The organism is Exiguobacterium sp. BRG2 (genome assembly GCF_031844245.1).
Lineage (GTDB): Bacteria > Bacillota > Bacilli > Exiguobacteriales > Exiguobacteriaceae > Exiguobacterium_A.
Genome location: NZ_JAUZUW010000012.1, coordinates 1 through 54132 on the forward strand (window position 1 = coordinate 1; position 54132 = coordinate 54132).

General features: G+C 44.3%; 72 protein-coding genes, 2 pseudogenes and 1 other annotated feature (1 of these 75 only partly in view). Of the genes and pseudogenes, 38 read left to right on the forward strand and 36 right to left on the reverse strand.

Features of this window, described 5'->3' with window-relative positions; all coding sequences use genetic code 11:
* Positions 1-12: 12 nt before the first annotated feature.
* Positions 13-762, reverse strand: a complete 750-nt coding sequence (locus Q9R23_RS13710) for an SDR family NAD(P)-dependent oxidoreductase (RefSeq protein WP_290757812.1) — start codon at positions 760-762, stop codon at positions 13-15.
* Between the two features lie 82 nt (positions 763-844).
* Between Q9R23_RS13710 and Q9R23_RS13715 the strand changes: the two genes are divergently transcribed.
* Positions 845-1252 (forward strand): MerR family transcriptional regulator, encoded by a 408-nt coding sequence (locus Q9R23_RS13715; RefSeq protein WP_290757815.1) that lies wholly within the window; start codon positions 845-847, stop codon positions 1250-1252.
* Here Q9R23_RS13715 and Q9R23_RS13720 read toward each other — a convergent pair.
* Entirely contained in the window at positions 1222-2295 is a 1074-nt protein-coding gene (locus Q9R23_RS13720; RefSeq protein WP_311247313.1) for a threonine aldolase family protein, read from the reverse strand. The genes Q9R23_RS13715 and Q9R23_RS13720 overlap by 31 nt on opposite strands.
* 124 nt (positions 2296-2419) lie before the next feature.
* Between Q9R23_RS13720 and Q9R23_RS13725 the strand changes: the two genes are divergently transcribed.
* Both Q9R23_RS13725 and Q9R23_RS13730 read left to right on the forward strand, forming a co-directional pair.
* On the forward strand, positions 2420-3103 hold the full coding sequence (locus Q9R23_RS13725) for a hypothetical protein (RefSeq protein ID WP_290757818.1): 684 nt from the start codon (positions 2420-2422) through the stop codon (positions 3101-3103).
* Between the two features lie 205 nt (positions 3104-3308).
* Positions 3309-3602, forward strand: a complete 294-nt coding sequence (locus Q9R23_RS13730) for a hypothetical protein (RefSeq protein WP_035408158.1) — start codon at positions 3309-3311, stop codon at positions 3600-3602.
* Between the two features lie 49 nt (positions 3603-3651).
* Here Q9R23_RS13730 and Q9R23_RS13735 read toward each other — a convergent pair whose 3' ends face one another.
* The 4 genes from Q9R23_RS13735 to Q9R23_RS13750 form a co-directional block, all read right to left on the reverse strand.
* The gene (locus tag Q9R23_RS13735; RefSeq protein ID WP_311247314.1) at positions 3652-4788 is read right to left on the reverse strand and encodes a GGDEF domain-containing protein; all 1137 of its coding nucleotides are present in this window, start codon (positions 4786-4788) and stop codon (positions 3652-3654) included.
* A 134-nt stretch (positions 4789-4922) separates the two neighbouring features.
* Positions 4923-5195 carry a phage holin gene (locus Q9R23_RS13740; RefSeq protein WP_290757826.1) on the reverse strand — a complete coding sequence of 91 codons (273 nt, stop codon included), beginning with the start codon at positions 5193-5195 and terminating at the stop codon, positions 4923-4925.
* Positions 5165-5800, reverse strand: coding sequence for a M15 family metallopeptidase (locus Q9R23_RS13745; protein ID WP_290750126.1), 636 nt, complete (start codon positions 5798-5800; stop codon positions 5165-5167). Before Q9R23_RS13745 ends, Q9R23_RS13740 begins: the two co-directional genes overlap by 31 nt.
* The gene (locus Q9R23_RS13750) at positions 5800-6555 is read right to left on the reverse strand and encodes a helix-turn-helix domain-containing protein (protein WP_290757829.1); all 756 of its coding nucleotides are present in this window, start codon (positions 6553-6555) and stop codon (positions 5800-5802) included. Before Q9R23_RS13750 ends, Q9R23_RS13745 begins: the two co-directional genes overlap by 1 nt.
* Positions 6556-6646: 91 nt before the next feature.
* On the opposite strand from Q9R23_RS13750, the gene Q9R23_RS13755 reads away from it, so the two are divergent.
* Positions 6647-7138, forward strand: coding sequence for a DinB family protein (locus Q9R23_RS13755; RefSeq protein ID WP_311247315.1), 492 nt, complete (start codon positions 6647-6649; stop codon positions 7136-7138).
* 40 nt (positions 7139-7178) lie between these two features.
* On the opposite strand, the gene Q9R23_RS13760 is transcribed toward Q9R23_RS13755, so the two are convergent.
* Positions 7179-7664 carry an NUDIX hydrolase gene (locus Q9R23_RS13760; protein WP_035408170.1) on the reverse strand — a complete coding sequence of 162 codons (486 nt, stop codon included), beginning with the start codon at positions 7662-7664 and terminating at the stop codon, positions 7179-7181.
* Positions 7665-7877: 213 nt separating this feature from the next.
* On the opposite strand from Q9R23_RS13760, the gene Q9R23_RS13765 reads away from it, so the two are divergent.
* From Q9R23_RS13765 to Q9R23_RS13780, 4 genes are all read left to right on the forward strand, one after another.
* Complete coding sequence (locus Q9R23_RS13765) at positions 7878-8342, forward strand: hypothetical protein (RefSeq protein ID WP_290757838.1); 465 nt, start codon at positions 7878-7880, stop codon at positions 8340-8342.
* 665 nt (positions 8343-9007) lie between these two features.
* Positions 9008-10117, forward strand: coding sequence for a GGDEF domain-containing protein (locus Q9R23_RS13770; RefSeq protein ID WP_290757841.1), 1110 nt, complete (start codon positions 9008-9010; stop codon positions 10115-10117).
* A 43-nt stretch (positions 10118-10160) separates the two neighbouring features.
* Complete coding sequence (locus Q9R23_RS15945; RefSeq protein WP_396136379.1) at positions 10161-10523, forward strand: YkvA family protein; 363 nt, start codon at positions 10161-10163, stop codon at positions 10521-10523.
* Between the two features lie 33 nt (positions 10524-10556).
* A complete protein-coding gene (locus tag Q9R23_RS13780; protein ID WP_290757844.1) occupies positions 10557-10802 on the forward strand; it encodes a hypothetical protein in 246 nt (81 codons plus the stop codon).
* Positions 10803-10848: 46 nt separating this feature from the next.
* Here the strand turns inward: Q9R23_RS13780 and Q9R23_RS13785 are convergent, their stop codons facing one another.
* The 3 genes from Q9R23_RS13785 to Q9R23_RS13795 are packed head-to-tail and all read right to left on the reverse strand — an operon-like array spanning position 10849 to position 13364.
* Complete coding sequence (locus Q9R23_RS13785) at positions 10849-11535, reverse strand: polysaccharide deacetylase family protein (RefSeq protein WP_214853482.1); 687 nt, start codon at positions 11533-11535, stop codon at positions 10849-10851.
* A 16-nt stretch (positions 11536-11551) separates the two neighbouring features.
* Positions 11552-12679, reverse strand: a complete 1128-nt coding sequence (locus tag Q9R23_RS13790) for an MGDG synthase family glycosyltransferase (RefSeq protein WP_290757849.1) — start codon at positions 12677-12679, stop codon at positions 11552-11554.
* Positions 12680-12734: 55 nt separating this feature from the next.
* Complete coding sequence (locus Q9R23_RS13795) at positions 12735-13364, reverse strand: DedA family protein (RefSeq protein ID WP_290757852.1); 630 nt, start codon at positions 13362-13364, stop codon at positions 12735-12737.
* Positions 13365-13578: 214 nt separating this feature from the next.
* Here Q9R23_RS13795 and Q9R23_RS13800 point away from each other — a divergent pair, with 214 nt between their 5' ends.
* From Q9R23_RS13800 to Q9R23_RS13815, 4 genes are all read left to right on the forward strand, one after another.
* A complete protein-coding gene (locus Q9R23_RS13800; RefSeq protein ID WP_290757855.1) occupies positions 13579-14121 on the forward strand; it encodes a GNAT family N-acetyltransferase in 543 nt (180 codons plus the stop codon).
* A gap of 207 nt (positions 14122-14328) precedes the next feature.
* Positions 14329-14850 (forward strand): hypothetical protein, encoded by a 522-nt coding sequence (locus Q9R23_RS13805; protein ID WP_290757858.1) that lies wholly within the window; start codon positions 14329-14331, stop codon positions 14848-14850.
* 13 nt (positions 14851-14863) lie between these two features.
* A complete protein-coding gene (locus Q9R23_RS13810) occupies positions 14864-15211 on the forward strand; it encodes a hypothetical protein (RefSeq protein WP_311247316.1) in 348 nt (115 codons plus the stop codon).
* A gap of 91 nt (positions 15212-15302) precedes the next feature.
* Positions 15303-15584 carry a hypothetical protein gene (locus Q9R23_RS13815; protein WP_290757864.1) on the forward strand — a complete coding sequence of 94 codons (282 nt, stop codon included), beginning with the start codon at positions 15303-15305 and terminating at the stop codon, positions 15582-15584.
* A gap of 57 nt (positions 15585-15641) precedes the next feature.
* Here Q9R23_RS13815 and Q9R23_RS13820 read toward each other — a convergent pair whose 3' ends face one another.
* On the reverse strand, positions 15642-15824 hold the full coding sequence (locus Q9R23_RS13820; protein ID WP_290757867.1) for a hypothetical protein: 183 nt from the start codon (positions 15822-15824) through the stop codon (positions 15642-15644).
* A 128-nt stretch (positions 15825-15952) separates the two neighbouring features.
* Positions 15953-16588, reverse strand: a complete 636-nt coding sequence (locus Q9R23_RS13825; protein ID WP_290757870.1) for an NAD(P)-dependent oxidoreductase — start codon at positions 16586-16588, stop codon at positions 15953-15955.
* A 164-nt stretch (positions 16589-16752) separates the two neighbouring features.
* Between Q9R23_RS13825 and Q9R23_RS13830 the strand changes: the two genes are divergently transcribed.
* The gene (locus Q9R23_RS13830) at positions 16753-17190 is read left to right on the forward strand and encodes an Rrf2 family transcriptional regulator (protein WP_290757874.1); all 438 of its coding nucleotides are present in this window, start codon (positions 16753-16755) and stop codon (positions 17188-17190) included.
* An 11-nt stretch (positions 17191-17201) separates the two neighbouring features.
* Here Q9R23_RS13830 and Q9R23_RS13835 read toward each other — a convergent pair whose 3' ends face one another.
* Positions 17202-17378: a hypothetical protein gene (locus Q9R23_RS13835; protein WP_155960154.1), complete on the reverse strand. Its 177-nt coding sequence runs from the start codon at positions 17376-17378 to the stop codon at positions 17202-17204.
* A 142-nt stretch (positions 17379-17520) separates the two neighbouring features.
* Positions 17521-17922 carry an NAD(+)--rifampin ADP-ribosyltransferase gene (arr, locus tag Q9R23_RS13840; protein ID WP_290757878.1) on the reverse strand — a complete coding sequence of 134 codons (402 nt, stop codon included), beginning with the start codon at positions 17920-17922 and terminating at the stop codon, positions 17521-17523.
* A gap of 193 nt (positions 17923-18115) precedes the next feature.
* Here arr and Q9R23_RS13845 point away from each other — a divergent pair, with 193 nt between their 5' ends.
* From Q9R23_RS13845 to Q9R23_RS13855, 3 genes are all read left to right on the forward strand, one after another.
* Positions 18116-18655, forward strand: coding sequence for a hypothetical protein (locus tag Q9R23_RS13845; protein WP_214729939.1), 540 nt, complete (start codon positions 18116-18118; stop codon positions 18653-18655).
* A 167-nt stretch (positions 18656-18822) separates the two neighbouring features.
* Positions 18823-19158: a MarR family transcriptional regulator gene (locus Q9R23_RS13850; RefSeq protein ID WP_214853427.1), complete on the forward strand. Its 336-nt coding sequence runs from the start codon at positions 18823-18825 to the stop codon at positions 19156-19158.
* A 75-nt stretch (positions 19159-19233) separates the two neighbouring features.
* Positions 19234-19656 (forward strand): MarR family winged helix-turn-helix transcriptional regulator, encoded by a 423-nt coding sequence (locus Q9R23_RS13855; RefSeq protein ID WP_214729941.1) that lies wholly within the window; start codon positions 19234-19236, stop codon positions 19654-19656.
* A 107-nt stretch (positions 19657-19763) separates the two neighbouring features.
* Here the strand turns inward: Q9R23_RS13855 and Q9R23_RS13860 are convergent, their stop codons facing one another.
* On the reverse strand, positions 19764-20267 hold the full coding sequence (locus Q9R23_RS13860) for a hypothetical protein (protein WP_214853424.1): 504 nt from the start codon (positions 20265-20267) through the stop codon (positions 19764-19766).
* 219 nt (positions 20268-20486) lie between these two features.
* On the opposite strand from Q9R23_RS13860, the gene Q9R23_RS13865 reads away from it, so the two are divergent.
* From Q9R23_RS13865 to Q9R23_RS13875, 3 genes are all read left to right on the forward strand, one after another.
* The gene (locus Q9R23_RS13865; RefSeq protein WP_214853421.1) at positions 20487-20870 is read left to right on the forward strand and encodes a hypothetical protein; all 384 of its coding nucleotides are present in this window, start codon (positions 20487-20489) and stop codon (positions 20868-20870) included.
* A 155-nt stretch (positions 20871-21025) separates the two neighbouring features.
* A complete protein-coding gene (locus Q9R23_RS13870) occupies positions 21026-22111 on the forward strand; it encodes a GGDEF domain-containing protein (RefSeq protein ID WP_311247317.1) in 1086 nt (361 codons plus the stop codon).
* 63 nt (positions 22112-22174) lie between these two features.
* Positions 22175-22786, forward strand: a complete 612-nt coding sequence (locus tag Q9R23_RS13875) for a YdeI/OmpD-associated family protein (protein WP_311247318.1) — start codon at positions 22175-22177, stop codon at positions 22784-22786.
* On the opposite strand, the gene Q9R23_RS13880 is transcribed toward Q9R23_RS13875, so the two are convergent.
* Complete coding sequence (locus Q9R23_RS13880) at positions 22775-22924, reverse strand: hypothetical protein (protein ID WP_214853402.1); 150 nt, start codon at positions 22922-22924, stop codon at positions 22775-22777. The two genes, Q9R23_RS13875 and Q9R23_RS13880, sit on opposite strands and share 12 nt — an antisense overlap.
* 38 nt (positions 22925-22962) lie before the next feature.
* On the opposite strand from Q9R23_RS13880, the gene Q9R23_RS13885 reads away from it, so the two are divergent.
* Together Q9R23_RS13885 and Q9R23_RS13890 are read left to right on the forward strand one after the other, a co-directional pair.
* A complete protein-coding gene (locus tag Q9R23_RS13885; RefSeq protein WP_311247319.1) occupies positions 22963-23211 on the forward strand; it encodes a hypothetical protein in 249 nt (82 codons plus the stop codon).
* Between the two features lie 86 nt (positions 23212-23297).
* Positions 23298-23735 carry a hypothetical protein gene (locus Q9R23_RS13890; protein WP_214853396.1) on the forward strand — a complete coding sequence of 146 codons (438 nt, stop codon included), beginning with the start codon at positions 23298-23300 and terminating at the stop codon, positions 23733-23735.
* Positions 23736-23781: 46 nt separating this feature from the next.
* On the opposite strand, the gene Q9R23_RS13895 is transcribed toward Q9R23_RS13890, so the two are convergent.
* Together Q9R23_RS13895 and Q9R23_RS13900 are read right to left on the reverse strand one after the other, a co-directional pair.
* Positions 23782-24039 carry a hypothetical protein gene (locus Q9R23_RS13895; protein WP_290757907.1) on the reverse strand — a complete coding sequence of 86 codons (258 nt, stop codon included), beginning with the start codon at positions 24037-24039 and terminating at the stop codon, positions 23782-23784.
* Positions 24003-24257: a hypothetical protein gene (locus Q9R23_RS13900; RefSeq protein ID WP_311247320.1), complete on the reverse strand. Its 255-nt coding sequence runs from the start codon at positions 24255-24257 to the stop codon at positions 24003-24005. Before Q9R23_RS13900 ends, Q9R23_RS13895 begins: the two co-directional genes overlap by 37 nt.
* A 201-nt stretch (positions 24258-24458) precedes the next feature.
* Positions 24459-24715 (forward strand) — a binding site (T-box leader).
* Positions 24716-24779: 64 nt separating this feature from the next.
* Between Q9R23_RS13900 and Q9R23_RS13905 the strand changes: the two genes are divergently transcribed.
* The 8 genes and pseudogenes from Q9R23_RS13905 (at position 24780) to Q9R23_RS13940 (ending at position 30939) form a co-directional block, all read left to right on the forward strand.
* Positions 24780-26006 (forward strand): MFS transporter, encoded by a 1227-nt coding sequence (locus tag Q9R23_RS13905; protein WP_311247321.1) that lies wholly within the window; start codon positions 24780-24782, stop codon positions 26004-26006.
* Between the two features lie 15 nt (positions 26007-26021).
* Positions 26022-26516 (forward strand): annotated as a pseudogene (locus Q9R23_RS13910) (GNAT family N-acetyltransferase); the annotation flags it as partial.
* Positions 26511-27233: pseudogene (locus Q9R23_RS13915) on the forward strand (DMT family transporter); the annotation flags it as partial. The pseudogenes Q9R23_RS13910 and Q9R23_RS13915, both read left to right, overlap by 6 nt.
* Before the next feature lie 257 nt (positions 27234-27490).
* Positions 27491-27895 (forward strand): hypothetical protein, encoded by a 405-nt coding sequence (locus Q9R23_RS13920; protein WP_311247322.1) that lies wholly within the window; start codon positions 27491-27493, stop codon positions 27893-27895.
* A gap of 321 nt (positions 27896-28216) precedes the next feature.
* Positions 28217-28555 (forward strand): hypothetical protein, encoded by a 339-nt coding sequence (locus Q9R23_RS13925; protein WP_311247323.1) that lies wholly within the window; start codon positions 28217-28219, stop codon positions 28553-28555.
* Positions 28556-28592: 37 nt separating this feature from the next.
* Positions 28593-29768: a hypothetical protein gene (locus tag Q9R23_RS13930; RefSeq protein WP_311247324.1), complete on the forward strand. Its 1176-nt coding sequence runs from the start codon at positions 28593-28595 to the stop codon at positions 29766-29768.
* A gap of 210 nt (positions 29769-29978) precedes the next feature.
* A complete protein-coding gene (locus tag Q9R23_RS13935; RefSeq protein WP_311247325.1) occupies positions 29979-30431 on the forward strand; it encodes a GNAT family N-acetyltransferase in 453 nt (150 codons plus the stop codon).
* A 163-nt stretch (positions 30432-30594) separates the two neighbouring features.
* The gene (locus Q9R23_RS13940; protein WP_290757926.1) at positions 30595-30939 is read left to right on the forward strand and encodes a hypothetical protein; all 345 of its coding nucleotides are present in this window, start codon (positions 30595-30597) and stop codon (positions 30937-30939) included.
* A 425-nt stretch (positions 30940-31364) separates the two neighbouring features.
* On the opposite strand, the gene Q9R23_RS13945 is transcribed toward Q9R23_RS13940, so the two are convergent.
* Positions 31365-31697 (reverse strand): zinc-binding dehydrogenase, encoded by a 333-nt coding sequence (locus Q9R23_RS13945; RefSeq protein WP_290749979.1) that lies wholly within the window; start codon positions 31695-31697, stop codon positions 31365-31367.
* Between the two features lie 290 nt (positions 31698-31987).
* Between Q9R23_RS13945 and Q9R23_RS13950 the strand changes: the two genes are divergently transcribed.
* Positions 31988-32287 (forward strand): hypothetical protein, encoded by a 300-nt coding sequence (locus Q9R23_RS13950; protein ID WP_311247326.1) that lies wholly within the window; start codon positions 31988-31990, stop codon positions 32285-32287.
* Positions 32288-32588: 301 nt separating this feature from the next.
* Positions 32589-33227 carry a hypothetical protein gene (locus Q9R23_RS13955; RefSeq protein ID WP_311247327.1) on the forward strand — a complete coding sequence of 213 codons (639 nt, stop codon included), beginning with the start codon at positions 32589-32591 and terminating at the stop codon, positions 33225-33227.
* A gap of 100 nt (positions 33228-33327) precedes the next feature.
* Here Q9R23_RS13955 and Q9R23_RS15950 read toward each other — a convergent pair whose 3' ends face one another.
* The 6 genes from Q9R23_RS15950 to Q9R23_RS13985 form a co-directional block, all read right to left on the reverse strand.
* Entirely contained in the window at positions 33328-33714 is a 387-nt protein-coding gene (locus Q9R23_RS15950) for a metalloprotease family protein (protein ID WP_214853342.1), read from the reverse strand.
* Complete coding sequence (locus tag Q9R23_RS13965; protein ID WP_035408250.1) at positions 33704-33979, reverse strand: hypothetical protein; 276 nt, start codon at positions 33977-33979, stop codon at positions 33704-33706. Before Q9R23_RS13965 ends, Q9R23_RS15950 begins: the two co-directional genes overlap by 11 nt.
* Positions 33976-35352, reverse strand: coding sequence for a hypothetical protein (locus tag Q9R23_RS13970; RefSeq protein ID WP_311247329.1), 1377 nt, complete (start codon positions 35350-35352; stop codon positions 33976-33978). Before Q9R23_RS13970 ends, Q9R23_RS13965 begins: the two co-directional genes overlap by 4 nt.
* Positions 35297-36025 carry an ATP-binding cassette domain-containing protein gene (locus Q9R23_RS13975; protein ID WP_311247330.1) on the reverse strand — a complete coding sequence of 243 codons (729 nt, stop codon included), beginning with the start codon at positions 36023-36025 and terminating at the stop codon, positions 35297-35299. The genes Q9R23_RS13970 and Q9R23_RS13975 overlap by 56 nt, the downstream gene beginning before the upstream one ends.
* Before the next feature lie 55 nt (positions 36026-36080).
* Positions 36081-36299, reverse strand: coding sequence for a hypothetical protein (locus Q9R23_RS13980; RefSeq protein WP_035408256.1), 219 nt, complete (start codon positions 36297-36299; stop codon positions 36081-36083).
* 385 nt (positions 36300-36684) lie between these two features.
* Positions 36685-37014: a winged helix-turn-helix transcriptional regulator gene (locus tag Q9R23_RS13985; protein ID WP_214853334.1), complete on the reverse strand. Its 330-nt coding sequence runs from the start codon at positions 37012-37014 to the stop codon at positions 36685-36687.
* A 310-nt stretch (positions 37015-37324) separates the two neighbouring features.
* Here Q9R23_RS13985 and Q9R23_RS13990 point away from each other — a divergent pair, with 310 nt between their 5' ends.
* Both Q9R23_RS13990 and Q9R23_RS13995 read left to right on the forward strand, forming a co-directional pair.
* Entirely contained in the window at positions 37325-38527 is a 1203-nt protein-coding gene (locus Q9R23_RS13990) for an MFS transporter (RefSeq protein ID WP_035408260.1), read from the forward strand.
* Positions 38528-38782: 255 nt separating this feature from the next.
* Complete coding sequence (locus Q9R23_RS13995) at positions 38783-39688, forward strand: TerC family protein (RefSeq protein ID WP_290749952.1); 906 nt, start codon at positions 38783-38785, stop codon at positions 39686-39688.
* A 55-nt stretch (positions 39689-39743) separates the two neighbouring features.
* Here the strand turns inward: Q9R23_RS13995 and Q9R23_RS14000 are convergent, their stop codons facing one another.
* Both Q9R23_RS14000 and Q9R23_RS14005 read right to left on the reverse strand, forming a co-directional pair.
* The gene (locus Q9R23_RS14000) at positions 39744-40223 is read right to left on the reverse strand and encodes a DUF4825 domain-containing protein (RefSeq protein ID WP_311247331.1); all 480 of its coding nucleotides are present in this window, start codon (positions 40221-40223) and stop codon (positions 39744-39746) included.
* A gap of 625 nt (positions 40224-40848) precedes the next feature.
* A complete protein-coding gene (locus tag Q9R23_RS14005; RefSeq protein ID WP_311247332.1) occupies positions 40849-42123 on the reverse strand; it encodes an alkaline ceramidase in 1275 nt (424 codons plus the stop codon).
* Between the two features lie 76 nt (positions 42124-42199).
* Between Q9R23_RS14005 and Q9R23_RS14010 the strand changes: the two genes are divergently transcribed.
* Together Q9R23_RS14010 and Q9R23_RS14015 are read left to right on the forward strand one after the other, a co-directional pair.
* Positions 42200-42496 carry a hypothetical protein gene (locus Q9R23_RS14010; RefSeq protein ID WP_311247333.1) on the forward strand — a complete coding sequence of 99 codons (297 nt, stop codon included), beginning with the start codon at positions 42200-42202 and terminating at the stop codon, positions 42494-42496.
* A gap of 28 nt (positions 42497-42524) precedes the next feature.
* Positions 42525-42911 (forward strand): hypothetical protein, encoded by a 387-nt coding sequence (locus Q9R23_RS14015; protein ID WP_311247334.1) that lies wholly within the window; start codon positions 42525-42527, stop codon positions 42909-42911.
* 123 nt (positions 42912-43034) lie between these two features.
* On the opposite strand, the gene sstT is transcribed toward Q9R23_RS14015, so the two are convergent.
* The 3 genes from sstT to Q9R23_RS14030 all read right to left on the reverse strand — a co-directional run bounded on the left by sstT (position 43035) and on the right by Q9R23_RS14030 (position 45761).
* Positions 43035-44306 carry a serine/threonine transporter SstT gene (gene sstT, locus Q9R23_RS14020; protein WP_311247335.1) on the reverse strand — a complete coding sequence of 424 codons (1272 nt, stop codon included), beginning with the start codon at positions 44304-44306 and terminating at the stop codon, positions 43035-43037.
* A gap of 626 nt (positions 44307-44932) precedes the next feature.
* Positions 44933-45613 (reverse strand): hypothetical protein, encoded by a 681-nt coding sequence (locus Q9R23_RS14025; RefSeq protein WP_290757961.1) that lies wholly within the window; start codon positions 45611-45613, stop codon positions 44933-44935.
* Positions 45585-45761, reverse strand: a complete 177-nt coding sequence (locus Q9R23_RS14030; RefSeq protein ID WP_251137833.1) for a hypothetical protein — start codon at positions 45759-45761, stop codon at positions 45585-45587. The genes Q9R23_RS14025 and Q9R23_RS14030 overlap by 29 nt, the downstream gene beginning before the upstream one ends.
* 969 nt (positions 45762-46730) lie before the next feature.
* Here Q9R23_RS14030 and relB point away from each other — a divergent pair.
* Positions 46731-46955: a type II toxin-antitoxin system RelB family antitoxin gene (gene relB, locus Q9R23_RS14035; protein ID WP_214853310.1), complete on the forward strand. Its 225-nt coding sequence runs from the start codon at positions 46731-46733 to the stop codon at positions 46953-46955.
* Positions 46952-47221 (forward strand): type II toxin-antitoxin system RelE family toxin, encoded by a 270-nt coding sequence (locus Q9R23_RS14040; protein ID WP_311247336.1) that lies wholly within the window; start codon positions 46952-46954, stop codon positions 47219-47221. Before relB ends, Q9R23_RS14040 begins: the two co-directional genes overlap by 4 nt.
* Before the next feature lie 280 nt (positions 47222-47501).
* On the opposite strand, the gene Q9R23_RS14045 is transcribed toward Q9R23_RS14040, so the two are convergent.
* The 5 genes from Q9R23_RS14045 to Q9R23_RS14065 form a co-directional block, all read right to left on the reverse strand.
* Complete coding sequence (locus tag Q9R23_RS14045; RefSeq protein WP_053451888.1) at positions 47502-47795, reverse strand: type II toxin-antitoxin system RelE family toxin; 294 nt, start codon at positions 47793-47795, stop codon at positions 47502-47504.
* Positions 47796-47798: 3 nt separating this feature from the next.
* A complete protein-coding gene (locus Q9R23_RS14050; protein WP_053451887.1) occupies positions 47799-48119 on the reverse strand; it encodes a hypothetical protein in 321 nt (106 codons plus the stop codon).
* Between the two features lie 300 nt (positions 48120-48419).
* Entirely contained in the window at positions 48420-48968 is a 549-nt protein-coding gene (locus Q9R23_RS14055) for a hypothetical protein (protein WP_214853296.1), read from the reverse strand.
* 679 nt (positions 48969-49647) lie between these two features.
* Positions 49648-50100 carry a JAB domain-containing protein gene (locus tag Q9R23_RS14060; protein ID WP_034786403.1) on the reverse strand — a complete coding sequence of 151 codons (453 nt, stop codon included), beginning with the start codon at positions 50098-50100 and terminating at the stop codon, positions 49648-49650.
* 422 nt (positions 50101-50522) lie between these two features.
* On the reverse strand, positions 50523-52529 hold the full coding sequence (locus Q9R23_RS14065; RefSeq protein ID WP_050678840.1) for a heavy metal translocating P-type ATPase: 2007 nt from the start codon (positions 52527-52529) through the stop codon (positions 50523-50525).
* 432 nt (positions 52530-52961) lie between these two features.
* Between Q9R23_RS14065 and Q9R23_RS14070 the strand changes: the two genes are divergently transcribed.
* On the forward strand, positions 52962-53465 hold the full coding sequence (locus Q9R23_RS14070; RefSeq protein ID WP_029343432.1) for a PCYCGC motif-containing (lipo)protein: 504 nt from the start codon (positions 52962-52964) through the stop codon (positions 53463-53465).
* A 37-nt stretch (positions 53466-53502) separates the two neighbouring features.
* Here Q9R23_RS14070 and Q9R23_RS14075 read toward each other — a convergent pair whose 3' ends face one another.
* Positions 53503-54132: the 3' portion of a response regulator transcription factor gene (locus tag Q9R23_RS14075; protein ID WP_050678842.1), read on the reverse strand. 51 nt of this gene lie beyond the right edge of the window; only the last 630 of its 681 coding nucleotides appear in the window; the start codon falls outside the window, past its right edge — the gene reads right to left on this strand; its stop codon occupies positions 53503-53505.

Consider the following 54132-nt stretch of genomic DNA (forward strand, 5'->3'; position numbering starts at 1 on the left):
TTTCTTTAATTTTTACCCCGCGTAATTAAACAATGGGCCACGCAATTCAAATTCATACGTTTCGCCGTCGACGATGCCGACGATTGCGTCACTTTCGATTAACTGGTGCAGGAAGCCTGCCATTTCAGCCGCCGTATGATATTTCTTAACGTTCTTGCTGTAGTCGAACCCTACTTCCCCGCGCGAACGATCGGCGAACTCTGTCTCGGTCGCAGCTGGTGCGAGCACTTTCGCCCGGAGTTTTGCGCCGCCTTTTTGCAGTTCTTGCGCGAGTCCTTCCGTATAGGCACTGACATAGAACTTCGTCGCGCAATACGTGACCGCGTTCGGTACAATCCGGTAGCCGCCAGCTGACGAGATATTGACGAGCGTCGTTCCTTCGACATCATGATGGTCGCGGACGAACAGACTCGACAAAATCGTCAGTGCCTCGATGTTCAAGCGGAGCATCTTTTCGATTTTCCCGAGATCGATGTCCTGGACGAGATCAAAATCACCAAACCCAGCATTATTGATCCATGTTTCAATTTCAAGTTCATTTAAGCCTTCATAAAGATCATGAACGTTTTGGTTATCAGAAAGGTCGATCGACTTGAGGATGACATCACTGTCTGGTGAAATCTGTTTGACTTCATCCCGAAGTTTTTCGAGTTCAGACGTCCGGCGCGCGACGAGGACGAGTGACCTTCCTTTTCCTGCGAGTAGTTTTGCCGTCTCATACCCAATTCCTGAACTTGCTCCTGTAATGACCGTGTACTTCATCTAGCATATCCCCTTTTCGATTTGGTATAGTCAGAGTCTAATCCTTAGAGTGAACTCTAAGTCAAGTAGAAAGGTGAGATTCATGTATACGATTTCTGAAATCAGTCGACTGACGATGACGAGTGCCCATACGATTCACTATTATGAGAAAGAAGGATTACTGTTTCCGAAGCGCCAGAATGGTCAACGACGTTATGACGACCAAGACGTGACGTGGCTTCGATTTGTCCTCCGCTTACGTGAAACGCATATGCCGATCGAGCAAATCCGTACGTATGTGTCACTGTTTCTTGCTCACGGCGAGCAGGATACGACCCTCGAACGCCTTGCGTTGCTTGAAGCACACCATGCAAACGTCTTAGCTCAACTGGCAGCATTACAAGAAACGGAGCGAATGATCGCAGAAAAAGTCGACACCTATCGTCGCCTCCATCCTACGATTCCCGCTCCTGATGTCATTCAATCCTCTGAGAACGCTTCCGTCAACTGACGAATGACGCTTTCGCGTTCGTCAGTCGTCAATGCAAGAAAACTATCGCCGATATTGATTTCCGTTGCGCAGCCTTTTTCTTTCTCGACAAGATAGCCGGCGATACCAACTTTTCCGTGCAACTGGATTTCAATCAATTTTTCCTCGACGACTGCTTTATCTGCCTCAAAGTAAAGATGAAACATGTTTGAGACCGGCTCAAGGGGACGAGTCGAGATGCCTGGTATCGCATTCAAGCTGCTCGCTAGTGCTTTTGCGGCTACATAGTACTCCGCCATCCGGTCTTTTCGTTGTTCATAATAATGATCCGCGGATAGAATATACGGATAGAGACTAATCAAATCACCGCCATAGCGACGTTTCCAGATGCGAGCCTCGCGACAAAATGCTTCCGGTCCGGCTAAGATCGCTCCTGCGACGCCGCCAAGACCTTTATAAAAAGAGATATAGACACTGTCAAATAACTCTGCGATTTCTTTTGCCGATGCCTCATAGTACGGTAAGATTTCAAGTAGGCGTGCCCCATCCAAGTGCAGACGGATTCCTTGTTCCCGTGCATATGCACAAATGATTTCAAGTTCCTCACGCGACGGAAGCAGTCCGCCGAGTTCGCGTTGTGGCAGTTCGAGTAACAGGCAGCTGACGTCCGGCAAGGCTTTGACGTCGTCTATCGTCATTAAGCGATCGACTTCTCCGACTAGTACTGGTTTAATCCCGTGTAATTCCTTCAACCCATCCTGCTCATGAATCTCGAGGTGACAAAGGGGATGGTAGGCGACCTTACGATTATTCCGTTCATCAGACCAGATCCGTAACGCAATTTGTTGCGCCATCGTACCGCTCGGAAAAAAGATCGCATCGTCGTGCCCGAGTAAGTCTGCTATCTTACGTTCGAACGTTTTAATCAATTCGCCGTTTCCATACATATCGCTTGGTTGATCGGCAGAAACGATTTGCAACGCTTCTTGTAATATTCCGATGGTTCGACTTCCGTGTCCGTCCAATCGTTTTGTCGCTTTTTGGTAACTCGATCGTAAATCCATACTATTCATTCCTTTCTCAATCAATGACTATTTTTTGAAAAAATCAAAATATTCCATCTCCACTTTTGCTATACTGTGTAGCGAACGTCTGTTAGTCGTACTCGTCAAAGGAGGTGTCCCTATTGTGCAAACGCTCCGCACTCGCCTGTTGCTTCTTATTTCAATCGTCTGTCTTCTACTGCTTGCCATTCAACAATTCGTCCCGACATTCTATACATCACTGCTTGGACGAATCGATCCAGCAACAAATACATACTGCATAGATCGCTGTGGTCCGAAAGCATCGATGTTTAGTGCAGTCGAGGAAGGAACCTCATACGGCGGAGACGGAAGTACTGTCACGATTAGTGAAGCCGATCCTCCTACTCCTTGGTTCCGGACCGGGTTTGACTCTTCGGTGACGACACCTCCTTATCTTCTCATCTTATGTCTCGTTCTCCTGTTTTGTAGCTGGTTTTTATGGCACTATCTCCAGTGGTTGCGTCGTCCGCGACTTGATGCATCGGGTCATGTACTTCCACCACGCTTCCCGATTTTCGTTTATGAGACAAAAGACCTGCCTGCTGACACGATTCGAAAACAACTCGTTCGTTTTAATGAGCAACTTCCGTTTTCATTACAGCGCAGGACACATGAGACCGTGACGGAATGGTTCGACCGAATCGCTTTTCCATCACCTGTTGATCCGCTTTATTTTGAAGTGCGGTACGGAAAGGTACCCGTCATCTCCACTCATCAACTGACCTTCTTCGTCCAAGCTATGGAACAATATTTAAAGAAATGCCATGTCCAGTCTTCGATTTCTTGAATTATTCTCTCCTTCCGCCCTGCTCATTGAAGCTTGGCGTTTTTTTTTGCGGAGTTTAAGAGGATTTCTTGAAAATAGATTTTGGATGATTTCAAAAATCGAATTGACTTTTTTTCAAAATCAGACGATTAGTTACCAGAAAAATGGGTAATATAGACTATAGTAGAGAAAGAGTTGATTTACCAGGAAAGTGAGGTGAGAAAAGTTGATTAGTGCACAAGAAGCCTATTACATTAAGAAGGAATTGAATGAAAAATTCGAGGATCCACGGATTTCCTGTGATTTTTCAATCTTTTCGCTTGAACCGTTTCAACTTCTCTTGCACGTACAGGAAGATGTTGATGAGCTCAGTACTGAATTACGATATGGCTTAAGCCGTAAGATTCGTTCCCAGCTCACACAACTTAATGCGCGTGTCGGTGGTGAACCTGTCAGGACGGTTTATGTCATATCGGCGCCTCTCATTTCCGATCGATCGTATTGCGTCATCCTACAATGAAAATCCCCCGTGTGAGAAGCAAACACTCACGCGGGGGATTTTATCGTATTCACCCTGCCAAGTCCCCAATCTGATTCCGTCCGTTCTCTTTCGCTCGATACAGTGCTTGATCGGCTTGGTCGATGATTTCCTTCTCTGTCGTCTGTGCTTCGGGTACAAGTGACGTCAAGCCAAGACTGACGCTGACCCGGCAAAGGGGTTCGTACTGCTCGTGTGTGATGTTCAAATCAAGAATGTCCTGTCGAATCCGTTCTGCGATATGACGGGTTTCTTCTATGCCACGCGTCAGTAAAACCGTGAACTCCTCTCCTCCGTATCGTGCGACTTGTCCATGCCGAGCCTGCCGTTTTATGACGCGAGCCACTTCCTTCAAACATTCATCCCCTTTTAAGTGACCATACGTGTCATTGTAGGACTTGAAGGCATCGACATCAATCAGTATTAAGGAGAGCGGTGTCCGCCCTTGTTTGGCTTCTTCGAGAAGCTTCTCCAATCGTTCATCGAACGCTCGCCGATTCGGGATGCCAGTCAATGCATCATGCAAGGAACGATGAATCAAGACTTGTTTGCTGCGTTCCATTCGAAACGTCTGGATGAAGGCAATCAAAACAAGAACAGCGATGCTCGCGACGACAACGATGACCCATTTCGCAGCACTCGATGCTTGCTCGGAACGTTGTGTTGCTTCCGCAATGATTCGGTTGACGTCTGTCCGCAAACGGGCATCAACCGGTCGGAACGTTTCGATGAACTGCATTCCTTGATATCGTCTTGCCTCTGCTGAAGCTCTGTCACCGTCCTTGACGAGTTCAAATTGCGTGTCGTAAAACTGCGTCGCCGTCTCGATACGGGGAATTGCCTCCGTCCGAACGAGTTTTCGCATGATGGGATGGTTCGCATCGAGCCGGTTCAGCCGCGTGATCGTTTGATCCAGCTGATTAATCGTCCGTTCATACTGTGCTAGATCCGTTTTGTTCGGTGAAAGGATGTAACTCCGGACACTGAGTTCTAAATTCAACAACGCTGGAAACAGTTCTGCTGCTTCCGTCGAGATTGGAATAGCTTCTTTTAAGATACGGGCGTTTTCTCGTTCGATTTTTAGGAAAGCTTGATAGCTCCAAACACTTGTAAATAAAAGCGCACAGAGTGCCAAAAACAAATACCGTTGCAACGTTGACCATTTCACAAGAAGACCGACCTTTCTTTCTCTATCTACTTGACTAAAGTCTATTTCTTCTATCAGTATCTTGAAGTCAAACAATTAGTCATTTGTATGAAATAATGCCCGTTGCTGACACAATCCAAACGCTTCCCGACCGCTCAATCGGTTAAGGATGTGTTTTCCAGCTGTTCTTGCGACTGACGTCGTCTTAATGCCCTCTCGGTCACGTCGTTATTCTTCCACCAAGCGACGAACAAACCGATTACCCCAACCAGACCGGTCACGAACCGTTCGACGTCATTCGATGACACCGGTAAAGCGGTAAATCCGAGCGTCGGTAAGAACAACTCTAGAAAGACATAGAGCGGTATCATGAGGCGGAGCCATGCTTGAAAACGAATCATGGCGACACCGGAAAGAGACGACGCCATGTTTGCGGTCCAACAATCCCGTCAACCACAAGTCGAGATGTCTGCTGGAACGCTTGGATGGCTCGCGTCAAACGTATATCAAAGATGCCTGTCACCATCAGACCCAATCGCTTCTCAATCGCTCGGACGAGTTCCGGTGCTTGAATTCGTTCGCGTAGATAGTGTCCTGGTTTTGGCACGTGATGCCGCGCAAGACTGACATGATCGTACAATTCAAAATGTGGATAATCGGGAAAACGGGACCAATCGCCTCCCCAGTCCATTCCGCGCCGTTTCATTGCCGCAACGATTCGGCGAAGTCGCGCGTCCGGTGGAGAAAGAAATAATGCACCGTCTTCGTAAAGGAACACGTCAATTGCAACACCAAAATTATGGTTTGATTGTCCACCACGGGCTTGCGTCACGATCGGTCCTTGGGTCGTCCGTCCTTTTGCGTATAACGCGTTCTGTTCCGCAATGCTCCGAAAACTTTGGGCTATACCGAGTTTGATTCCATGCGGATAAAGCTCTTGAATCACGTCACGGGCAATCCGGACGACCGACGGATGCATGCCGGGAACGGTTAGTTTTTGATTCGCGCGTCGCAGTAATTCTTCTAGTTGCATCAGGCTCCCTCCCTAGTCAATGTATGTAATAAAGCAGCAATCTCGTCATCGTCAGGAATGACTTGTCGTTCCTGTTGTTTTGCTTCGTAAGCGCGTTGTGCTTTTTTTTCACGTTCTACCCAATTCGGTAATTGAAATAATGAGTTGTTCCTTCTCGAACGTTTGGTTACTTGTTTCGGACGTTCTGTCGCGGATCCGGTTGCAAGACGCTTAACGACCTGTTCAATGTAACCGAAATGACGACTGTTCGCCCGTCCCGCTTCTTCAATTGCGTACTGGATTCGCTCGATTGGATGTTCGTTCGCAAGCAACAGCAACTCTTGTTCGATTCGTGGTGACGCCTTTCCGAGATTCGACTCATACTGTTGCACCAGTTCCTTTTTTAAAGACGTCTTCTTCAAGACTTCTTCTTCGGAGTCAGCAGAAGTCTCGGGGGCAGTCGTCTCGTGACTCGCCGGGGATGGCGTATCGACACGGGGCAGGACACGATAAGCATTCGAGGTCTGTCCTCCGTGTTTCGTGAACCGTTCGACTTTCTCGATCCGACCACTTGCGATCAAGGACTGGATACACGACTTGACTGTCGATTTACTGCACGGAACAGCATCGGCGATCGTCTGATAGGACGGAAACGCTTGACCATCTTGACCGCTGAAGCTTTCAAGGATCAGGTAGATCATTTTTTCATGGACGGACGCGAATGCCGTCCCGCTCCGTAAGAGCGTATGGGGAACCGGAAGATATGGAGCTTGCATGGTGATTCCTCCTTTCTAGGAAATATGACAGGAAGAAATCGAGGATTGTTCGAAAAGAGTGAAGAAGATATTTTTTGAGAGGAGTGACAGGATGAACGAACTATTCACCTATTATCTACAAGAACTTGATCGCTATCATCCGGAGGGGTTGATTCATCATCTCGATCATGACACGTGGTCGATTAGTCAAATGTACGATCATTTGATCGTCGTCAGTCATGAGTATTTGGATGAAGTCGAGTCGTGCCGGTTCGCACCCGTGACCACGTCCGGGAAGTCACCGTTCGGCGAACAGTTATTTGCTGTCGGTGCATTTCCGGCGACACCGATCCGGTTACCGGATGCGATGAACGCCCCACCGAACGAGACGGATCAGGTTGAACAATTACGGACACGTTGGTTGCAGCTGATTGATCGTCACGTAACGCTCGCAACGATTGCTCAGTCGACACCTGTTGATCAAAAGACGCAACACGGTGGGATGGGCTGGTTGAACGCTGCCGAGTGGTATGCCCTCGTCTCGTACCATCTCGCGCATCACCGGAATCAAAAACGACGACTCGACGCTGCGCTAGCCAAGTGAACAGGAAAAAGCGCTCTCCGCATGCGAAGAGCGCTTCGATTCATTTTAAGACATCCCAATTCGAAAAGTGTCGTGCCTCAAGATCGAGTTGTTGTTCCTCAATCCAGCGGAATGCTTCAAGTACGAGCGGTGACGCATTGTCGATTGAAACTTCACTCGCCTTGACCCAACGCGCACCGAGTGAGTCTTGTCCGACGAATTGCTCGGGAATGCCAAGCGTTCCACCGGTCTGTCGAACGAGATAAAAGACGGCGATATGATGGACTTCATCGAACTCTCGCCAGTCCCACGGGAGCTTGAAGTCAGCGACGCCGATCTGTCGTTCGAGTGCTACCTCAAGCCCTGTCTCTTCCGTAAACTCACGACGCATCGCCGTAGCGAGCGTCTCCCCTTCTTCTAGGCTACCCCCTGGTAAATCATAGCGATTGATATACGGTCCACCATTTTTATCAATGACGAGTAAAGCATCCTCTTTCATTAATAAGCCATAGACTCCAAATGCACGATGACAACGAATCGTTTTCATTCATCATACCTCCCTTCACTTCTCTTTTACATTTTTTATTTTTTATCACAATGACACTTAAACATATTGATATCTAAAGAACGCGGTAATGCGGTTAGCTTTATATTAATCGTTACAAAATCAGTATAAAGTCTAACGTAATAGTTCGTATCTCATCATACACTTTACATGGATCACTAAATGAAAAGTCATATGGAAAGAAGGATTGCTACCATGAATCCCCCGAAGTTAAGTGTTTTTTTACTAAAGTCATGCCTATTTGTACTATCTCTTGGTCTACTGGGTTTAGCGGGCTATGCAATCCCTACATTGCTGAACGGAATCAAGAGTTCAATCATTTTTGAAAAACCAGGATATGTCGTATTGATCGTTGCTTATATTGCTCTTATACCGCTAATGACTTCTATTTTTCACGGTTTCCGCATTTTAAGCGTCTTTACAAAAAGGCAGGACACGGCTATTCGTATTTCTTCATCGTCGAATAGCATTAAAAAGGCATTCCTCGTGATTGCTGTTTTAGCGGTTTCTATTCTCCCTGTATTCTTTTATATAGGTCAGTTAGACGATGCTCCTGGATTAGTGCTTGTAGGAATAAGTATCGTCATCATCCCACTAGCCATCAGTGCCTTTTTTAATTGCATGCAATACATGATGAAGAAACATATTGTTACTTCATGAATGAATCGTTAACAGATGAACGAATGTCCCTTAACACGGCTTGAATTCGGTACTTTACCGGACTCAAGCCGTTTGTTCATTGTTTAAAGTACGCTTGGATCACAAACGAACGTTCAGCGACTTCCATAACGTTACGTAGACGACGATACTCTCACTACAGGATATTTCAATGAACTATATCGAATTACTCTACTAAGACGTGACAAACAGGTGGACCCCTAGCTTTAATGATAGGATCAAGAGAGTCAACGTATAGACTGACTCAAACGTCTTGAAACAAAAGGGAACAGACTAAATGCGTAATATCGCGGTTTTTTTTATTGGGTATCCTTTCCATCATTCCTATTCATGACGGTCGGGATGAAAGCATCTAAATAGCCGTCAAACGGCTAGAATTCGAGACTATAGTTGTCGTATGTATAAGCGGCTGCGTTAGGACATATCCATCCCACGAATAGTGCGGACGTCCGTCAAGTTTCCGTGCCTCAATCATAAGACGTTTTATTTTTACTTCATCCCTCCCTTTTCCTGAAGCTCTCTTATTTTACCAAATACTTTCACTCGAGCAAGGATTTTCCTGAATCTTTAACATTTTGAGTCTCACTCGTTGACATCCCTTTTCAAACTGCTATCGTGAAAGTATCATACTCAAGGATGTGGAACTCATGTTCATTGCCGAGTTGTTATTGAATGCTTGTATCGCCTTCACCGGCTTTTATTTGATCGCTAAAATCATCTATAGTCAACGCCTCGCATCGAGCAGAATGAAGTCCCTCATCGTTGGTCTTGCGACCGGACTACTCGGTGTGCTATTGATGTTCAAAGGAATTGCAGTCAATGAATCGTTACGGATGGACTTACGTCATTTACCGCTCGTCCTGCTCGCTTTTTATGGCGTTCGTTCGCCTCTCATCATCGCGACGCTGATCATCGGTTGTTCTCGATTTTACTTCGGCTGGACCCCGCAATCAATCGTCGCCTTTCTCGCAGTCCTCGGCATCAGCACCGGGATGTACTTCATTCATAAGCGGTTACTCCATCGACCGCTCTTGCAAAACCTGATCATGAACGTCTGGTCCTTGTTCATGATCTCGATCGCTGTCTCGATCAATCTCGGCTTCAGTGACGCCGCTCTTCGTTTACTTGCTTCAACGTGGACGATCGGACTTGCAGTTGGACTGTTATCGAGTCTCTTGACGATCGACTTTCAGTTGCTCAACGAACAGGTCCAGCGTTATAAACAATCAGCAGAACTCGATCACTTGACAGGACTGTACAATCGGCGTGTCTGGGACGAACAGACGGCATTGCTTGAAGCAGAAGGACGCGTCTACAATGTGCTCGCGCTCGATATCGATCATTTCAAGCATGTCAACGATACGTACGGTCATGCGAACGGTGATCTCGTCTTGCAACAGTTCGCACGGATCTTACAGGAGGAGACACGTCCGCATGATATCACTGCTCGAATTGGCGGCGAGGAATTCATGGTCCTCATCTATGATCTCACGCCTCCAAAAGTCATGAAAGTCGCTAACCGGATTCGAGAACGGATCGCGAACACACACTTTCAGCTTGACGGATCCCCGTCGATTGCCATCACGGCATCCGTCGGGATCGCTCACGGGAAACATATCGCCATTCAACGAATGAATATTCTTGCGGACGACGCATTATATGCCTCAAAGGAACAAGGACGAAATCGTGTCATTCTGTATGAAACGGATGGCGAGGCAGCCGTCACGACAAACGAACGGGAACCGGTTCGCTCATAAGAAAGGAGTACTCGCCTATGTTAGAGCGAATGAATTAGAGCGAATGAAACAGATCGCTAAACGGATGAAGCAACAATTATCTGTCCTCTCTTATGCAATCGAACATCCTCGTTTACCTCGTCATATCAAATGGGGAATCATCGCCTTGATCGCCTATACTGTCAGTCCGATCGACTTGATACCAGATTTTTTGCCCGTCATCGGCCTTCTCGACGATCTCTTACTCGTTCCACTCGGTATCTACTTCATCATCCGTTCGATTCCTAAAGAGATCTTGACACAAGCACAACGACGACTTGAACAACAAGGAACGCGTTCCTTTCCATTGCTCCGACGTTATGGTCTAGCGTTCGTATTAGGTTGTTGGGGCATTGGTATCGGTCTTGTGATATGGTGGACAGTGTAAAAAAAACCAAATCCATCCACAAGGAGTAGTTCAATGAAAAATGAGTTTGAGTTCATGACAACGGCGGAAGCAATTCTATTCGTCAGTTCCTTTTTCATGTGGCTTTACATTGGTCGTCATTTCGTCATGATCACGACGTTCGACGACTTATTTTTGACGCACTCTTGGTGGTTACTACTTCCGGTCATCACCTTCATCCTATTCTTACGCTCGTTCGTCGTGCGGCGCTTGATTCTCCATCATAGTCAAGAAGATGAGGACTTGTCACGCGAAGCATAATCCATGCAAAAGAGGAGCTATCCTGCACCGGATAGCTCCTCTTTTTTTACGTTTGATCAATGCGACGAAACTGTAAGCCGCGTGCTTTCCAGTTCGGCAAGAGTTCACGAAGCGCTTCAATCGTCTGCACAGGTGCTTGTGGGTCCGCGCCGAACGTATCCCCGTTATCGTGGAGCAAGATGATATCTCCTTCTGACACATTCGATAGTAGCCTCTTGATTTTTACTGTCCCGCCTTCTACCTTCCAGTCTTCCGCCATCTTCGACCAGAGAATCATCTTGTAAGCGGTTGGACAGAGGACATCTCCGGCATTGAGTGCACCCCACGGTGGACGATAGACCGTCGGACGTTCACCGGTGATCCGTTCAATGATCATAGCCGTCCGCTCGATTCCTGCCCGGACCGTCGACGGTCGCATCGACCAGTTCGGTCGATGGACGTAATTGTGGATACCGAGTTGATGCCCCTCGTCGTGTATCCGGCGAATGAGGTCCGGATGTGCTTCTGCTTTATGACCAACGACAAAAAACGTCGCCTGAATGCCTTCTTGTTTTAAGAGATCAAGCAGTTCTGCCGTATAGACGGGATCTGGACCATCATCGAACGTCAAGGAGACGTATCGTGAGTTCAGTGATTTTGTCACGCGCCACCCAAAGACGCGTGACGCCACGTACGGGACGACCGTATAAGCGATTGTCGCGAGAATTCCTGCTGTGATAAGACGTGAACGCATAGAAACTAACTCCCTTTTATTCATTTACTTTTCGGCGACGGTCTTGCAAGCAACCCGCAATCCGTGCCGCGAAGAACCGCTGATCGGCCATGACGCGATCATTTTGATACACTGTGACTGCTTGTTGCCAAGCATGCATGACGTCTGGGTTCTCAAGCGTCCGACGGATGACGTCCGCAAGTTTATCCGTTTGATGAAATGCGAACGCAAGTCCTTTCTCCATCAAATACGTACGATTGATCTCTTCTTGTCCCGGTAGGACGTGCTGAATGAACAACGGTACACGTTTTTCGAATGCTTCACTGACCGTCACGCCACCCGGTTTCGTGACGATCGCATCCATTCGTTCATACAACTGATTCATCTCATCCCGTGAATCGATATAGGTGAGCGGATGGATATGTGGATGACGTCGCGAAGCTAGTCGTTTATACAATTTTTGGTTCTTCCCACATAAGACATGGAAATCTGCTTCTGGACACTGTTCGATCTGCGTCAGTAAGGTCTCGAGTTGACCTAGTCCACCGTTTCCGCCTGCGACAAGAATTTGTTTGCGTGACTGCGTCGAGCGAAAAATGGAACCGCCAGCGATTGCTGGATGGACGGGGATACCTGTCACGAACAAGCGCTCAATGGGTACAGCATGATGCTCGTGCAATTCTTGCCTTGCCTCACGATTCGGCAACAGATGATACTCGATATGCGTCTTTCCCCAGACGCGGCTGACGAATAAATCCGTATAGGCATTGATGACCGGTACGTCACAAAGGTTTCGTTCCTTTAATTGATTCAAGAGATAGGAAGGAAACGCATGTGTACAGATGATGACGTCCGGTTGTTCCGTCCGGATGATCCGTAACATCTGTTGTTGGAAATAATGCGATGTCCACCCTGTCGACCGCGCATTGCTCGAACGTCCGGCAATATGCTGGTGATAAAAACGGCTGTAGCCGTTTGAGAAGTGTCGGATCCAGTTCAGGTAAAACTTCGATGTCACCCATTCCGCAAACGGGCTGATCGTACTGAGCAATTCTACTTCCTTGACTTCAACCCCTGGACCTTGCAGTCGTTCGGCGATCGCTTCGGCAACCAGATGATGACCGGATCGCATCCTTAAAAAAGGAAAGATCACTATTTTTTGCATCGTTCGTCCACTCCTTCAAACTGTTCCGACGTTCCTTCAAAAAAAGAAGTAACGTTTAGTCTTCTTTTCCCGCTTCGTTTTTCCCTGAAACGACGCGTTTCTCAAGTCGCTTCCGCTTGAGCCATTTCACGAGCACTCCGAGCAGGAACAATACGAGTAAAGCAAGTCCGAAATACGGTACGACTTCCGGCTTGATATGAAATGTCTTTCCTGCAAAATGACCGAGTAAGACAAAGGGTACGACCCACAGCGCGGAACCGATTGCTGACACAAAAAAGTACCGACCGAAAGAAATCCGCTTCATGCCTGCAAAATATGGATTGATCTGTCGCACCCCCGGAATATAAAGACCGCCGATTATCGTTCGATTGATTCGTTCCATGTAGCCGTTTGACACCCGCTCCCAACGTTCCTTCGTCAATCCGATGAATCGACCGTATCGTAGGACAGTCGGTCCGAAGAAGCGACCTGCTCCATATGCCGTCAGCATACCGACGAACGTCCCAGCATACGCGGTCAAGATCGAATAGATTAAACGTTCTTCGTTTTGACCACTTAAGATGCCGATCAGGACGAGTAAGGACTCTTCCGGTGCTGGAATCCCGACGATGCCAAAAAATAAAAAAATGAAAATAACGCCGTATCCATAGGCATCGAGATACTGATTGACCGTATCCATATTCATGTTGTCACGTCCTCTACTGCTGTCTTTCTGTACTGTTTCAACGTCTTCAGACTATGTATTCGTTCCTGTTGAAGCAATTCCTTTTTTAGAAAAATTAAAACCTGGTTCATTCGAAAATTGACCTGTTCTCGCATCTCTCCTCGTGACAATTCTCAGTCTGTAGGAGATGATGAATAGAGTGAAGTAGATCTCTATAGACAGAAGGAGGATGACAATGAAAGAGACTGAAAAGCTAACGATTCAACCGCTATCGTTCGAGAGCATTCCATTCGTCAACCATGCCAACGATCCATTCCCAATTATCGGACGCATCGTTCCGCAGTTTTCTGGTACCACATGGTCCTATACGGAAGAACTCTATGAAACCGCTACTGAAACCCGTTTCCCTGACGATCGACTCGATTGGACGACATATATCGAAAACGAGAATCGAATCGTCCTCCTCGCCTTTTCCGGCACTTCTTGTATCGGTCACATTCGCCTTGTTCGTGACTGGAACCGTTTCGCCTATATCGAAAACATCGCGGTCAAACAAGCATTTCGTAAACTTGGCGTCGGACACCAATTGCTTGTTGCTGCGACGAAATGGGCACAACAACGCGAGTTGAGTGGTCTGTCACTCGAAGCACAGGACGATAACCTGATTGCTTGCCGTTTTTACGAGCGAGAAGGCTTCGAGCTCGGCGGTGCCGATAGTTTAAAACAATTCGCCAATCCACATATCGATCTGACATTGTATTGGTATAAACTATTTTAAACGTCAGTCGGAAAGGGCTTACCTTCTGTTATCTATCGTAAAGAATAGTTTTATTACCGCGATATTGTTCGCATTCTTGTATGCACTCATTGCTAGGCTTGAGAGGGGTGATCCAACAATATACGGCACTTCCTTCACTGACTTCTTTATGATTGGTCTATTGTTTGCCGGTCCCGCCATTTCGCAAGCATTGTCCTCTATCTGCTCATGCAATCGAATTCGTTTTCGCTCGTTCTCATCTTATTCTATTCTGGTGTAGCGTTGATCTATTTCATCGTCTCCGAGTCGGCGCGAAAGTATCCATCATTCCTCCACTATCTGTTCGGGTGGCTCGGTCGGACCGTCTTCAGCTTTTTTCTGTTTCTCCAATTGTTTGGCTCGATGACGATGATGGTTCCGTTTTTGTCTTACGCGGTGCAGCTCGTCAATGAACAGTTGGATGCTGTCATGCTATTATTCTTCAGCGGTATCGTGATTGCTGACGCTCTGTTAGCTGTCCGCTTCACGAAACGTTCGCTACCGTGGATGAGGCATCTCCTCGTTCATCAAGGTACGGTCTTCGTGTTTGCCGGTGCGTTCATCTTGTTCAGTTCACTTCCCGCGCTATTTTTCATCGGAAACGTAGTCGCTACCTTTTTATATGTAATGATCACCCGTCTATTCATCCTCATGAAGACTGGAAAGGAGGATTACCATGATCCGTCTGTCATTTCGACTTCTGATGAGTAATTGGATTTTTCTGATGGTTTATCAACACCTTCCGTCATCACCACGTCTCATGCCCGATCCGGACGTCGGCTATTATCCAGGTGTCTTCGAGACATTGCTGTCGTTTGTGATCGTCATCACGATTGGTGGCATCCTGACTGACGCGATTCGTTACTTCCGATTTCGCTCACGTCCACTACCTTGGATAACACACCTCCTCCTGAATCAAGGCATCGCTTTATTACTCGGTGGCGTACTGTTACTTGTATTCAAAGGTCTGTTTCAACCGATCTATTTTCAGGCAATCGCGAGTAGCGCCGCTTTCCTCTACTTTTTGATGACGCGTTTGACATTGTTATACAAGAAAGATTCAGCTGTTTGAAATCAGCCACTTTCTTACATTTTTGTTAGATAAAACAAGATGACCTACGCTTTATACTAAATGTATCGTTTAGTAAAAGGAGACATGCCGCATGTTTCGTCAAAAATCGCTTCTGTATTTACTCATTTTTTTGTCCTTCGGTTTAGCTTTCGATACGATCACAGGATCGTCTCTCGTTCCGTTCGTCGAACCTCTTCATCTCTTGATGACTTCTCTTGCGTTGACGATCACGACCGCCTGTTTGACTTTGTTCTTTCTGCTTTACCACGGCGTTCGTATGCATCTCGAATTACTGATCGTCCTCCCCTTTTTGATTTTGACGAGCGGCATCACGTTCTTCTTCGTCTTCTTGAGCGCAATGACTGTCATTTAACGTCACCAAAAAGCCCGTCTTCTTTAAGGAGACGGGTTTTGATCGGTCATATGTAGATCACGGTTTGGCATGAAGCTCTAGCAACGGATCGGTGTCACTCGGCCAATTGATTTGTCCTGCGTAATGATCCTCAATCGTCGCGACTGGTTCCGAACGTTCGAACCGAGACGGTTGCGTCGACGTCGTACAGACGATCAAGACAGCTAACAGACTGATGATACTAAAACATCGTCGCATCATGATGTATGCTCCTTTTGTCGTTTCTCTTCTCATTTTAAGCAAACCGCGCCACTTCGCCATCCGTCCTCCGCTGTATCTCGTACTCCGCCCATCATAAAAGACCGACTCCACGAGTCGGTCTGACATCATCATCCTTGTTCACCAACGACGGAAAACCGTTCGTTGAGGTGTTGTCCGTTTTCAAGCTCATCCACTACAGCAATAGCGTAATCCGCGTAACTGATGTAGCTCTCCCCTTTTGCATTTAGAATCATCTGCTCACCGCCGACCGAATACGTTCCTGTTCGTTGACCGCTCAGATCAAAGAATCCAGCGGGGCTGAGATACGTCCACGTCACGTCTTGCTGTCCTTGTAGTTCGATCAGATTTTTCCCCATGTTCGAGGCTGTCGGATAATACGCTTCCGGGAAATCCGGTGTTTCCATGACGCGTGTCGAATGACTCTCGTCAACGAATAGGCTTCCTGCTCCACCGACGACGAATAGGCGCGTCTTACTACCTGCTAACAGATTGATCAAGTGACGCCCGACTTCGATATGTTTCGTCTCCTCACCGGGTGCTGCGTTAAACGCATTGACGATTGCGTCAAACTCGTTCAAGTCGTCTTTCGTCAGAGCGAGGACATCGCGCTCGAGAATCGTGACGTTAGCCGTCACTTTTGCCGCATTACGGACGATTGCTGTGACGTCATGCCCGCGCTCGATTGCTTCTTGTAGAATCAATTGCCCTGCTTTTCCTGTTGCACCGATAACTCCAATGTTCATGATGATTCCTCCTTTTGATATGTAACTACTTTGATTACATGTAACCAATATAGTTACAATTGAAGTGTTTGTCAACATTACTGTCTCTATTCCCCGTTTCTTGCCAAATGAATAATACGACGTATAATAAGAGAACACTGTTTTTAAGAAGGAGGGGTCATCCGTTGGCCATCAGTACACGTTTTTCCGTCGGTATCCACATTCTCTCGTTGATTGCGACCGACGAGAAAATGACATCCGACTTGATTGCCGGCAGCGTCAATACGAATCCGGTTGTCATCCGTAAAATCATGAGCATGCTCAAAAAAGCCGATTTGATTGAAGTTCGTCCGGGTGTTGCCGGTGCGCGGCTCGCCCGTCCATTGTCTAGCATCACGCTGCTTGACGTTTATCACGCTGTCGCTGTCGTACCGGACAAGGAATTGTTCGGCGTCCATGCAGCACCGAATCCAGACTGCCCGGTCGGACGAAACATCCAATCGACGGTCACGCCAATCTTCGAGCTTGCACAATCCGCCCTTGAGAAAGTGCTGGCTCATGTCACGCTTGATGATATCGTCAATGAAATCAAACAAAAAGAAGCATCGTCCTCGAAAGGATGATGCTTCTTACTTTAGAAAAACCATTGGTATAGCAAATATCCTCCACCAAGGATTACGACGACTGCAAGCATCTCAAGTCCGCGCATTCCGTCGTTTTGTCCACGAGGTACGGCGCTACCAAGACCTTGATCAACACCATCGCGTAGATGATCGAGTGTTTGTTTCTTTTCTTGTTTGTAGCGAGACAATCGAATAACCCCCTTTTTACATATTGTACCATTATGTCCTTCTCTTGTATGATGATATTAGTTGATTAAATAAAGAGTTCATCATCAGCTGTTGATATTGAAATAGCGAGTTTCAAAAAACGGAATGAGTAAGATTGATTTGTTAATCGATAATCGTGTCCTTCCCTTCTGCTCGTAACCGCTGAAGCGATGCTTTCATCGTCTCAATCTCTTCGTCCGCATGCCGTTCCCACGTTCCGAGTTCAGCGATGATCTTCACAGGTTCAGTCGAACGATACGACCTGGTCGGATTTCCTGGAAATCGTTTGTTCGTCAAATTCGGATCATCTTCATACGCTCCGAGCGGCTCGACGAGGTAGATGTGCTCTGGAGCGTCAGATTGTGAGAGCTCCGCGCCCCACTTCGCTGCATCGAGCGTTGCTGTGAAATAGATATGTTGAAGCGGATGGTCTCGAAAATTCGATGCATGTCCCGGCTTTAATTCGTCACCGATTTGAAGTGTCGCTTTCGTGCCATGGAAAAATGGACCTTCGACTGTTTTCATATACTCGCCTCCTGCCTTGATACATTCAGTATAGACAGTAGATTCATCGAGATGTAGTCTGTTTCAAAATGAAATTTCAAGGTATACTTATAGCAAAAGAAGACAAATTTGTCGTCAGATTGTAAATCGTTTTTCATCTATCCGTCAGGCATGATGGGATTAGTCATTTTATATAGGAGGTCATCCGTTTAACGTGAAGTTCTTTAAAGCTTTAGCGAAAACCGAAGAGGCTGTCTGGATTCCAGAAGCCGAGTGGCAAACCGTTTGTAAGCAAGAAGGATTGACAGTGCCGAATCATCCACAAGAACAAATCGTTGGGCTTGCATATAATAATCAACGCCAGATTGTTGAGGTCACTCGAAACTTACGTCTCCCTTCACTAAGTTATTACGTTACGATTCTTGAACCACCGAATAGTCGATCGCTTGTCTCGAAACGATCCTATTTGACCGTTCTTTATGAAGGTACGAAACAGACGGAAAATACAGAATATGGTACGTTTTCTTTAATTGAAATCAATGTCAGAGAAGAAGGTCTTGGCGAACGTGGTTTGTTGCTCGAGGCTTTGATTCAAGACATTGTGAAAAAATTTAAGTCTTTTGTCATTCGTGGCGACTATGCGACGATCACCTTACAAGGACGCGTCTCTGAGATGTGCTTTACGAAATATGGATTCCAATTGAAGGATTCGTATCTCACGTTATCAAGCGGTATACTTCCTGATCGGATTTGATTCGATCAGGATTTTTTATAGGTATATCGAAATAATGGAAAGTGATGGTTTTTCGCTCAAACTAGTAGCACGAGATATTTTTAATATGGTATGGTGAAACTAGTTCAACAGCAGTACATTCTATATTTAAGAAGTTCTCCAGGACAACAACTACAGAGACATATCCAATGGCATGCCGGCATAAAATTGCGGCCTATCATAATCAACAAATCAAGCGTGCCAACGATTTCTTAAAACACTGGGATCTTTCCCATACGAATCTGGAAGTATTACGTTGCTTACACACGACCTCATGCACGAGTCAGAAGGAAATCGCCGAACGGATCCAAGTGACCGAGGGCACGATTTCACACGGAATCAAACGACTGTTCGACCGGCAACTGATCACGCGTCAACGGAAATGGAAGACGAACTATCTTCTGCTGACGGAAAAAGGAACAGCCATCCTACAAGAAGTGGTGCCCGCCTACGAACGTTTCATCAAGAACAATTCGCCGCTTTGACGGCTCGACAACAAGAAGAATTGGTCCGTTTCTTCGATAAGCTCAACCCTGCGTGACGAAAGAGGAGGAAAAAATATGACCTTCACATTCGAATCCTCGATGCAGCACTGGAACGCCATTCAGCGACTCCATGGCCGTTATTCGAAAGAAGTCAACGATGTGTTGAGACCAAAAGGACTCTCGAAGTCCCAATTCGATTTATTGATGACCTTGTATCACCAAGAAAGTGCGACGCAAAAATCACTTGAACGAACGCTTGAACTCTCAAGTGGCGCCATTTCACAAACGGTCAAGAAATTACTTGCTGAACATCTCGTCATCCGGAAACGGATCAATCGAGAAAAGCGGGTTTTGTTGACAGAACAGGGAACGAAGTTGATCCAAACGTCCGCTCCTGAAATCGAGGAAATCGATGATCGTTATTTCCGCGCCTTTACATCAAAGGACCACGAAACGTTTGATCAATTGCTGCATAAGATGCAGAGCGATCATTTTTAAATACTTCTAGTCGCTAAAACTTTGCAAGTCCTTCTCTCTTCTGCACGGTACAGGAGAGAGAAGGACTCTTTTTGTTATTCATTGGTAACATCATGTCGCGCGATTTTTTAATCTGACTCAGATATTTGCCATTCCTCTCGAGTCCACCATGCGATCAAGCTCGCCATTAATAAGATGCTTGCCCAGTAAATCAAGAAGGTATTGCCGTTAAAGTATTGACTGTTCATATAGGGCGAAGGCATCGACGTAATACTCGTTAAATAGTCCCCATCAATCGTTCCACGATCTGCAATGACTTGTTGTTTGACCAACACTTGATACTGGCTGAACTGTTCGATTTGATAAAGGATGCCACACACAAGATAGATTGTCGTGCTGGTGGATAGACCAATCAAGGATAAAAAACGTAACTGCGCTTCTCTTATCCATTTCAACATCAGAACGATCCCAATTGGAAAAAGTAACAGAAGTAACAGAAGCGGAAGAAACCCTAGATTCCCATTGCCACTAATTTGTTGTGGATATATTTGCGTCGAGCGACCCAAGGATACAAGAAGTCCACTAAAGATGCTCAATGCTACTATCAATTGGTCTATCTTCACGATTCTCATCCAATCGTTCCCTCCTTTAAAAAATGTTCGTGATCAATATGATTACACTCATTATACAAAAAGGAGATATTCAAAATTTCCTTTTTCAGGAATCAAGGAAATGTGTTATCCGATTTCAATTATCTTTCAATTTCATTTTTTGAATCAATTTCTTTTTAAAATTTTTCTCGATATTCTGACGCCGTCGCGTAATAATAGATGAAAAGGAGTGGTCTGACCATGCTATTACGTCATATGACACATCGGCATCATATGAAATCCATCGTGTCACGCGGAGGATTATCGCCGGCATTCCAAGTCGACGCACCAAAAGGCTGGATCGCGTTTGAAGTCGATCCTCCAAGCGAAGCGTACCAAATGCACTTTCATCAATTAAAGAGTGAGTGGCAAGATGGAGATATCGTCACCCTCGAATTCGACGGGGAGAGAATGCAAGCAGCAGGTTTTGAAATTCTGCACTCGAATGAAGATTTCCGCAATCAAGATGCAGAGAGATTAGGGGTATCCATCAAGGAAATTGGCTCGTTTGCATTCATTCATAATTTCGTCTCACTTGATTATCTAATCGAGTCTTCACGCGAAAAAATCTCAGAGTATTATTGATTTAGAAGAGAACCTGTTATCTTTTTTTAAAGATAAGGTAATTACGATACTTTAATACACCTTTAGGGTATCGTTGGTTGTATAGAGTAAATATTTACTAAGTAAATCATTTTATTGTAATTATCTTTCAGAAACCATTCGAGAGGAACACGAACATGTGGAATACATTGAATCATCTCATCCTCAACATCGCTTTAACCTTTTTCTTCGTGCTCATCTCTCTATTCTTTTTTAAGCGGTTTCAATTCCGAAATACGCTCGACAGTTGGCTGAAAAAAAATCTGTTAGTGCTCATTCTTGCAACCGGTGCCGGCTACTGGGTCATTCACAATGCCATCACCTATGAGGGATTTCGTTTCGATTTGTCGATTACTTTAATCGTCATCGCCTTCATCTATGGAGGTATCAGTAGCGGCTTCATTACGACGCTCGTCTTCGCTTCCCTTCAAACGTTTGTTTTTCATTCCAATCATGCATTTTGGCTTGTCGGTACGTATCTAATCGTCAGCATCGTTGTCTTATACTTACAAAATGAAGCACCGGATCGCTTTATCTCGTTTCCGATCATCTTCTCAATCGCACTCATTCTTTGTTTACCATTCGTTCAACATGTTCGTCCGAATGACGTGACGGCGATGAAGGTATTTCTCGTCGGAAACGGCTGTGCCGGTCTCCTGCTACACAGTATTCTGCATCAAGTCCGCTGGCACTTCCATCAAGTCCGGATGCATCGGCGTCTCGCTTTGACGGATATGTTGACGGGACTTGATAATCGGCGCCATTTAGAAGAGACGGTCCAACGATATAAATCACAACAGATGAACTTTTCAATCATGATCATCGATGTCGATCATTTCAAACAGGTCAATGATACATACGGTCATGACCGAGGGGATCATATCTTACGACAAATCAGTGCCTTGCTTACGTCCTATTGTCCCCCTTCTTGTGTGCTCGGGCGATTCGGCGGTGAAGAATTCATGATGCTGTTACCGGAATATTCATTGCCTGAGACGCGTCGACTCGCGGAACAAATCTGTGAAGCCAGTGCCACGCGAACGTATGAGTTATCAGCGACGGAACCGCTGCAAGTGACATTATCGATTGGGGTGTCCCGCCAAACGCATCAACCGTCTGAGATCTACAATTTTCTACAGACAATCCAGCAGGCAGACGCTGCCCTCTATCAAGCGAAAAAGAGTGGTCGGAATTGTGTCTTTCATCATGACCCGTTACGATAAAAAAGTGAAATCCCTCCTCGTGTAACACGAAGGGGGATTTCGATATGAACAGGAGGAACGAGCATGGAGATCACGGACGTCTTACGGTTCACTAATCGCGAGGACTTTAGACAGTGGTTATCAGAACACGCGGAACATAAGTCGTTTTGTTGGATAATCCTCAGTCGAAAACAGACAAGAGAAGGTTTACTCTATCTTGATGCCGTCGAGGAGGCACTTTGTTTCGGCTGGATTGATGGAATTGTGAAGAAGACAGCGGACGGTGAACTGGCGCAACGGTTCACCCCGCGTCGAAAGAACAGTAACTGGACCGAACTAAATAAGGAACGGGTCCGTCGCTTAGAACGGCTCGGTTTGATGCAACCGTCCGGACGACAGGTTCTCCCGGATATGCGACCTGATGCGTTCGTTATTGATGACGTAATAAAGACGCGTCTACAAGAAGACCCGGTCGTTCATGAACAGTTTAATGACTTCCCGGAGCTCTATCGACGCATCCGGATTGATACGATTCAAAGTGTACGTAAGGATCCCGCTCTCTATGAAAAACGTCTGCAAACGTTGATTGAAAAAACGAAACGGAATCAGATGTACGGTCAATGGAATGACGGAGGTCGTCTCTTACTCGAAGAGCTTCCGGAGACACAATCCGTTGCTGATTGGTCAGACCGCTAAGAAAATCTCTTTTAACGATTGGCGTGCGATTTGCACCTCGTACACTTTGACATCTTGTTTCGCAAGCGAGATGAGTAAATTCGGAATATCTTCTTTTGACGTTAACTCAAGTCGTGTACATTCATCTGTTTGCGACAAGAGTCGAGCGTATTCTGGCAGATGTGATGGCTTTAACCGTGGAACAGTCCGAATATGGATTTGAATCTCCTGCCTCATCGCTTCTTGTAAGGACGCAACGGTTCCAGAGCGAACGATTCCACTGGCATGAGCGCGGTACGACGACCGCTGCGATCATACGTGCGCTTCAACATGATGATGTTCTTGATTTTCTCCCGGAGGTTCCACTAACAAACATTCAGTTGTACGTCGCAACATTACCGCTGGATCAAGCATCCATCCGTCAGCAACGGATTCTAGAAATTTAAGAAAGGAATAGCCTTTCTTTTGAAAGACACCTCCGCTTGCTTTGTTTTATTTTGATAAAATAAATAAAAACAAATGGAGGTGTCTCATGAAACGTACCTTAGTGTTAGCCGTTCTTCTTATTCTAGTCGTCTGCATCATCGTCTTCGAACCGTTCCGTGGTGCGCCGCCAAACCCTGACGTCGAGGCAAACGGAAAGGATGTCCCGACCGTCCAAGGCTCTTATTGTTGGGATAGCTTACTTCGCAGTCAATGTGTCGATAAGACGTACCGTGACGGTCTTGATCTAGCAAAGGAAAAAACGTCAGTTACCGTCTCTGCCGGAGCCCCCATCCGTGTCGAATTATCCGGTGATCTTAAAAGCGTGAAACTGATACAGTGGAACGATCAAAAACAAGAGTCTCGCGTCACTTTGAACAATGACCAGTTCAATGCTCCAACAAAGCCTGGTATCTATGCTTATGAATTAAACTCCCGCTGGAAACAAGGAGACGGACAATTTGGATTCATATTAAACGTTCAGTAATCACAATAACCCCTCTGTCGTCTTATTGCGTCAGAGGGGTTTGCTATCATCCAGTTTGTCGGTACAGTTGCAAGATTCCGAGGACAGTCAAGATGAGATGACCGGTTCCGATGAACAGAAAGACTGGGCGAATCAATTGATCCTTCGTTTGTCGCGTGATGCCTTCGAAGAAACAACTGACGATGAAGCCGAGGACTAAGATTCCGCCATACATGAAGAGGAACGAGACGAGAAGACCGATGGGACTTGTGTGCGTTAGTGAAGGTGCTAGCCACAAGATACTACCAATGAATACGGCAAGCATGAAGGTACCCAGTACGATCCCGATAAGTGGATGGATCGTGTTCGCCGGATCACATCATGATGTTTGACGAGTCGCTCCACTACTGTCATCGCTGACAGACAGGTCAGTAAAAATAAGATTAAGAAATAGATGGCTTGCTCGATCGGATGGAACGTCGTAAAAAAGACAGCTCCGCTAAGAACCAGGAGTGGAGATATGAAAAAAATCAAACGTTTCACTTTTTTCCCACCTTTCATATACCTTTCTTGAAAGTGAACACATAACTAAGACAATGTAACATGTAGCATGTTACATATTTTACTACTTTTATCATTTTTCAAATTTTGACACCTATGTACTTTTTTCAACGATTGTAAAAAATGATAAAAATTCTTTACGGTATCATTTGGCATATGCTAGGATGAGACAAATCATATGAATCAAACGCATTGAAGAGAACAGTACGTCATTTCGACTTTTCCTAGAGAGCTCCGATTGGTGGGAAGGAGCAAAAGTCATTGACCGAACCAAGCCTCTGAGCAGCACGATGGAACCGAATCGGGGATATCGTGACGGGTGCTCCCGTTATCGAGCTCAGGTATTTGCCGTTTAAAAGCGGTCGTACCGATGAAGGCGGTACCGGTGACGGTCTCGCGAACAGGGGTGGCACCACGACACGCACAGTCTCGTCCCCAAGACCAACGTCTTGGAGGTGGGATTTTTTTATTGGCTTAAAACACAATAAAAAAGGAGTGTGTCATATGTCGAATTGGAAATACCCTGGATTGCTGTTACTTGGTGTCGGTGTCTCGAACATTGGCGCTTGGGTCTACTTCATCGCCTTGAATTTAATCGTCCTCGAACGAACGGGATCAGAGTTCGCCGTCTCCGTTCTCTATATCCTGTTACCGATCTCCGCGCTGTTGACGAGTCTTTGGTCCGGCAGTGTCGTCGATCGAATCAATCAACGTCGCTTGCTCGTCATGCTTGACGTCGGGCGCGCCGTGCTCGTCTTTTCACTGACATCGATCGATTCATTGTATGTTCTCTATGTGCTCGTCTTCATTTTAAACATCGGTAATACGCTGTTTGAGACATCCTCATTGATCTACATGACGAAGCTCGTGCCAGAGACTAGTCGCCAACGGTTCAATGCATTAAAGAATTTCATTCAGTCGGCCGGTTTCATTCTCGGACCGTCAATTGCCGGATTCTTATTTTTGATCGGTTCCCCAGAAACAGCAATCATCCTGAATGCGGGAGCGCTGTTGTGTTCTGCTGCCTTACTGTCCGTCTTGCCCGATGTCCGCCAGGCGATGACTCCCGCGGTTACCTTCTCACTCAAAGTGATTCTTGCGGACTGGAAAGAGACGCTTCAGTTTGCACGGACTCGGCGCTACATCACGCTCGTCTACGCCTTCTATGCGCTGATGATCGTCTTGATGAGCGGACTCGATTCGCTTGAAGCCTCGTTTGCGACGATCGTTTTGCAGATGGACGAGAGTACGTATGGATTCCTCGTCAGTATCGCCGGAATCGGCATCATCTGTGGTTCCGCGGTCAATGCAACCTTTACGCATCGCTTGTCGCTCCGGTTCTTAATCCAGTTTGGGGCACTGATGACGCCTGTCGGTTACTTGATCTTTGCCTCGGCGACGTCATTCTTGATTGCAGCGATCGGCTTTTTCTTGCTAAGTTTTGCCCTTGCATTCGCAAACACTGGCTTCATGACGTTTGCTCAAACACACATTCCGGTCGAATTGATGGGACGGTTCCTCAGTAGCATCCACGTCGTACAATCGACTAGTGTCATTCTACTGACTGCCTTGATTGGTCTATATGCCGAGACATCGATCCGCTTGACGTATACCGTCGCTTCAGTCAGCTTCCTGTTCATCGGTGGATGGATCGTTTGGATCGTCCAGGATCGAACGAAGCGTCATCATTTTACGACGGAAACAGACGAAACGATCAAGCTTTCGTCATGAGAAAGGAAGGTATTCATGAACCTGACCGCAAAACGAATTTTCCTCCGTCCGCTTGACGTGACCGATGCACACGTCTTATTCGAACAAACCCAGGATGAGACATTACGTTATTTGACTAGTACGACAGCAACGTTTTCGATTGAACAGATTGAACAGCAGATTCTTTCGATTCAAGCTGATGCGACGCGTCATGATTTTGCAATTTGCCTGACGTCGGATGAGATGATTGGCGAGTGTTCGATTCTTGATATCGATTTGGATTCAGGAATCGCTGGCTTTCGGATTTCACTGCGTGCCCTCCCCTGGACCGGTCAAGGATACGGGACAGAGGCAATCGCGTGTATCTTTCGATTTTGTTTCGAAGAACTTCAGCTGGGTCAACTTGAACTCGAAGTGTTTTCGCACAAGGAACGAGCAATTGCAGCTTATAAGAAAGCCGGTTTTCAAATCATTGAAATGATTCCTGATGCTTTATTGTACGATGGCGTTTTGTTTGACAAGATCATCGTCGTGTTTGGTGTCTGCAACTTTGCACTTAGTTACTTATGTCTCTATTACGCGACGATATTAAGCTCTGCTGCGATCGTGACGTTGATTTTCTCACTTAAAGTCATTCTGACACCGATCGCCCTGCGCTTGTTCTTAAAAGAGACACTCCATGCGCGTGTCTGGGTCGGCGGATGTTTTGGTATCATCGGCGTTGGTGTCCTGATTGTTCCGAGTCTAAATAGCATCCATGGACTGACCGATTTGAAAGGTGTCTCGATCGCCTTGGTCGGCACGCTACTAACGTCAGTGGGTGATGCCAGTTCGGCGCGTAACGCCAAGCAACGGATCAATCCCGTTCATGCCAATGCAATCGGATTCACTGTCGCGAGTCTATTGATGAGCGCCATCGTCTGGTACCAAGGAACACCGCTCACGCTCCCGACAACCTTCACCTATCTTTCTGCTTTACTATATTTAACCGTGATCGCATCATTTCTCGCATGGCTGTTTTACCTGAAACTCGTCGAACGAGTTGGTGGTGCGAAGAGCGGCTATATGGTCGCGCTCTTCCCCGTCATCGGCGGAATCGCATCCGTCATGATCGGCGAATCCACACCCTCTCTGTATTTACTCTTCGGCTGCTTATCGAGTTGTCTTGGAGCTGCTATTGCTTTAGGAATCGGTGTATCGCGTCAACGAAGAAACGCCATACCGGATACGGCGGACAAGATTGGTTAAATCAAATCAGTTTGTATAGTCGACCATCAAAAGGACAGAGGTTCAGCGAATTCGCTCATGAACCACTGTCCTTCGTTTAATTTAAAGAATGAGTCAATAATATCAGACTATCCCGAAACTCCATCCACCAGTAGAAGGAATTCAATTGTTTCTTGTGGAAAAATATGCTAGATACAACCGACTGATCCACTCTACGATACTGATTCTAAGGAGGTGCTCCTATTCTGAAATACATCTTGATTAGTTGTTTAATCGCTATGATCGCTTTTTTCATCTATTTTGAACCGTTTCGAATTGAACCCTATGATCCAAACGTCGAAGTAAACGGTAAAGCGATCCCAACTGTCCAAGGTTCTTATTGCTGGTCCAGTTTGTTCAGTGCTCAATGTGCGGACATGATCTATGTGGATGCTTTACACATGACTGAAAAAAGTAAACCCGTCATCATCTCACCCTCTGACAAAATTCACCTCTCGTTCGATCGTAAACCCGATACGCTTCACGTCGTACGCTGGGATTCGAAAACGAAAAGTGAACAGGTGTCATTAAAAAACAACATTCTTATCGCACTGTCTGCTCAAGGCACATATACCTATGAGGTCGTTGCCGGATGGAACGAACATGGTGACGGTCTATCCGCCTTTTTGATTCAGGTCCGATAAAACCAACCTCACTCAAACAGGAGATGAATAATAATGCGTAAAGGTTTTCGACTCTGGCTACCCTTGCTCTCACTTGTTGTCTGTCTGTTCAATGTCTTTGGCTACGACGACAAAAATATCTTGTTGTTTCTGACGAGCCCTGTTTTCTAGCTTCTTGAATCACGATCCTTTCTTGGAACATGGCTAGATTCCTTCCATGTCCCACTTTTTCTGATCTACATCCTGACCTTGATCAGTTGGTTCTTGATCGGCTTACTGATTGATGTCATTTTTAGAAGATCGTCTAGACGCATCCATGATTAACTGAGGAGGAAAATACATATGGGGGCAACCAATGACATGTGGGTGTGGGTACTTTCCTACGCATTCTTTTTCATCACGCTTATCAGTGCAATCTTCGTCGCGATCAAGCATCCAGCCTTGAGAAAAGCGTCGATCCGAGCGGTGGTAGCGATGCTTTTCCTGTATGCACTATTCATTTGGAACTCTTTGTACCGTCTTGACATTACAGAATTCAGACATTTTTATGAAGGATTGACGACACTGCGACCGTGGGCATGGATGTGTATCTTCTTATTCGCCTACACATTAAAGTGGTGGGATCTCGTATTTCTTCACACCCGTCGTCCGAGTCCTTCTTCACATGAGGTACAGCAATGAACTACATTTCCGAAAATCTTCGAAGGAGCTATCCGATATGAAGTTACATCGATTCGCATCCGTCTTTTTCCTCTCGACCATCGTTTGGACGACAGCGGGTTGTACCATGATGGAAGAACAAGCGACACCGCGTGTAGCACAAAAAAATATCGCGTCACCTGAACAAGTAAACACTTCCTTGAAGAAAGCAACGACCGACTCCAATAACCAACAAGCAATCGAATTAGAAAAGCGAACGGAGCGCGTCACGTTAGGTCAAACGAAAACGTACGACCTTTCTTCATTACTGAGCAAACACCGTGTCTCGATCGATCCACAGTATTTCTACCAAAACCAGATCTTCTACTTTGACCTACAAGAAAACAAGAGTGTCATCTATACATACGATACGAAACGACAGCATAACAAAATCGTTCATGCGACGAAGCATGCAATCCCGATGATGACGGGTACAGGTGCGTTTTTACTATGGGTCGAAACGGAACAGCCGACAAAAACCGGAATGAAATGGTCGATTCGTCAACTAAATATCACGACGAATCAAGTGAAAACACTTGATACAGGCGAAAGTCGCTTCGATACATCCCCTCCGAGAATCGATGTCACGTCAACTCGTGCGTCCTGGATCACGCAAGAGGCGACTGCACAAAAAACGGTCTCCACGATCAAGACGTATTCCTTAAAAACCGGGAAGATCACGCCACTCCAATCTTTCATCTTAACAACAGGAAAAACACGAGACGGACTATTCACGTACGAGCACCGCGATAGCGATGACGGCGTGACCTTATACACGTCTCACTATAAAAACGGACAGAATATCCGTGTGCTTGAGACTCTGGATGGTGCCTATAAAAAAGAGATATCCGGATTAATTGATTTCAGTCGTAGTGGCACCTATCTCGCTCTCGGCACAGAAGGCGACGCCATATTCCAACCCATCGGATTGGACGAACAGACGCTGAACTATTCTGCTTCGAGCGCCCAGACGACGATCGACGGCATTCAGTTCCTCTCAAATACACAAGTCGTCTTCCGCGAAGGCATCCATCAGTTGATGTATGCGGACTTAAAAGCGAAGACCGTCGCTCCTCTGACTAACTTTGAAGAGTTGGTATCTCTTCCTCTACTGCAAGATGGGAAACTCACTTACTCCATCACGAACCGGAAAAAATCTACCTTGCATGTCGTAAAGCTCCTCCCGTCTAATTAAACGATCATGATCTTAATCTAACGAAAGAAAGTCGTTTTCCGGTACTCTGTACGGAAGACGACTTTTTTTCTTAAATGTTCTTTTGTACTCTTAAGAAGAACGGAGGCTCACAAGTTCTTACATAACGCTGCTATATCAACTATTGAGAAAATAGAGTGAAACTGACTTCTAGGTCAAACGCATACCAATACATCTATGAGGAGAAAGAATATGAACATCCGACAATTATCCGTCCATGAAAATCCACCAATGGAGCTGTTGCTAGCAGCAGACCCGTCTCAAAAGTTAGTCGAAAGCTATGTAAAAAGAAGTTATTGTTTCGTCGCTGAAAGGAATGACCAATGGATTGGTGTATATGTACTTCTCCCGACAAGACCTCAAACGATTGAAATCGTAAATATCTCAGTAGGTGAGTCGCATCAAAAACAAGGTATCGGAAAAGGTCTTTTACGACATGCGATTCGTACAGCGAAAGTACTGGGGTATACGACCATTGAAATCGGAACGGGCAATTCAAGCATTGGACAGCTAGCACTTTACCAAAAATGTGGATTCAGAATCGTTGGAGTCGATCTGAACTTCTTCTTGAGACACTATGAAGAGGAGATCATCGAAAACGGAATCCGTTGCACGGATATGATTCGGTTATCCCAAGACATATAAGGATTTCAGCATTCTTTTCGAAAAGTATATTCCGCTATCTCGCATTAGAGCTCGAACGATTGTAGAAAAAACATCCTGAGGCTCTTGACGTTAAATAGGATTGCAAAAAATGGATTCATCCCCCATAATATGAACATACGTTCTTATTATAAGGAGGTCCATCATGCAGCACCTTCAAAAAGAAATGACTCATCCGTTGTCGTTATCCACTATGAATCCGCTTATTTGCCTCTCCATCGATTCATCCATTATTGGTTCTTCCGTTTCTACGGCTTATAAAATGGAAGTCATGTTATTCATCGCTTTACGGGAGAGATTATCCTTAAAACTGCTTCCTCCCCATCATTCCGGTGGCATTACAGAACTTGTCTACATAGAAGAAGTTGACTTCGAGAGTCGACAGTTGACGCTCTTTCATATGAACGATTCGTCATTGTCTTATCATCGCTACGTCGAAAACGACGACTTCCTCTCCCAACAGCCTCAACTATTACTCAGCTTGGTGTAATGTGTCATCCGTCATAAAGAAAAATGATTCAACATTCGTTGTTTCACTCCATTCTGCATCTGGTGTCAAAAATCGCGACGCTTTAAAAGTCTGTAATCAATGAATACCGTTTTTTTGACCAATCCGAAATTAAAGCAGAAGCCTTCCCGATACAATCGAGAAAGCTTCTTTACATGACATCATGTATGGTAGACGTTGTCAGTTTTTTTACGTTTTCTTAGTAATTTCCAAACTTACTTTCGAGCACTGAATGCTCAAAAACAGTTACGTCCAACCCACTAAATCAACTTAATTCTTCTGCAATTAAAACGACGACGTTACCGAATTTTTGTCCGGAGTCAACATATCGATGAGCTTTGACGATTTCATCAAGTGATCAGATATGGTCGTGACGGCTCTAAATCGTCCCGCTTCAAACAGTTTATTCAAATAGTGTATATCTTCTTTCCGTTCTCTCGCCACACCTTACCCCGCGACGGATGCAAAGACTCGTTTTGTTTGACGTGCCGTTTCGCTTTCGTCTTATTAATCTTTCCAGACGCATCGAAGACGGCATCGTACTTCAGCAACAATCCATCGTAGCCGTCCTTTGTATAATCGATGACGTGATCGGCACCGAGCGCTTTGACCCGCTCCGCATTTTGTCCATTACAGACAGCCGTCACCTGAAGCCCTTTTGCTTTTGCGATTCGAACAGCAGCCGTTCCGGCAGCGCACGATGCAACGTAAATCAAGATTGGAGTGGACGACAGATGCATACACTTTGTTGAGTACTACTGTTGATTTCGGATCCAAACGAGGTATCACTCTAATATGCACAACATCCAGTGGTTCGTAGCAGGTACAGATGGCTAGCTTTATCGTAATTCCTCTTCTGATCGAGATGAGGGTATTTTATCAATCATACGTAGTTTATGCCTGAATTCCTTTCATTTCAAAGCAAGAAAGATTTTTTTGATTTGCATCAATCGGCGTCACAACTGGTAAATTTATATAATAATACGATTTCATCTAACCCTATTAACTGACGAAAGTAGGTGCCTGGTTCATGCCGACGCGTCGTTGGCTTTTCGCTTTTATTCTATTCCTTTGTATGCCGCTTGGTTCCTGTACACACGAGAACGATGCACGTGTTGTCGAAGAGATTACAGGGGACACGTTATTCGTCGCTCCGAGTGAACAAAAACCGGACGAACAGTATGCTTTGACAAAGATTCGCGTCACAACGGATACGATCGTGTATGGCAAAACAGATAACACGGCTGACATTCAGACGGGTGACACGATTCAAGTGACGTTTAAAAAGGACTCAATTGTCGCGACTGAAATCCGTCGAGCAGACAACTGAATCAGAAGGGATTGTCCACAATGCGTCAAATACTTCGCCAACTACGCAATATTTTCATGATTGCCAGTGCGATTTTTGGTTCATCCTATTTTTTTGAAAATAATATCGGAAATGATCTCATTGGTTTCTTGTATATCGGAATACTAGGTACGATTGTTTTTTGTATTACCACAGGACTACTCTGGTATCTCAAACGAAAAGAAACGCACGGTTTTTAGTCATTTCATCAAAGGAAAAATGTTCGATTATGACCTCTTATACTAAAAAATCATACCTCACCCAGTTAAGAGTACTCTTCTTAGTGATGGTCATCCTAGCGATGATTAGTTCTGAATTCATGCCTCATTCTGTCGACGCAGCGACAGAGGAGTATGCGTCTTACAAGAAGCTAAAACTCGGCATGACCGCGACAAACGTTGCAAAATCGCTCTACGGAAAATCGTATAGGAACTACATAAAGAAAGAGCATGGCGTCACAACACTCAAACAAAAAGCTGTATTACGAGAAATTGAAGACGACTATGTTTTGTACGCTTTTGCCTTTTATCCCTATGAAGTAACAGACGATCATTGGTTTAAGCAAAGAATGCATCTGATTTTCAAAACGAAACAAAACGGTCACACCTTATACCTTGCGGAAAAGGAATACATCCCTAAAACACCGTCAAAGAAACGACTCTTACCAGGAAAGAAGATCAAGCCTGGCATGACAATAGCTGACGTCGATCGAATTCTTTCAGGTAAAGGACTTGGTGTCTTGACGCTTCACCATACAGAATATTACTCGACGATTGGAGAAGCCTATGCTGAGGGCACAGTCGTGTACCGAGAAAAACAGGCGACGCTTCTCTACTCGTACCGAAATCCAACAGGTGATGAATTAATGATCGTTACATTTAAATATGATTTCGATCAAAAGAGATATATTGCTCAAAAATAACGCAGGATACCAAATTTATCTTCACTTGAATTTTTCTATGCAAATAACCCCTCATTCCGCTCGAGGAACGAGGGGTTATTTACATGGAAATGCACGAATATTACAGAGCGTCATTTCTGCGCTTTTCTTTTCTAATCATTCTTAAGCAGGATAACAGGATCATCTGGCCGTCTGTCGTCACCGGGAAAAAATTAAATACATTTGATAAACATAAAATTTTAACTAAGACCCATCCACCGCCATCTCCTTCTATCCAAATACCGAACGAAAATAAAATCGCAGGTGCAGAAGCAGCAATGATTAAATTTTGCCAGTCATTCTGATTATTCTCATAGCGGACGATTGGCGTTAAAAATCGATCGAGTTTCACTGTCGGTCGCCGTCGAAACACCCATGCGAACAATAAATGGATCATTTCGTGTATCGCTACGACAATGAAAATCAGAAGAATATAGCTGATAAGATGCAGAACTGTCTCAGCTGTCATGACGCGCTAACGTTCGCCGCTTCTGTAAGAAGACACCAAACAATGTGAATAAAACGATAAATACCAAATAGAGAACAAGCGCTTGAAGTGTCAACGCGAAGTGTGTATTTAATTCTTCTTTTGTCATTACCGTTGTAATTTTTAATCCTGTCATCGTCGTCACGACACTCGTTTCATTGATTTGAAACAATTCATAAATATAATCGACTAAAAAAATAATTGCCCACAAAACAGTACCAACACCAATTAATTTCGTGATTTTCATTTTGCCACCTCGTATTCTTTCTTTAAAATGAGATATAAAACACCAAGTAAGATCGCTAATGTCGGATACAATGCTCCATCGATACTGACGAGGACAGACAGTAAGACAATTAAAATGATCGTCAACACGGATGCAATCGTCTCATTGATATTACTTTGAGATTTCGGAAATAAAAATCCTGCAATTGTAGCCGCGAAAAAGATATTGATTCCATACATATATGGATTCAAACTGTTTGTCTCAATGATACCGACATATAGTGCAGGTGCCATCAAGACGATGGCGACAGCAAGGAGTGACATCAGTTCCATCAAGGGATGGATCCGGTACAGTCCGTACAACTTTCTAACTGCTAATGTTGCGTCTGCATATGTAATCGTCACTACTCCAAGTATCGGCAATAAGAACAACCAGAGTTGAAAAGTACCCCCCCACCCGACTTGGTACCATGCTCCGATTGACATCACACCAAGTAATGCCCAAAAGTACAGAAAGTTTTTACCTCGGATGATGGCAGGCATAGTAGTCGCTAAACCAATATTGAAAGCAGGCAATCCTAATTTGAAGTAATTCTGCCGGACATACAAATGGTTTCGAGCAAAGAAAACTGCATGAAGAGTATAGGCAATCGTGCCAACGACAAGACTCGCCATCAACATAACTAGCGTGATCGTTAAAATCGAATACGGTAACGTACTAACCCATACATCAACCTGAAATCGTGTTTTTAATAAATGAAGTGTCACGAGACCAGCTAATACTAGATCAAGAATGAAACTGAAAATAGTACGCTTCATACCTGTTACACTATGCAATACTGCAGCATGGAGACAATCCAATAACCAAAAGCTGCTGATGAATACAGTATGGAGTGTTATTAAAACAAGCAGTGCCGTTCCCAAGCGCATAGGAATTAGTTTCAGTGCTGGTGCAACGATGATCATCAGTAATTCAAAAAAGACTAGAGCAACAGAGAGTTTAAAGAACCGTTGGCTGATATTAACTTCTCTTTCTGAGAATGGAAGTGTCTTCGCAAAAAATAAAGAGTTCCGATTCAATGAGACGGTTCCATTAATTAAAATGAACATAAAGGTACCTAAAATAAAGACGACATTAAAATAACTACTGAGTGTCATCTTCCCTGCCAGCAAGCGTGTTGTTTCATCTGCTTCCACTGCATTATTCGATAGGGTGGAGAGCTGAACCATATTCAGATAAAAGTATCCAAGATAGATGCCAATTAGAAGAATACCTAACCCGTACCGATTCATCCGACTTTTAAAAAAAGGACGATTGAAAAGTCCATGAAACGTATCATTATAGAAGAATTTCAGTAGACATAAAATGTTTGCTGACGATGTCGAGCTTTTCACGTAAGACCTCCTCTTGTTTAATGACATCCGTCAATTCCTCTGGAGTTCCTTCAAAATTGACAAGTGAACCTTGTCTCATAAGTCGTATATCTTCGGAAAAACGATCAATCGTATTTCGTTCATGAGAGACGATAATCACTTTTTTCGTCGTGCTGACTGCTGCAAACAGTTCCTGAACGAGCAAAGACGTATCAAAATCAAGTCCGCCGAAAATTTCATCAGCAATTATATAATCAGTATTGGCAGCAATGGCTGCGACAATTTGAATTTTTTTCTTCATACCAAAGGAATACGACTCAATGGTTTTATTTTGACCGTCCGCCAAATCGAGTAAGTCCATTAAAAGAGGAGCTTTATCCTCTTCACTTGTCTCATATCGACTTAAAACGAACTGTACATATTCCTTACCAGTCATGTAGCCTGGTAAATAAAAGTCAGAAGGAAGATAGAAAAATTTAGATTTGTATGCCTGACTACCAGGTGGAATACCATCAATTCGAATGCCGCCACCGTCAGCTTCTAGCAAATTCGTCAACATATTCAATAGTGTCGTCTTTCCACTGCCATTTGTTCCAACTATGACAGAGACACCCGTTGAAGAAAATGATGCTGATAACGCATCGATAACGCGATTCTTTTTAAATGATTTTGTCAAACCATCGATTTCAATCATGTTTCTACCTCCTGAAAGAAGCGGGAGCTCTATGAGCCCCCGCCAGTTAAGTACGTTACGAGGCTTTACAGCCAATTCCCATTTGCCAGAACTTTGGCCAGTTTAATTTCACGTTTCCATTAAAGCTGTAACCTCGGCTTGTGCAATAGAACGCATATGCAAATACTCCTACTAAAATGACAAGAGCGAAAACCATCCAGAACCATTTGTTTTCGATCATGTTGAAGAACTTTTCTTCCAAAGATAATTGATACGACACGAACATAGCAGACATCCGAACTCCTCCTTTCTCTGTCAAGATAGAAAGTCATTCACTCTGATGAAACATGGCATTAGTTCTTGAAAGAGAAAATTAAAACTTTCTTCCACTTGATCGTAACAAATATTCCAAAATCAGGAACCCGCCCTATAGACTCAAATCAACCATGTTGTATTCATGACTTTCTTATCAAGGGATTTCTCAATACTAGTACTTTATTGACTTGTTTTATTGATATCTGATAAAAACCGCCCAAAAAAATTAAGGATTTTTCACAGTTGATGGAGTAAATATAATAAAAGATTTTTCTAATGATCACTTACTGTACAACTTATTTATTTCTAGAAAATTTGAGCGCAAAAAAAGGATCGACCATAATGTCGAACCTTTTTTCTGGCGATTAATACGAAACGACCTCTCCGCCTGTCAAATTGATATGTCCTTCACCCCATGCGCACATCGCGTCAAGAATCGGCTTCAGCGACCAGCCGTACTCGGATAACGAGTAGACGACTTTCGGTGGGACTTGTTCAAAGACCGTCCGGATGATGACACCGTCTTCTTCTAACTCCCGTAATTGTTGCGTCAGCATCTTTTGCGTGATCGTCGGCATCAGCTTACGGAGCTCACTCGTCCGACGCTCACCTTTGATCAAATGACACATGATGACGACCTTCCACTTTCCACCGATGACTTCTAGTGTTGCTTCGACCGGGATATTGTATGCCATATATGATCCATCCTTTCGAGATTCCGTTGAGAACATAGGCACTTTTTAGTGCCTATCGTACTTGAAAGTGCGTACTTCCCAAGCGGATTGGCTGGCTATATGATAGCAATTGTCAACGGAAAGTACAATCTCCTTTTAAACCTTGCATCTAAAAGAACGAGTAGGGTACTTTTTAGTGCCTATCGTACTTTAAAGTACGTACTTCCCGAAAGGAACAACCCCCATTATGCTGGGGTCATGTCAATCGGATCATGTTTGGTCGGGCCCACCGGACACGATCCCTACTGAAATCATTTTAGGAGGAATCCCCATGAATCAATTAAATCAACAGGTACAGGAGGAACAGGCTCCAAGAAACGGCGGACTTGCCCTACTTGCCTTAGCAATCAGCGCCTTTGGGATCGGTACGACGGAATTCGTTCCTGTCGGACTGCTCGCAGCGATTGCTGGTGACTTAAATATCGGTATCACACTCGCTGGTCTCATCATCTCTGGTTACGCAATTGGCGTTGCTGTCGGAGCACCTATTTTGACGGCACTGACGAACCGGATGAACCGGAAAACGTTACTGATGGCATTGATGGTCGTCTTCATCGCCGGTAACCTGATCTCCGCGATCTCACCGACATTTGAATTGTTGATCGTCGCCCGTTTCATCACGGCGTTCTCGCACGGTGTCTTCTTCTCGATTGGTGCGACGATTGCCGTCCAGCTCGTACCGGAGCATAAAAAAGCAAGTGCCATCGCCTTGATGTTTACCGGTCTGACGGTCGCGACCGTCACGGGTGTCCCGCTTGGTACATTCATTGGTCAATCGTTCGGCTGGCGCGCGACGTTCTTCGCGGTTGCTGCACTCGGAATCATTGCGATCATCGCAAGCTTCTTCTTGATTCCAAAAGACTTGAAACAATCACCACCTGCGAAGTTCTCCGACATGTTCAAATTGTTGACGAACGGACGCTTGATGCTCGGCTTCTTGATCACTGCCCTCGGTTACGGTGGGACGTTCGTCGCGTTTACCTATTTAACGCCAATCATGCAGGACGTCACGAAAATCAGTCCGAGCTTAATCAGTATCATTCTGCTCGTCTACGGAATCGCGGTTGCAATCGGGAACACGGTCGGCGGAAAACTCGCGAATGGTAACCCGATTAAAGCATTGTTCTATATGTTCATCATCCATGCCATTGTCATGATTGCCCTCTCATTCATGATTCCGTTCAAGGTCGCTGGCATCATCGGGATCATCTTAATGGGACTTCTTGCCTTCATGAACGTCCCTGGACTCCAACTCTATATCGTCCAGTTGGCTGAAAAATACGTCCCAGCAGCAGTCGATGTCGCCTCTGCCTTAAATATTGCAGCCTTCAATATCGGAATCGCACTTGGGGCAACGATCGGTGGTCTCGTCACCGATACGATCGGACTTGTCCACACGCCATGGGTCGGCGCTATCATGGTCATTCTTGCCGTCATCTTGACTGGTTTCTCACGTCGTCTCGAACAGCAGTAAAAGAAGATTTTCATGTTTAACGATCGCATGAGTGTACGATGAGCTCGGCTACAATCATCGATACGCTCGCTCTGTATGTCGTACCGTATTCTCTACCACTCACGTAATCCGCCAAAGGCACTGTTCGCATGAGCAGTGCTTTTTTTGATTTTGTTCACAATTTCAAAAAAGAACACACTTACCTCTTTACTTTTGAGTTCTTATGAACTTATAATAAATTCATGATAACAATTTACTTCAAAGGAGGAAGCGCTGTTGACACTACTCATTGCTTTTCTAGCCATCGTTTTCATCATGCTCGCCCTTGACCTTGGAGTCTTTCATCGCAAGGCACATGAAGTTTCGCTTCGGGAGGCTTGGACGTGGACGTTCGTCTGGATCGCGATCGCTGTCGCCTTCGGAGGCTGGCTCTATATTGATCAAGGTAGCGCCGCTGCTGTCGAATATACGAGTGTGTACTTCATAGAGAAGGCTCTCGCGATTGATAACGTCTTCGTCTTCTCACTCGTCTTCGCGTACTTCGCAATTCCATTGAAATACCAGCACAAAGTCTTGTTCTGGGGTATTCTCGGTGCAATCTTCTTCCGCGTCATCTTCATCGTCGCTGGTGTTTCGCTACTTGAGAACTTCGCTTGGGTGTACTACATCTTCGGAGCGTTCCTCGTCTATACAGGTTGGATGATGTACAAGAACATCGGTCAAGAGACGTCGCTTGAAGACAACAAAACGATTCGTTGGTTAGAGAAACGTTTACCGATCACACAAGACATCTCGTCTGGTAAGTTCGCAAAACGAATTGATGGGAAGTTGTTCTTCACGCCACTCTTAATCACACTGCTCTTCATCGAAGTATCAGATATCGTCTTCGCCGTCGACTCAGTCGCTGCAAGCTTCGCGTACTCACGTGATCCGTTCATCATCTTCTATGCGAACATCATGGCAATCCTTGGACTTCGTAGTCTCTACTTCGTCCTCGCGAACTTGATTGATCGTTTCTACTACTTGAAACACGGTTTAAGCTTCATGCTCGTCTTCATCGGAGCGAAGATGATTTTCAGTGACGTCTACAAAATGCCAATCTGGATGTCGCTCGGTACGATCGTCCTCGTCATCTTGATCAGTGTCTTCTACAGCTTCTACAAGACGAAGCCGGGAAAATAATCAATATTAAAAAAAGTGGAAGGGATGAACAATTCATCTACTTCCACTTTTCGTTTCAATTTAGTATTTCTTTTACTTTTCGTTCATCTTCAATATATGGCTTCGTGAATGCCTTTAAGGCTTTTTCATTATTGTAAGTTGTAAAGTCCTTTCCATACCAATCGCGTAGCTCTTGTTTCGTGAAGTGATACGAAGCATCTTCGATCGTTATGTTGACTTGATCGACGTTCGGAATCAGTGTGAACAGTGCCGTCGCATTATAGATTGCCGTACGATTACTTTTTTGCTCGACCTGTCCTTCTGTATATCCACCGTAACGCAACGTCAGTTGATACGGCTTTTCCTTTGTCGACAGTTCCATCTTCTTCAACTGATTACCGTGTGGTAGCTGTTGGACGATGTCTCGTACGCTACTATTATCTCCTAGATATGTACCTTGTTGCTCAAATAAATCGGTTTGCGTTGCTGCTGTTCCGCAACCACCGAGTATCAACATGCCGCTCGCTAAAATGATTGCACCAACTGTCTTTTTCATTTTTATTTCCCCCAATACGTTGACTCGTTCATCCTAATAAACGAATCAAGCAAAGAAAAGTTTCAAAATAAAGGAAATCAACGCTTTGATAAACTCGATGCCCTTTGTTTTAAGTAGAGTATGCTGTACCGAGTACCTCCACCTGTAGCAATCAAAAGCTTTATAATTTTAAAACGAGTGAACCCTTCAATGACGTACCCTTTTATCTTTTGAGTCAAAGTTGCTTCGGGAATCCAATCGATCGTATATCCGATGCTAAAGGATAAAAGCAAACTGAGGAATAAATAAGTGATGACAAAACTAAGAATAAATCTTTTGATGATCATGTTATCCCCTCTTTTTCTAAATGTAATAAAATAACTTATTTTTATATAATAAGTAAATAAATTAAGAAATATCTAAATCAACAACCTATTTACCTATATTTTGTTAATTACTATGTTACTCTATTACTATTCGAAAAGTTCGAAAATCTAGCTGTACCTATTCATGGAGGTCTCCGATGCTACAAATGTCTAACTTACTCATTCTGCTCTTTTTATTTATCTTCCTAACATGCGGATTTGTTTTCGCTTTATTCTGGATCATCAAAAAAATCAAGTCGTAATCACGACAACCCGACCTCTCAAAGGAGAGAAGCCGGGTTGTTGTTCGTTTCATAGAGTTGTTGGATACGATTCACGATGTCGTTCGCCGTTCCCGGTACAGGTGGCATCCAAAGCCCTGTCACTGGACCGTAGACGACGGGATTGATTGCCACTTCGTAACCCCCATACGGATGTTCTTCCGCAGTTGGCAAATAACCGATGTAACCGTTCGTATAGCCCCCGAAAAAAGCGAGTTCCGTTTGACGGATTTGCTTTATCTGTAGCGCTGTCTCACAGAACGGCTCCATCGGAATGCCTGAGAACGACCCTTCGTTTAGTTCAAACAATTGAACTTCGAGCGGGATGGTGAGTGTTGCTCCCGATCGTTCCTGAACGTATGCCAACCATCGTGCTGCACTGACGCCCCATGTCTGTTCAGCGTAATCCGCCATGTCTCGTAATACGTTCATAGCCGGTATTTCTGTTAAGCGCATCGGATGAATGCATGACTGAATCCGGTGGTGCGTTAACGGTTGAAACGACACGGCTGGAATCGTCGTCAAGACATGACCACTTAAAGTAAACGCCATTTTTTGAAGACTCTCTATGTCACCACGATATTTCGCATTGATGTTCCCCGCCGCCCCCTGGACAATCACGACTGGACAGCCGAGTGCCTGTTCGAGTAGCGTTCGAGCGACACCCGGATAATCACCGGATAAGACAACACTGTCTGATTTCAAGACGTTCGGATGCGCTGTACAGAAAACGAATGCTCCAACAAGACACGCATCATCAACACGGCGAACCAACAGTGTCCCGATTCGGTCATCCGTCACACCAAGCGGATTCGTCCCCATCACCGCGTGACCATTTATTTTCTCTCGTCGGTTGACACCGAGTTTTCCAGACGTCACTCCCCAACCCATCTCGACCGTCTGCATCGCTTCGCTTGCTTTGACGGCAGATACAATCGCTTGTTGCGTCAAGATCGTTTTATAGGCGACGGTCAACGGTTCATTTCCTGCTGTCGCTGGTCCCGAATGCGTATGCGTGTAAACGACTGTGATCTGTTCCTTCGACACGTCTAGCTGACCCGCGATTCCTTCACGGATGACATCCGTATCGGCGACGAGCATGCCGATGTTATCGATGCTGACGAAGACCGATGTCGTCTGCTCGCTTTCAAAGATACTCGCTGTGACATATAGCGGATCGTGTATGCTTGCAATACCGACTTCTCGGTGATAACCGATGAAGGCAGTACCGAGCGGCGGATTGATTACTTCCCGATGCATTCCAAAACGACTCATGTCTGATGTTCCCCCTTGAATAACAATCTGGTTCTTCCATATACTAACATTACCTACAGTAGAGGGGGTCATGCAGATGTCGATTCGTTGGAAGGAAGAGATGCTTCAGTCCAAAACATACATCGGACAGGATTTAAAACGAATGGAACAACAGAAACCTGTGACCTGGTTTGTCGACAGTCCGTTGTCTGATGGTCGACATGCTAAACAATCTAGCCATTTCCAAAGCTCCATTGGAATCGAAAGAGATGGCGCAACCGCTGAGACGAGTGCCGCCTTACAAATCTTTAAAGCTACTGACACGTACCACGTCCGAATCAAATGGGACGGCAACCGTGAGGAATTTACCTTAACATGTATCGACATAGAGTAACATACAAAAACAGAAAAGAGGTTATGTCATGAAAAAAGTCGCTTTGTTATGCGCTTTCTCAATTATAACTGTATGGACATTAGCTGCTTGTAGTAATGAAGTGGAAATGCAACACACAAGTGAAAAACCGACAGCATTAGACGTATTAGGAGAAGATTCTACTGCTGACATTTTTCAATTAAATGATACGATCTACAAATCAGATGTAAAATGGGCAGAGAAAACCAAAGTCACTAAGAAGAAAAAAGTCGGAGAAATAAAGAAAATGAGTTCTGATAAAAACGATTTTGATAATGGAACTGCTACGAAACTCTCTAAGGGTACCGTCATATACTCTACGAAAGAAAGAAAAGAAATTCTTTTAGTGAGTTTTAAAGGGAAATTAAAAAAATACGTTGCATTAGGTGAAGGTTAAATTAATTACGGCTTATATACACCCCCTCGTTTAGATCACCAAACGAGGGATTGTCTATAAAAAAGGCATCCTCAACTGGGATGCCTTTTCTTATTCAGATGATAATGATAGTAGCGAAGCTGATTAGCCGTTGACGACTTTCTCTGTTACTTCCTCATTCATCGATTGACGATTAATCGAGAGGTGTTCGCCTTCTTTCAACCGTTTTCGATATTCAGCCGTCGCAGTGAACAAGACATCTGTCGACGAGTTGAGTGCTGTCTCAAATGAATCTTGCAACACACCAATGACGAATCCGACAGCAACGACTTGCATCGCGACGTCATTTGGAATCCCGAATAAGCTACACGCGAGTGGAATCAAGAGAAGCGATCCCCCAGCAACACCAGAGGCGCCACACGCACAGACGGCAGCGAGGACACTTAAGATGATGGCTGTTGGAAGATCAACTTGAATATTAAGCGTATTGACGGCAGCAAGCGTCAAGACGGAAATCGTAATGGCCGCCCCTGCCATGTTGATCGTTGCACCAAGCGGAATCGATATGCCATACGTCTCTTTATCAAGTCCAAGCTTTTTCGATAGTTCCATGTTGACCGGGATGTTCGCAGCCGAACTACGTGTGAAGAATGCCGTGATTCCACTCTCGCGTAAACATTTGAAAACGAGCGGATACGGATTTTGACGGACGTTGATATAGACGATCAATGGATTAACGATCAGTGCAACGACAAGCATCGTCCCAATCAGTAACCCCAGTAGGCTCACGTAGTCAAGAAGTGACGAGAGACCGTTCTCCGTAATCGAACCGATGACGAGCCCCATGATACCGAGCGGAGCAAGCTTAATGATCCAACCAACCATTTTCGCAAGTGCATCTGAGAAGTTCGAGATGAACGTTTTTGTTGAATCTGACGCATTTTTGAGCGCTAATCCTAAGATGATCGCCCATGTCAGAATGCCGATGTAGTTCGCTTGGACTAATGCATTGACCGGGTTATCGACCATATTGAGGACGAGTGTCTTGAGGACTTCGACCGCGTTACCCGGTGCAGTCAATTCCTCCGTGCTCTCTTTAAGTGTAATCGTGACCGGGAACAAGAAGCTGACGATGACCGCAATTGCTCCAGCTAAAAATGTACCGAGCAGGTATAAGAAGACGATGGATTTCATATTCGTTTGCTGACCTTTTTTGTGTTGCACAATCGAAGCCATAACTAGGAAAAAGACCAAAATCGGCGCGACTGCCTTTAGTGAGGAAACAAATAATGTTCCAAAGATGGTCAAAGAACTCGCTACTTCAGGAATCGTGACGGCTAAAACAATCCCTACGATCAAGCCAATCGCGATTTGTTTCACTAAACTGATTTGGTTCCACATCTTCAACAATTTCATACGTTCCCCTCCAGGCTTACAAAAAATAAGTTATTTAGAATTCGAAAAACGATGACTTCTCTCTTCTACTCAAAAGGATGAATAGTCTAGTCATTCACTTTTCTAAAAATTCTCGCAGTTTGTTGTGTTCTATTTTTGCATAAATCGTGTGAAATAAAAACTAGTTTTTTGCAAAAAATATGATTCCTTTTCCTGGATGTTAAGCGAGCATACGAATGCAATCGATTGCATAATTACAAAAAAAGTAGGAAACGGATCATACTGTCTCCTACTTCATTATGTTAACTAAATCTTTATGTATGAATGTTAACTGACCTTCCTTTACTACTTAAGAGACCATTATTTTTTTTGCATTTGGCAATCAAAAGAACAACAAGTAATAAAATCTCAAGAATCAAAAATATCTCCACAAAGGATTAAACACCAAATGTGTTTCGCGCTTGCGTAATGATGATGACGAGTGCACCAATCGCCCAGACAAGTAAGGTCAATTCTAAATATATTGATCATTTGATATGACATCCATAAGTTCCTTACAGTAGACTGACTAAAATGATTTAAGTGATACCTATATTTTACAGCATCAAAAAGTCTTCCAGTCTTCCGAAAGTTAAGTGAATACGTTTTTAAAGATCTATGTCAGAATGGTCCTTCATTTTCCTAACCCGAACACTTTCCTCCTGACCGATTTGATCGGTTTCTTTCAATCGGTTCTGCACGACGAGCAACACCAACACGATCGCGGATAGCACGCAAATCGTCGCATAATACGGTTGAGCAAATCGTTCCAACTCAATCGCAGATAAAACCTGTAAAATCGTCAATCCAGCAAGCATCCCGTGGAAATATCTCTGATAGTTGTGCGGCATTCCGGCTTGTCCAAACGTCTCATACCAGACGAATAAGCCGAGTCCGAACGCGAGTCCGTTTATGATCGGTGAAGGCAGGAAAAACAGGAGGATTCCGAGACCAAGCATCCACGAGGCATAACGAATAGCTGGCTTGAAGAAAGCAGGATCGAGCGTCGGTTCTTCTTCCTCGATGACAGGCGTTGCTTTTTCCTCTTCGGTCAACAGTCTAAAACCAAGTGCTTCTTTCTCTTCCGCTAACTCGAGCATCCGCTTTTTCATTCCGAAATAGAACGGAAAACGTTCTTTGACGACCTCCCCTTCATCCGTTTGACCATCCGCTTGTTCTTGCACGGATACCTGATACAGCGTGCGCCCCATCCGGTAACTGACCCAGTAGTCGGTCGTTTGACCATTATTACGCTTGAGTTCAATCACCTTCGTTTGTTGATTCGTCATGATATGTGATTCCTTTCGTCGCAAGTTCCTGTAATTGTTCTGACGCATACAACAGGAGAATGAATCCTGAGATGAGACAGACTGCTCCGTTAATCGAGAGATTGATCGGTGATAAATAGTGTTTCGATGAGCCGGCTAATGCGAACAAAAAAAGTGCTCCTGACCATCGATACATGCGAACATGCGCGGATTTCCCTTCGAGATGCATCGGCCAGAAAAGCATCAGAACGACGAGTGTTATGTATCCAAAATCGGTAAGATATCGGTCAGCGTCAGTAATCCACTTAATAAGACGAGTAAAGCGCTTAAAATAAGCAACTATATGATGCGTCGGTCGGCTCGACAATCTATCGCTTTAGACAGAGCAAACGGAGAACGGGTGTAGCCATCGTTTAATTTTTCACGTATCCATGCTTTTTTCTGACGATACGCGAGGAACGAGTTTTGGAAAACGATCCGCTTCGTTGCGGACTCTTCATTTCTTTCCATCATATCCTCGCTATCGATCGCCTGCAACACCTTCCCGGCAGAATAAAGTACACCCTTTTTGGTGAAAGACGATGTGATACACACGATCGTCGACTTGTTTTAGTAATTGAACCATGATTTGTGCTCCCTTTATCTTGCTTTCTACATTCCTATAGGTCTCACCATGCTGCGCTTACCACGTATAATATGAACAGTCCACCTAAGACACAGACGTAACCGTAATGTCTGACGGTCAACGAACAAAATAGGATGACGCCAATTGACAAAATGATACAGATGCTTAAACAAATCTGTACCTTGATCTTTCTTCAATTTAAAACACTTTTTGTTTTCTTGTAACCGATACGGGCAGCATTTGGATGCATATCCTGTTTTCGCAAACGAGGAGAATGTAAGGAATTATCATGATCATCACCTTACTAAACATGGTCAAATCGAAGATGAATGACTATATTTCCTTTAATTTGAACATAATTTCATTCACTTTTTTAGATTCAATCGTGCTCATTTAGGATGTTTACAAGGCGAATCTCAGCACTTCAAAGAATCATTATTTAGGATTGTCACCCAATCCTATGTACTAAAACCTTAATGTGTATTACGATGTATTACAAAGGAGCTGATAATCATGAGTACCATTTCCGTACGTCTGGATGATCAAGATACACGACTTATCAAGGAATATGCGAAGGCAAAGAACATCACGATTTCTACACTTGTTCGTGATGCCGTCCTCGACCGTATCGAAAACGAAATCGATTTACAACTCTATCATGATTCGATGGCAGCACACCGTAAAAAATCAGAAGCGATATCTTTCGACGACATGATGAAGGAACTTGATTTAGAATGACAGCTTATAATGTAGAATTCGAGCGTGGGGCTCAAAAATCTCTCAAGAAGATGGACCTACAACAAGCGCGGATCATCATGTCCTGGATCAAGAAGAACCTTGTCGGGACGGATGATCCGCGTCGTCATGGGAAAGGACTCGTCTCGAATCGCTCGGGCGAATGGCGGTATCGCATCGGCGACTATCGTCTGATTGCTGACATTCAAGATGAAAAAGTCGTGATTTTGATTCTCAAGATCGGGCATCGTCGTGATATCTATAAATAAGACAGGTAGAACTCACATCTGAGGAAATATGTGAGTTTTCATTTTTTGTTTTTAAAACGACCGTTATGTATACAAAAATGATTTTTCTTTCACAATAAATGAATCGAATGGATCGATTTCAATATCAAAGTCTATAAACGCATCTTTTTATCAATGTATTTTTAATAGTCCTTTTATGAATAAAAAAGATAAATAACTTCAGTCATACTTTTCAAAAAGTGCGACAAAAAGGATCAACGTATAGATACCATCGAGTATCTGAACGTTGATCCTTTTTCAATTATCCATCTAATCGTTGTTCAGCCATTTTATAAATTTCATCTTTATCCCGTTTACCGATCGCTACAATTTGAATGATCTGGAGTTTACCCTCTACTTCTCTAAAAACAACGCGTAATCCCATTTTTCTATTTTTTAACTTATTGCAATGCGACAAATTTCCACTGAGTGGCTGTCCTGCCGCCATTCCTATAGAAATGATACGGTTCAATGCTTTGTCTACGAATATCTTTTGACTACCATCAAGGTTATCGTAATCTTCTTTCGAATACTGCGTCCACTCAAGTTGATACAATGATCACTCCCACCCATCCATTTCATCAATAGTCGTAGGGTGAGTTACCTGTTCTCCACGGACTTCTGAATCAGTATAAGTGCGGACATTTTTATTAGATAGTCGCATCTCAACAGTCAAATCATCTAATCGACTGTACAATTCTTCAATTTCTTTATTGAGTGATTCGTATTGCTGTTGCGTCAACATGACGCCTGCAACTTTTTCACGGTTAAAAACATATACGCCGGCCGCTTCACGATCTGCTTTTTGGAAAGCTTCCATAGGAGACCGTTTCACGTCAGATATAGAAGTGGTTGGAATATCAAGTATTCGCATTCCCATCATTATGCCCTCCTCTTATTTTTCTTTAGTATACACCTTTTAAAAGACTTTTAAAAGACTTTTAAACATTCCTTTTGATTCTTGTACTATCTATGGTTAACCCCTATTTTTGCAATAAAACCCCAAAAAACAATAGGGTTCTCATTTACTGAGTTCCCTATTGCTTGTTAGACGCTATTTTATTTATATACAGCAATCTGAATTACGTTGAATATAAGTTTACAATACAAACACCAGTTGATTATTTCTACTATAAATTCATTGCTATTTTCGAGTATTCGTTAATTCGTAATCAAAAGATTATTCAATGACCTTTAATTTTACATCTGCTTGAGTCTCTAATACATCTCCATCTTCCCCAAAGAATGTATAAGAGTTTACTCCATCCACACCGAGAATCGTGTTCACTTTCAAGTCTCCATCCATAGAATTAACTGTAAAATTCGACCCTTCTCCAATACTTTCAACACGGTATCGATTGACTGGCACATCATCACCGATGATATATTGACCAGGGCTCAGTGTAATGGGCTTACGCTTTGCGTAGATGACTTCAAAAGTTAAATCACTAAGAACATCTTCTTTCTTACTAATTTTTTCTTCGAGTGACTTGTTCTTGTCTTTTGTTTTCTCATAATCTTTTTTAATGGCATCACGCTGTTTCACTAAATCTAATATGTCTTTATTCTCTTCTTTAAGAGCGTTATTTTTCTCTCGCAACTCATCACTATAGAGAGCGCCATCCTCGATTTCAGTCTGTGCACTATACGTTCCAAAGAGTGATCCGATAAAGAAAATAAAGACAACAATGATCGGAAGTATGACATACTTCTTAAATTTTTGTTCCACTTGCTAATCTCCCATCCTACCTAATTCATGTTAAGAAAAGAAATTCAAATAAAAATCCCAATTTCTAGACTGAAATAATTTAACAATACTTTTTTAAAATAGTCAATAACTATCATTTAAATCCAATTTACGTTATTAGAGTCTTTATATATGATTATGGTAATTTATTTTAATCATGCTTCTAACGCTCCGTGTCCTTCGTCGCAAGGAACAGGAACGTAGAGATGCCTCGCGCAAGCGAGTCGCAGCTCTCGTTATCGATTCGGCAGAAGGGCAGCGGTGCGATGAGGATGTCGCTGCGTGCAGCCTACAGCCTCACGCATGAGCCCGAAAATTCTTCTTCTGTTGTACATCCAGTAGAAAGAGCATCACTACCTATCTACAAGAGGATCGATTCACTTCAATCAGCTATCTCTCCTCGAACCTTCGTACACTCCACTACTGTCTCACTACTGCATCCTCCATAACACCCTTCTACATAGAACAGACCAGATGTACGTTCTCACCCGCAGTGGATCATCCATCCACTGCGGGTCTCTCATTGCCCTTGGATTCGGGACGAATCCATTCCTTACTCGCTTGCGCTCTCTCAAAAGAAAAACGACGTCGTTTTTCGTCCATGCTCTTGCGCGCGCGGACAGGACGGAGGTATCCCGTCCGTCTACGCTCTATCGTCTCTTTACAGCACACCTTGTGCTTTCAAGCTGACGTATTCGTCTCCGGCACCGACGATGATGTGGTCAAGAAGCTGAATACCGACGATGCGTCCGACCTCGACGAGCCGTTCGGTCACCTCGATATCTTCCCTCGATGGATGCGGGTCACCGCTCGGATGCTGATGGCTGACGATGAGCGACGTCGCATTGTTGAGGATGGCGGACTTAAAGATTTCTCGAGGATGGACGACACTCGAGTTGATGCTACCGACGTGTGCCCGATGGACGGCAATGACGCGGTTCTTCGTATTGAGTAAAATGACGAGGAACACCTCACGGTCATCGTCCTGGATGAAGCGTCTCGCGACACAGAACGCGTCCTCTGGGGACGTGATGTGTGTCGTCTCGAGCGCGACGTCCGGTTCACGGACCTCTTGGCGGATACGGGTGATTTCAACGAGTGTAGTCAGTTTCAAGGAAAAGCTCCTTTCGCGAGTGGGATGCAGTCCGACACGGTGCCGTCCTGTTGACGGGAACGTAGCGAGCGTCGCGAGACGGCGTAAGGGTGACCGCAGGGAAAGATCAAAAAAAGCGGACAGCGCACCGGGACGAAGGCTTCCGAAGCCCGCGAGCGAAAAGCTTTGCTTTGAGCCAAAACGCGGAGGAAGACAAGGAACGGCAGCGGCTTTTTTTGATGACCCTTGCGCCGACGAGGAGCGAGCTAGAGTACGGAAACAGGACGGCTTGCGGTCTCTTTCCATCAGACAGAGCGGGGCCGCTCTGTTCCATGCTTTTATCTATGGGATCCTATCTGATTGAAAAAAAGAACACACCCTAACTCATGAAGTGAGATAGGGTGTGTTCATACACAAAAAAGAAAAAATATACCAAACTTCTATTAAATTCTTAATGTTTTCGCATTGATAGCGACGATGACCGTACTCAAACTCATCAAAACTGCTCCAATCGCTGGTGAAAGAATAATGCCGTATGGTGCTAAAATACCTGCAGCTAAAGGAATCGTAATGATATTGTAACCAGCTGCCCACCATAGATTCTGAATCATTTTATTATATGTTTTTTGCGATAGTTCGATGACAGATAAGACGTCCTTTGGATTACTTTTGACAAGGACAATATCAGCCGTTTCTACAGCTACATCTGTTCCACTACCAATCGCAATCCCTACATCCGCTTGTGCGAGAGCTGGTGCATCGTTAATTCCATCCCCTACCATCCCTACTTTTTTTCCTTCTGCTTGCACCTGTCTCACTTGACGTGACTTATCATCCGGTAATACTTCTGCGTACACTTGATCGATCTCAAGTTGGGAAGCGACCCACGAAGCGACTTTTTGATTATCCCCAGTCAGCATGATGGATTGAATCCCTTTCTCCTTTAATTCCTGTACAGTCTTCTTAGCTTCCTCGCGAACGAGGTCGGCAAGGGCGATCATACCGATTAATTCTGTGTCCTTTAAGACAAAGACGACCGTTTTCCCTTCTTCAGACAAATCTTCGAATGTCACTTCGTCGATTTCGAGTTGTTTGTCCCGTACGTATCGCGGACTAACGACGCGGACTTGCTTTCCTTCGACTGTTCCTTCCAATCCTATGCCTGTCATCGATCCAAATCCTGCGACCGATGGTAAATCAAGCTTTCGTCTTTGAACTTCAGTCAAGATCCCGCGAGCAAGTGGATGTTGCGACGACTGTTCGATGGCTCCTGCGAGTCGTAATACTTCTTCCTCACTTATACCTGTACTTGCCATCACATCCGTTACTCCAAAATTACCTTGCGTTAAAGTACCAGTCTTATCAAAGATAACCGCATCTAGTTTTCGTGCCTCTTCGAATTGTGTTCGATTTCGAATCAAAAGACCTCTTTTAGCGGAAAGTGCTGTAGAAACGGATACGACAAGAGGGGCTGCTAAACCAAGAGCGTGTGGACAAGAGATAACCATAACCGTTACCATGCGCTCGATTGCTGTACTAACCGAATATCCAAGTACAATCCAAATCACGAAAGTCAGAACACCTGCTCCCACCGCGAGATAAAAAAGAATTTTTGCTGCTCGATCAGCTAAGTTTTGAGTCCGTGATTTGGAAGATTGCGCTTCACTTACTAAGCCGATGACTTTTGAAAGGTAGGTGCCTTCACCAGTACCTGTCGTCTCGACTGTCAGACCACCTTCTTGATTGATAGAGCCAGCAATCACGGTGTCATTCTCCTGTTTATCTACCGGAAGTGATTCACCGGTAAGCATTGATTCGTCAATCGTTGTTGTTCCTTCGACGATTTTTCCGTCTACCGGTACCTGTTCTCCCGGCTTGATCCGAATGAGATCTCCTGCCTCTAATTCATTGACCGGCACCTCTTCAACCTTCCCATCCTTCACTCGATGCGCCACACTCGGAAGTAACTTTACTAATTCCTGCAACGCATTTGAGGCACCCATGATTGATTTCATTTCAATCCAATGCCCTAATAACATGATGTCGATCAAGGTCGCTAACTCCCAAAAGAAATCATGTCCTTGTCCGAAACCGAATATGATAGCGACACTATAGAAATAGGCTACACTAATCGCTAATGCAATCAACATCATCATTCCAGGATTTTTTTGGCGTATTTCATTAATACTACCTTTTAGGAAGGGCCATCCACCGTAGAAGTAGACAATTGTGGATAGCAAAAGCAAAACAACGTCGTCATATGGAAAGCTAATGTTGATACCCGACCATTCTTGAATCATTTTGGAAAGTAGCAGGATTGGAATGGTCAACATTAACGATACGAGAAATCTTTTCTTGAAGTCTCCGATCATTCCTTCATGTTCATGATGTGAAGCACTCATTTGTTGGTCTTCATGATGAGTATGTTCGTGATGGATATGGTGATTCATAAGAAAACCTCCTTTTACGTACTATATACCTGTATGGTGTATATAGAGAGATCATGACTATATAGAGCTACATCTCGTTTTTACTTCCAGTTAAACTTATATATATAAATATAAAATGTATTTTGACACACTAAAAAATAAAAATTATCATACAAGTATAGGATATATTTTAAAAAATGAGACCATTTGTTTGAATAGGACTATTTAGCGCCAAAATCACAAGTACTGAAACTTTAAAAAGAATTAAAGGACAAGTTCGAGGTAGACATCAAATGATTGATGACAATTCATGAATTAACTGAACTGATGAAGACTATGGTCAAATGAACGAATAGGTACTATCGTGAACAGACAAATGAGCTAATACAAAAAACGCAATTAAAAAGCTTTGTTTTATACACCTACAAAATTATCTCTAAGGAGAATCCAATCGTGAAACTTAACATACTCTTAAAAAGCGTAAGTCTTATTAGCCTATCCCTGATTGCGGTCGGCTGTGCTCAATCCCCGATGAAGTCTTCTACTCCCAATCATTCAAAGGAGGTAGATCATGCGAAACATATGAGCGGTGACAAGATTGAAGAAACATCATCATCGTTGATACTTCCCACGTTTTTAAAAACCCAACCTGAAGATGTACGAAATGTTTATCAAGCTGTAGGGAAAAATCGTAAACTACTAGAGAAAATACCTTGCTATTGCGGTTGCGGTGAAACAGTCAATCATAAAAATAATTATGATTGCTTTATAGAAGAAAACGCGACGAATGGATCTGTGAAATGGACAAGTCACGGAACGACATGCAGCACCTGTCTCGAGATTGCTGTAAAGTCTATTTTGAAGCAACGGGACGGAGAATCGGTTAAAGATATTCGTTCTGCAATCGATTCTTCATATAAAGATGGATACTCGAAGCCGACACCGACTCCCTTATGATTTTTATGATGACACTTTTGCTCCTATAGTAAGAGTGTCATTTCGTTTCATTCTCACTCCAACGATATCCTCTCCCCCAAATTGTTTTCAGATGCCTATCGATCGGGTAATCTAACTCTCTTAACTTTTCTCTAATCATCTTAATATGAGAATCAACTGTCCTCGGATCCGATTCTGACGTATAAGACCAAACGAATTCATAAAGCTCTAGTCTGTTGAAAAGCCTTCCAGGATGTTGAAGGAATAGTCGCAGTAATGCATGTGCTTTTGGTGTAAAGTCAATCGACTTGCCATCTAGTAAAATTAAATTGTTGCTCTCATCGAACGTAAGTCCGTGGTAGATAACGGGTTCTTTTGCTTTCCTTCTCATGACAGACCGAACTCTTGCTAAAAGTACGTCCCCGTTAAACGGCTTTGTGACATAATCTGTAGCTCCAGCATCTAGTCCTTTGACGATGGATTCAGCATCATTTAGAGCCGTTATCATGATGATAGGGACTTCCGGGTGAGAATCCGTTATTTTCTTACATACTTCGAATCCATCGTACATTGGCATCATTACATCCAATAAAATCAAATCGAAGGTTTCTTTTTTCACTTTCTCTAAAGCTTCGATCCCATCATTCGCCATACTACATTCATATCCTATTGGTTCTAGATAGAGTCT

Excerpts from the sequence above, each read along its gene's own strand:
- Q9R23_RS13710 (WP_290757812.1), bottom strand. The coding sequence starts at position 762 with ATGAAGTACACGGTCATTACAGGAGCAAGTTCAGGAATTGGGTATGAG.
- Q9R23_RS13715 (WP_290757815.1), top strand. The coding sequence starts at position 845 with ATGTATACGATTTCTGAAATCAGTCGACTGACGATGACGAGTGCCCAT.
- Q9R23_RS13720 (WP_311247313.1), bottom strand. The coding sequence starts at position 2,295 with ATGGATTTACGATCGAGTTACCAAAAAGCGACAAAACGATTGGACGGA.
- Q9R23_RS13740 (WP_290757826.1), bottom strand. The coding sequence starts at position 5,195 with ATGGCGTCGTCTCTTTCCGGTGTCGCCATGATTCGTTTTCAAGCATGG.
- Q9R23_RS13745 (WP_290750126.1), bottom strand. The coding sequence starts at position 5,800 with ATGCAACTAGAAGAATTACTGCGACGCGCGAATCAAAAACTAACCGTT.
- Q9R23_RS13750 (WP_290757829.1), bottom strand. The coding sequence starts at position 6,555 with ATGCAAGCTCCATATCTTCCGGTTCCCCATACGCTCTTACGGAGCGGG.
- Q9R23_RS13755 (WP_311247315.1), top strand. The coding sequence starts at position 6,647 with ATGAACGAACTATTCACCTATTATCTACAAGAACTTGATCGCTATCAT.
- Q9R23_RS13760 (WP_035408170.1), bottom strand. The coding sequence starts at position 7,664 with ATGAAAACGATTCGTTGTCATCGTGCATTTGGAGTCTATGGCTTATTA.
- Q9R23_RS13765 (WP_290757838.1), top strand. The coding sequence starts at position 7,878 with ATGAATCCCCCGAAGTTAAGTGTTTTTTTACTAAAGTCATGCCTATTT.
- Q9R23_RS13770 (WP_290757841.1), top strand. The coding sequence starts at position 9,008 with ATGTTCATTGCCGAGTTGTTATTGAATGCTTGTATCGCCTTCACCGGC.
- Q9R23_RS15945 (WP_396136379.1), top strand. The coding sequence starts at position 10,161 with ATGAAACAGATCGCTAAACGGATGAAGCAACAATTATCTGTCCTCTCT.
- Q9R23_RS13780 (WP_290757844.1), top strand. The coding sequence starts at position 10,557 with ATGAAAAATGAGTTTGAGTTCATGACAACGGCGGAAGCAATTCTATTC.
- Q9R23_RS13785 (WP_214853482.1), bottom strand. The coding sequence starts at position 11,535 with ATGCGTTCACGTCTTATCACAGCAGGAATTCTCGCGACAATCGCTTAT.
- Q9R23_RS13790 (WP_290757849.1), bottom strand. The coding sequence starts at position 12,679 with ATGCAAAAAATAGTGATCTTTCCTTTTTTAAGGATGCGATCCGGTCAT.
- Q9R23_RS13795 (WP_290757852.1), bottom strand. The coding sequence starts at position 13,364 with ATGAATATGGATACGGTCAATCAGTATCTCGATGCCTATGGATACGGC.
- Q9R23_RS13800 (WP_290757855.1), top strand. The coding sequence starts at position 13,579 with ATGAAAGAGACTGAAAAGCTAACGATTCAACCGCTATCGTTCGAGAGC.
- Q9R23_RS13805 (WP_290757858.1), top strand. The coding sequence starts at position 14,329 with ATGCAATCGAATTCGTTTTCGCTCGTTCTCATCTTATTCTATTCTGGT.
- Q9R23_RS13810 (WP_311247316.1), top strand. The coding sequence starts at position 14,864 with ATGGTTTATCAACACCTTCCGTCATCACCACGTCTCATGCCCGATCCG.
- Q9R23_RS13815 (WP_290757864.1), top strand. The coding sequence starts at position 15,303 with ATGTTTCGTCAAAAATCGCTTCTGTATTTACTCATTTTTTTGTCCTTC.
- Q9R23_RS13820 (WP_290757867.1), bottom strand. The coding sequence starts at position 15,824 with ATGATGCGACGATGTTTTAGTATCATCAGTCTGTTAGCTGTCTTGATC.
- Q9R23_RS13825 (WP_290757870.1), bottom strand. The coding sequence starts at position 16,588 with ATGAACATTGGAGTTATCGGTGCAACAGGAAAAGCAGGGCAATTGATT.
- arr (WP_290757878.1), bottom strand. The coding sequence starts at position 17,922 with ATGAAAACAGTCGAAGGTCCATTTTTCCATGGCACGAAAGCGACACTT.
- Q9R23_RS13850 (WP_214853427.1), top strand. The coding sequence starts at position 18,823 with ATGGCATGCCGGCATAAAATTGCGGCCTATCATAATCAACAAATCAAG.
- Q9R23_RS13855 (WP_214729941.1), top strand. The coding sequence starts at position 19,234 with ATGACCTTCACATTCGAATCCTCGATGCAGCACTGGAACGCCATTCAG.
- Q9R23_RS13860 (WP_214853424.1), bottom strand. The coding sequence starts at position 20,267 with ATGAGAATCGTGAAGATAGACCAATTGATAGTAGCATTGAGCATCTTT.
- Q9R23_RS13865 (WP_214853421.1), top strand. The coding sequence starts at position 20,487 with ATGCTATTACGTCATATGACACATCGGCATCATATGAAATCCATCGTG.
- Q9R23_RS13870 (WP_311247317.1), top strand. The coding sequence starts at position 21,026 with ATGTGGAATACATTGAATCATCTCATCCTCAACATCGCTTTAACCTTT.
- Q9R23_RS13875 (WP_311247318.1), top strand. The coding sequence starts at position 22,175 with ATGGAGATCACGGACGTCTTACGGTTCACTAATCGCGAGGACTTTAGA.
- Q9R23_RS13890 (WP_214853396.1), top strand. The coding sequence starts at position 23,298 with ATGAAACGTACCTTAGTGTTAGCCGTTCTTCTTATTCTAGTCGTCTGC.
- Q9R23_RS13895 (WP_290757907.1), bottom strand. The coding sequence starts at position 24,039 with ATGCTTGCCGTATTCATTGGTAGTATCTTGTGGCTAGCACCTTCACTA.
- Q9R23_RS13905 (WP_311247321.1), top strand. The coding sequence starts at position 24,780 with ATGTCGAATTGGAAATACCCTGGATTGCTGTTACTTGGTGTCGGTGTC.
- Q9R23_RS13920 (WP_311247322.1), top strand. The coding sequence starts at position 27,491 with ATGATCGCTTTTTTCATCTATTTTGAACCGTTTCGAATTGAACCCTAT.
- Q9R23_RS13925 (WP_311247323.1), top strand. The coding sequence starts at position 28,217 with ATGGGGGCAACCAATGACATGTGGGTGTGGGTACTTTCCTACGCATTC.
- Q9R23_RS13930 (WP_311247324.1), top strand. The coding sequence starts at position 28,593 with ATGAAGTTACATCGATTCGCATCCGTCTTTTTCCTCTCGACCATCGTT.
- Q9R23_RS13935 (WP_311247325.1), top strand. The coding sequence starts at position 29,979 with ATGAACATCCGACAATTATCCGTCCATGAAAATCCACCAATGGAGCTG.
- Q9R23_RS13940 (WP_290757926.1), top strand. The coding sequence starts at position 30,595 with ATGCAGCACCTTCAAAAAGAAATGACTCATCCGTTGTCGTTATCCACT.
- Q9R23_RS13945 (WP_290749979.1), bottom strand. The coding sequence starts at position 31,697 with ATGCATCTGTCGTCCACTCCAATCTTGATTTACGTTGCATCGTGCGCT.
- Q9R23_RS13950 (WP_311247326.1), top strand. The coding sequence starts at position 31,988 with ATGCCGACGCGTCGTTGGCTTTTCGCTTTTATTCTATTCCTTTGTATG.
- Q9R23_RS15950 (WP_214853342.1), bottom strand. The coding sequence starts at position 33,714 with ATGACAGCTGAGACAGTTCTGCATCTTATCAGCTATATTCTTCTGATT.
- Q9R23_RS13965 (WP_035408250.1), bottom strand. The coding sequence starts at position 33,979 with ATGAAAATCACGAAATTAATTGGTGTTGGTACTGTTTTGTGGGCAATT.
- Q9R23_RS13975 (WP_311247330.1), bottom strand. The coding sequence starts at position 36,025 with ATGATTGAAATCGATGGTTTGACAAAATCATTTAAAAAGAATCGCGTT.
- Q9R23_RS13980 (WP_035408256.1), bottom strand. The coding sequence starts at position 36,299 with ATGTCTGCTATGTTCGTGTCGTATCAATTATCTTTGGAAGAAAAGTTC.
- Q9R23_RS13985 (WP_214853334.1), bottom strand. The coding sequence starts at position 37,014 with ATGGCATACAATATCCCGGTCGAAGCAACACTAGAAGTCATCGGTGGA.
- Q9R23_RS13990 (WP_035408260.1), top strand. The coding sequence starts at position 37,325 with ATGAATCAATTAAATCAACAGGTACAGGAGGAACAGGCTCCAAGAAAC.
- Q9R23_RS14000 (WP_311247331.1), bottom strand. The coding sequence starts at position 40,223 with ATGAAAAAGACAGTTGGTGCAATCATTTTAGCGAGCGGCATGTTGATA.
- Q9R23_RS14005 (WP_311247332.1), bottom strand. The coding sequence starts at position 42,123 with ATGAGTCGTTTTGGAATGCATCGGGAAGTAATCAATCCGCCGCTCGGT.
- Q9R23_RS14010 (WP_311247333.1), top strand. The coding sequence starts at position 42,200 with ATGTCGATTCGTTGGAAGGAAGAGATGCTTCAGTCCAAAACATACATC.
- Q9R23_RS14015 (WP_311247334.1), top strand. The coding sequence starts at position 42,525 with ATGAAAAAAGTCGCTTTGTTATGCGCTTTCTCAATTATAACTGTATGG.
- sstT (WP_311247335.1), bottom strand. The coding sequence starts at position 44,306 with ATGAAATTGTTGAAGATGTGGAACCAAATCAGTTTAGTGAAACAAATC.
- Q9R23_RS14025 (WP_290757961.1), bottom strand. The coding sequence starts at position 45,613 with ATGACGAATCAACAAACGAAGGTGATTGAACTCAAGCGTAATAATGGT.
- relB (WP_214853310.1), top strand. The coding sequence starts at position 46,731 with ATGAGTACCATTTCCGTACGTCTGGATGATCAAGATACACGACTTATC.
- Q9R23_RS14040 (WP_311247336.1), top strand. The coding sequence starts at position 46,952 with ATGACAGCTTATAATGTAGAATTCGAGCGTGGGGCTCAAAAATCTCTC.
- Q9R23_RS14050 (WP_053451887.1), bottom strand. The coding sequence starts at position 48,119 with ATGGGAATGCGAATACTTGATATTCCAACCACTTCTATATCTGACGTG.
- Q9R23_RS14065 (WP_050678840.1), bottom strand. The coding sequence starts at position 52,529 with ATGAATCACCATATCCATCACGAACATACTCATCATGAAGACCAACAA.